49 protein-coding genes and 1 pseudogene are annotated in these 57671 nt (G+C 66.5%); 25 read left to right on the plus strand and 25 right to left on the minus strand.

Going from position 1 to position 57671, the window contains the following annotated elements; genetic code table 11:
• Nucleotides 1-247: 247 nt before the first annotated feature.
• Both AAHM41_RS00005 and AAHM41_RS00010 read right to left on the minus strand, forming a co-directional pair.
• Nucleotides 248-1405 (minus strand): hypothetical protein, encoded by a 1158-nt coding sequence (locus AAHM41_RS00005; RefSeq protein ID WP_342234440.1) that lies wholly within the window; start codon nucleotides 1403-1405, stop codon nucleotides 248-250.
• A gap of 402 nt (nucleotides 1406-1807) precedes the next feature.
• On the minus strand, nucleotides 1808-2203 hold the full coding sequence (locus AAHM41_RS00010) for a hypothetical protein (RefSeq protein WP_446719416.1): 396 nt from the start codon (nucleotides 2201-2203) through the stop codon (nucleotides 1808-1810).
• 332 nt (nucleotides 2204-2535) lie between these two features.
• On the opposite strand from AAHM41_RS00010, the gene AAHM41_RS00015 reads away from it, so the two are divergent.
• Nucleotides 2536-3009 (plus strand): hypothetical protein, encoded by a 474-nt coding sequence (locus AAHM41_RS00015; protein WP_342234441.1) that lies wholly within the window; start codon nucleotides 2536-2538, stop codon nucleotides 3007-3009.
• A gap of 100 nt (nucleotides 3010-3109) precedes the next feature.
• Entirely contained in the window at nucleotides 3110-4951 is a 1842-nt protein-coding gene (locus tag AAHM41_RS00020; RefSeq protein WP_342234442.1) for a HipA domain-containing protein, read from the plus strand.
• A gap of 216 nt (nucleotides 4952-5167) precedes the next feature.
• Here the strand turns inward: AAHM41_RS00020 and AAHM41_RS00025 are convergent, their stop codons facing one another.
• The 5 genes from AAHM41_RS00025 to AAHM41_RS00045 are packed head-to-tail and all read right to left on the minus strand — an operon-like array spanning nucleotide 5168 to nucleotide 10675.
• Nucleotides 5168-6472: a cation:proton antiporter gene (locus tag AAHM41_RS00025; protein WP_342234443.1), complete on the minus strand. Its 1305-nt coding sequence runs from the start codon at nucleotides 6470-6472 to the stop codon at nucleotides 5168-5170.
• A gap of 13 nt (nucleotides 6473-6485) precedes the next feature.
• Nucleotides 6486-6776 (minus strand): acyl carrier protein, encoded by a 291-nt coding sequence (locus tag AAHM41_RS00030; protein WP_342234537.1) that lies wholly within the window; start codon nucleotides 6774-6776, stop codon nucleotides 6486-6488.
• 22 nt (nucleotides 6777-6798) lie between these two features.
• A complete protein-coding gene (locus AAHM41_RS00035; protein WP_342234444.1) occupies nucleotides 6799-8298 on the minus strand; it encodes an amino acid adenylation domain-containing protein in 1500 nt (499 codons plus the stop codon).
• Complete coding sequence (locus tag AAHM41_RS00040) at nucleotides 8295-9416, minus strand: acyl-CoA dehydrogenase family protein (RefSeq protein WP_342234445.1); 1122 nt, start codon at nucleotides 9414-9416, stop codon at nucleotides 8295-8297. The genes AAHM41_RS00035 and AAHM41_RS00040 overlap by 4 nt, the downstream gene beginning before the upstream one ends.
• A gap of 41 nt (nucleotides 9417-9457) precedes the next feature.
• Nucleotides 9458-10675 carry an NAD(P)/FAD-dependent oxidoreductase gene (locus tag AAHM41_RS00045; protein WP_342234446.1) on the minus strand — a complete coding sequence of 406 codons (1218 nt, stop codon included), beginning with the start codon at nucleotides 10673-10675 and terminating at the stop codon, nucleotides 9458-9460.
• Between the two features lie 480 nt (nucleotides 10676-11155).
• Here AAHM41_RS00045 and AAHM41_RS00050 point away from each other — a divergent pair, with 480 nt between their 5' ends.
• The 3 genes from AAHM41_RS00050 to AAHM41_RS00060 all read left to right on the plus strand — a co-directional run bounded on the left by AAHM41_RS00050 (nucleotide 11156) and on the right by AAHM41_RS00060 (nucleotide 16623).
• Nucleotides 11156-14137, plus strand: a complete 2982-nt coding sequence (locus tag AAHM41_RS00050; protein WP_342234447.1) for a LysM peptidoglycan-binding domain-containing protein — start codon at nucleotides 11156-11158, stop codon at nucleotides 14135-14137.
• 379 nt (nucleotides 14138-14516) lie between these two features.
• A complete protein-coding gene (locus AAHM41_RS00055; RefSeq protein ID WP_342234448.1) occupies nucleotides 14517-15383 on the plus strand; it encodes a hypothetical protein in 867 nt (288 codons plus the stop codon).
• A 322-nt stretch (nucleotides 15384-15705) separates the two neighbouring features.
• Nucleotides 15706-16623 (plus strand): LysR family transcriptional regulator, encoded by a 918-nt coding sequence (locus tag AAHM41_RS00060; RefSeq protein ID WP_342234449.1) that lies wholly within the window; start codon nucleotides 15706-15708, stop codon nucleotides 16621-16623.
• 384 nt (nucleotides 16624-17007) lie between these two features.
• On the opposite strand, the gene AAHM41_RS00065 is transcribed toward AAHM41_RS00060, so the two are convergent.
• Nucleotides 17008-17559 (minus strand): carboxymuconolactone decarboxylase family protein, encoded by a 552-nt coding sequence (locus AAHM41_RS00065; protein ID WP_342234450.1) that lies wholly within the window; start codon nucleotides 17557-17559, stop codon nucleotides 17008-17010.
• Nucleotides 17560-18244: 685 nt separating this feature from the next.
• On the opposite strand from AAHM41_RS00065, the gene AAHM41_RS00070 reads away from it, so the two are divergent.
• From AAHM41_RS00070 to AAHM41_RS00080, 3 genes and pseudogenes are all read left to right on the plus strand, one after another.
• Complete coding sequence (locus AAHM41_RS00070; protein ID WP_342234451.1) at nucleotides 18245-21817, plus strand: hypothetical protein; 3573 nt, start codon at nucleotides 18245-18247, stop codon at nucleotides 21815-21817.
• 226 nt (nucleotides 21818-22043) lie between these two features.
• Entirely contained in the window at nucleotides 22044-22475 is a 432-nt protein-coding gene (locus tag AAHM41_RS00075) for a hypothetical protein (protein ID WP_342234452.1), read from the plus strand.
• A gap of 72 nt (nucleotides 22476-22547) precedes the next feature.
• A pseudogene (locus AAHM41_RS00080) lies at nucleotides 22548-23052 on the plus strand (transposase); the annotation flags it as partial.
• Nucleotides 23053-23366: 314 nt separating this feature from the next.
• Here AAHM41_RS00080 and AAHM41_RS00085 read toward each other — a convergent pair.
• The 10 genes from AAHM41_RS00085 to AAHM41_RS00130 form a co-directional block, all read right to left on the minus strand.
• Nucleotides 23367-24317: a C2 family cysteine protease gene (locus AAHM41_RS00085; RefSeq protein ID WP_342234453.1), complete on the minus strand. Its 951-nt coding sequence runs from the start codon at nucleotides 24315-24317 to the stop codon at nucleotides 23367-23369.
• Nucleotides 24318-24405: 88 nt separating this feature from the next.
• Entirely contained in the window at nucleotides 24406-25413 is a 1008-nt protein-coding gene (locus tag AAHM41_RS00090; RefSeq protein WP_342234454.1) for an EscU/YscU/HrcU family type III secretion system export apparatus switch protein, read from the minus strand.
• A complete protein-coding gene (gene sctT / locus AAHM41_RS00095; RefSeq protein WP_342234455.1) occupies nucleotides 25410-26216 on the minus strand; it encodes a type III secretion system export apparatus subunit SctT in 807 nt (268 codons plus the stop codon). Before sctT ends, AAHM41_RS00090 begins: the two co-directional genes overlap by 4 nt.
• Nucleotides 26213-26512, minus strand: a complete 300-nt coding sequence (gene sctS / locus AAHM41_RS00100) for a type III secretion system export apparatus subunit SctS (RefSeq protein WP_342234456.1) — start codon at nucleotides 26510-26512, stop codon at nucleotides 26213-26215. Before sctS ends, sctT begins: the two co-directional genes overlap by 4 nt.
• A gap of 7 nt (nucleotides 26513-26519) precedes the next feature.
• A complete protein-coding gene (sctR, locus tag AAHM41_RS00105) occupies nucleotides 26520-27176 on the minus strand; it encodes a type III secretion system export apparatus subunit SctR (protein WP_342234457.1) in 657 nt (218 codons plus the stop codon).
• A complete protein-coding gene (sctQ, locus tag AAHM41_RS00110) occupies nucleotides 27169-28248 on the minus strand; it encodes a type III secretion system cytoplasmic ring protein SctQ (protein ID WP_342234458.1) in 1080 nt (359 codons plus the stop codon). The genes sctR and sctQ overlap by 8 nt, the downstream gene beginning before the upstream one ends.
• On the minus strand, nucleotides 28245-28850 hold the full coding sequence (gene sctL, locus AAHM41_RS00115; RefSeq protein ID WP_342234459.1) for a type III secretion system stator protein SctL: 606 nt from the start codon (nucleotides 28848-28850) through the stop codon (nucleotides 28245-28247). Before sctL ends, sctQ begins: the two co-directional genes overlap by 4 nt.
• Nucleotides 28843-29472 (minus strand): SctK family type III secretion system sorting platform protein, encoded by a 630-nt coding sequence (locus tag AAHM41_RS00120; RefSeq protein WP_342234460.1) that lies wholly within the window; start codon nucleotides 29470-29472, stop codon nucleotides 28843-28845. Before AAHM41_RS00120 ends, sctL begins: the two co-directional genes overlap by 8 nt.
• Nucleotides 29469-30218 carry a type III secretion system inner membrane ring lipoprotein SctJ gene (sctJ, locus tag AAHM41_RS00125; RefSeq protein WP_342234461.1) on the minus strand — a complete coding sequence of 250 codons (750 nt, stop codon included), beginning with the start codon at nucleotides 30216-30218 and terminating at the stop codon, nucleotides 29469-29471. The genes AAHM41_RS00120 and sctJ overlap by 4 nt, the downstream gene beginning before the upstream one ends.
• Nucleotides 30219-30277: 59 nt before the next feature.
• Entirely contained in the window at nucleotides 30278-30793 is a 516-nt protein-coding gene (locus AAHM41_RS00130; RefSeq protein ID WP_342234462.1) for a hypothetical protein, read from the minus strand.
• Between the two features lie 444 nt (nucleotides 30794-31237).
• Here AAHM41_RS00130 and AAHM41_RS00135 point away from each other — a divergent pair, with 444 nt between their 5' ends.
• From AAHM41_RS00135 to AAHM41_RS00155, 5 genes are all read left to right on the plus strand, one after another.
• On the plus strand, nucleotides 31238-31402 hold the full coding sequence (locus AAHM41_RS00135; RefSeq protein WP_342234463.1) for a hypothetical protein: 165 nt from the start codon (nucleotides 31238-31240) through the stop codon (nucleotides 31400-31402).
• 126 nt (nucleotides 31403-31528) lie between these two features.
• Nucleotides 31529-32566, plus strand: coding sequence for a SctD/MshK family protein (locus tag AAHM41_RS00140; RefSeq protein ID WP_342234464.1), 1038 nt, complete (start codon nucleotides 31529-31531; stop codon nucleotides 32564-32566).
• Complete coding sequence (sctV, locus tag AAHM41_RS00145) at nucleotides 32563-34662, plus strand: type III secretion system export apparatus subunit SctV (RefSeq protein WP_342234465.1); 2100 nt, start codon at nucleotides 32563-32565, stop codon at nucleotides 34660-34662. Before AAHM41_RS00140 ends, sctV begins: the two co-directional genes overlap by 4 nt.
• Before the next feature lie 92 nt (nucleotides 34663-34754).
• Entirely contained in the window at nucleotides 34755-36242 is a 1488-nt protein-coding gene (locus AAHM41_RS00150; protein WP_342234466.1) for a type II and III secretion system protein family protein, read from the plus strand.
• An 8-nt stretch (nucleotides 36243-36250) separates the two neighbouring features.
• A complete protein-coding gene (locus AAHM41_RS00155) occupies nucleotides 36251-36916 on the plus strand; it encodes a CpaD family pilus assembly lipoprotein (RefSeq protein WP_342234467.1) in 666 nt (221 codons plus the stop codon).
• Nucleotides 36917-36961: 45 nt separating this feature from the next.
• On the opposite strand, the gene AAHM41_RS00160 is transcribed toward AAHM41_RS00155, so the two are convergent.
• From AAHM41_RS00160 to AAHM41_RS00175, 4 genes are all read right to left on the minus strand, one after another.
• Nucleotides 36962-38110 (minus strand): hypothetical protein, encoded by a 1149-nt coding sequence (locus AAHM41_RS00160; protein ID WP_342234468.1) that lies wholly within the window; start codon nucleotides 38108-38110, stop codon nucleotides 36962-36964.
• Nucleotides 38111-38300: 190 nt separating this feature from the next.
• Nucleotides 38301-40178 carry a mechanosensitive ion channel family protein gene (locus tag AAHM41_RS00165; protein WP_342234469.1) on the minus strand — a complete coding sequence of 626 codons (1878 nt, stop codon included), beginning with the start codon at nucleotides 40176-40178 and terminating at the stop codon, nucleotides 38301-38303.
• Between the two features lie 398 nt (nucleotides 40179-40576).
• On the minus strand, nucleotides 40577-41536 hold the full coding sequence (locus AAHM41_RS00170; protein ID WP_342234470.1) for a LysR family transcriptional regulator: 960 nt from the start codon (nucleotides 41534-41536) through the stop codon (nucleotides 40577-40579).
• Nucleotides 41537-41986: 450 nt separating this feature from the next.
• Nucleotides 41987-42223: a helix-turn-helix domain-containing protein gene (locus AAHM41_RS00175; protein WP_446719417.1), complete on the minus strand. Its 237-nt coding sequence runs from the start codon at nucleotides 42221-42223 to the stop codon at nucleotides 41987-41989.
• Between the two features lie 151 nt (nucleotides 42224-42374).
• On the opposite strand from AAHM41_RS00175, the gene AAHM41_RS00180 reads away from it, so the two are divergent.
• Nucleotides 42375-43013 (plus strand): hypothetical protein, encoded by a 639-nt coding sequence (locus AAHM41_RS00180; RefSeq protein WP_342234471.1) that lies wholly within the window; start codon nucleotides 42375-42377, stop codon nucleotides 43011-43013.
• A gap of 503 nt (nucleotides 43014-43516) precedes the next feature.
• Here the strand turns inward: AAHM41_RS00180 and AAHM41_RS00185 are convergent.
• A complete protein-coding gene (locus AAHM41_RS00185; protein WP_342234472.1) occupies nucleotides 43517-44047 on the minus strand; it encodes a hypothetical protein in 531 nt (176 codons plus the stop codon).
• Between the two features lie 471 nt (nucleotides 44048-44518).
• On the opposite strand from AAHM41_RS00185, the gene AAHM41_RS00195 reads away from it, so the two are divergent.
• The 4 genes from AAHM41_RS00195 to AAHM41_RS40545 all read left to right on the plus strand — a co-directional run bounded on the left by AAHM41_RS00195 (nucleotide 44519) and on the right by AAHM41_RS40545 (nucleotide 46190).
• Nucleotides 44519-44854 (plus strand): hypothetical protein, encoded by a 336-nt coding sequence (locus AAHM41_RS00195; protein WP_342234473.1) that lies wholly within the window; start codon nucleotides 44519-44521, stop codon nucleotides 44852-44854.
• On the plus strand, nucleotides 44851-45342 hold the full coding sequence (locus AAHM41_RS00200; RefSeq protein WP_342234474.1) for a MucR family transcriptional regulator: 492 nt from the start codon (nucleotides 44851-44853) through the stop codon (nucleotides 45340-45342). Before AAHM41_RS00195 ends, AAHM41_RS00200 begins: the two co-directional genes overlap by 4 nt.
• Before the next feature lie 109 nt (nucleotides 45343-45451).
• On the plus strand, nucleotides 45452-45883 hold the full coding sequence (locus tag AAHM41_RS00205; RefSeq protein ID WP_342234475.1) for a hypothetical protein: 432 nt from the start codon (nucleotides 45452-45454) through the stop codon (nucleotides 45881-45883).
• A gap of 154 nt (nucleotides 45884-46037) precedes the next feature.
• Complete coding sequence (locus AAHM41_RS40545) at nucleotides 46038-46190, plus strand: hypothetical protein (protein WP_446719418.1); 153 nt, start codon at nucleotides 46038-46040, stop codon at nucleotides 46188-46190.
• A 624-nt stretch (nucleotides 46191-46814) separates the two neighbouring features.
• On the opposite strand, the gene AAHM41_RS00215 is transcribed toward AAHM41_RS40545, so the two are convergent.
• Complete coding sequence (locus tag AAHM41_RS00215; RefSeq protein ID WP_342234477.1) at nucleotides 46815-47522, minus strand: TetR/AcrR family transcriptional regulator; 708 nt, start codon at nucleotides 47520-47522, stop codon at nucleotides 46815-46817.
• A 704-nt stretch (nucleotides 47523-48226) separates the two neighbouring features.
• On the opposite strand from AAHM41_RS00215, the gene AAHM41_RS00220 reads away from it, so the two are divergent.
• Nucleotides 48227-48739 (plus strand): SRPBCC family protein, encoded by a 513-nt coding sequence (locus AAHM41_RS00220; protein ID WP_342234478.1) that lies wholly within the window; start codon nucleotides 48227-48229, stop codon nucleotides 48737-48739.
• Nucleotides 48740-48962: 223 nt separating this feature from the next.
• Here the strand turns inward: AAHM41_RS00220 and AAHM41_RS00225 are convergent, their stop codons facing one another.
• A complete protein-coding gene (locus AAHM41_RS00225; protein ID WP_342234479.1) occupies nucleotides 48963-50126 on the minus strand; it encodes an iron-containing alcohol dehydrogenase in 1164 nt (387 codons plus the stop codon).
• A gap of 101 nt (nucleotides 50127-50227) precedes the next feature.
• On the opposite strand from AAHM41_RS00225, the gene AAHM41_RS00230 reads away from it, so the two are divergent.
• From AAHM41_RS00230 to AAHM41_RS00255, 6 genes are all read left to right on the plus strand, one after another.
• Nucleotides 50228-51139: a LysR family transcriptional regulator gene (locus AAHM41_RS00230; protein ID WP_342234480.1), complete on the plus strand. Its 912-nt coding sequence runs from the start codon at nucleotides 50228-50230 to the stop codon at nucleotides 51137-51139.
• 534 nt (nucleotides 51140-51673) lie between these two features.
• The gene (locus AAHM41_RS00235) at nucleotides 51674-53056 is read left to right on the plus strand and encodes an amidohydrolase family protein (RefSeq protein ID WP_342234481.1); all 1383 of its coding nucleotides are present in this window, start codon (nucleotides 51674-51676) and stop codon (nucleotides 53054-53056) included.
• Between the two features lie 515 nt (nucleotides 53057-53571).
• On the plus strand, nucleotides 53572-54084 hold the full coding sequence (locus AAHM41_RS00240; protein WP_342234482.1) for an SRPBCC family protein: 513 nt from the start codon (nucleotides 53572-53574) through the stop codon (nucleotides 54082-54084).
• A gap of 27 nt (nucleotides 54085-54111) precedes the next feature.
• Complete coding sequence (locus AAHM41_RS00245) at nucleotides 54112-55200, plus strand: amidohydrolase family protein (protein WP_342234483.1); 1089 nt, start codon at nucleotides 54112-54114, stop codon at nucleotides 55198-55200.
• A 400-nt stretch (nucleotides 55201-55600) separates the two neighbouring features.
• Nucleotides 55601-56536 carry a 3-keto-5-aminohexanoate cleavage protein gene (locus AAHM41_RS00250; RefSeq protein ID WP_342234484.1) on the plus strand — a complete coding sequence of 312 codons (936 nt, stop codon included), beginning with the start codon at nucleotides 55601-55603 and terminating at the stop codon, nucleotides 56534-56536.
• A 36-nt stretch (nucleotides 56537-56572) separates the two neighbouring features.
• Complete coding sequence (locus AAHM41_RS00255; RefSeq protein ID WP_342234485.1) at nucleotides 56573-57481, plus strand: SDR family NAD(P)-dependent oxidoreductase; 909 nt, start codon at nucleotides 56573-56575, stop codon at nucleotides 57479-57481.
• The last annotated feature ends 190 nt before the right edge of the window (nucleotides 57482-57671 follow it).

Consider the following 57671-nt stretch of genomic DNA (forward strand, 5'->3'; position numbering starts at 1 on the left):
CTCGCCGGTCCAAGACGGCTCCGCATTTGGCCGCCTCGACTTCGCGCCGCAAATTGAGGCGGTGAAGTGGGTTGTTACGAGGTCGATATCCTTGTGCACCGAGTGCAACTGCCGTCGCGCGGAGCTATCGAGACAGTGAATGTGGCTCAAAAGGCCCGCTTGGCGAGGTTCCTTCATCGCGGACCACGTCAAAGGCCTGCCGTTTTGAGCTTGGCAAGCGCAGAGAGCCCCGCCAAGCTCAACGACATCACTTCGGCTGTAGGCTAGGCAAATTCGGTAGCCTGTTCTGTTTCGACGGATCGAATGCGATGTTCATCTCGGACGCCACATCGGCGATAATCTGATCGATCTTGACGTCCCTCTCGTTGTTGCCCGGCCACTGCTGCAATAGATAATCGACCTCCGATGTGCGGCTTTCGGGAGGTACCTGATTGATATAACTCGAGACAATCTGGTGAAGTGCCGCCTTCCCAAGGAGGGGGGCTGTGTCCCGGAGTTGCGATTCGAATTGCGCCAGGCTGTGCGTGATAAAGTCCCGGCGGTGGGAAGCCGGCACTGCGAAAAGCCAAGCCTCGACAGCCGGTTTTATCTTCGTGCGGAACTCGTCGGCGGTTGTCGCCCCGCCCGCTATGGCATCACGAAAGGATCTGGAGATTCGCTGATATGGGAGCGCAGATCTGAAATCTTCTTCATGGCCGGGTTCACGACGGACGAGCCCGGGATCCTGACGGATGGGGTCAAAAGGTATGTCCTTTTCCATAGCGACCTGTGCGATGGTCGCGTCAATTGCTGCGTCTTTGGGATCGGGGCGTCCACTCTTCCGTGACGAAAATGTCTGCGAATAATCGTCTTGCAGCAGCTTGTTGACCGCACCGGACCGCTCATCCGCCGGGGTCAGCTCCAGAAAAGTGGAAATCACTTCTCGATGAACCGCTTCCGTTCCTATGGAGTAAAGCTCCGGTTCATTGTCCAGATCTAGTGTTCCTATACCAATCCTGCCGACGTCGGATTCATACTCCTGACGAAGCATGGACATTACGGCGTCGTAGAGATCGTCTGGCTTTGCTTGCTTGATACGGTCAAAGTACGCACTGATGTAGGGGCGCAGATAGTCGGAGCGAGCCTGAGTGGACTCCACTGAGCTTGGGGGGGCGTCTGTGTATCCAAGCAAGGAAACTCTTTGGTTGAGTAAAGTCAGTAGGCTTGCGGCCGTCTCCACAGGCATGTAGGGGGCGTTGTCGGACCCAGCCCTGTCAAGGCCGAGGTCGCTTGGCGACGGCGGAACGTCGGCATCAGCTCTCGCCGCGGCGGCGGCCGCTTGCCAGTGCGTTTCGGTGCTGCTCTCCGGAGCGTCGAGGGCGTCGTAACGAGCGATCGCCCCAAGTGTACGTGTGCGCTCGATCATGGATTCGGGGCCTCCTTGAAGATCGACGGAGAAGGCGTAACGACTCGTCGAAGTCATCCTGACCGGATGGAAGCTTACCGCCGTCTCGCTCCGAAGAGTATGCCCGCCGTCGAGGCGGAAATCGTGCTGCGTCCCCAAAAGGCGAAAACAACAATCGCGTCCGCTTGATCAGCTTCTACGTGATGTTGATTGTTCTTTGACAATGAAATTCATCGATGGCCGATATTGATAAACTGAGATCTTGCGGTTGAGACGCCTTCGGGTTAGGAAGTGGGGCGCTCCCATCCAGGCCTTGAGGTTGCCGAAGGTTTGCTCCGCCGTCTGCCCGCGGACGCGCATGGCACCCGGCGTCCGGTCCAGCCGCTGCTGCATGGCATCGATGACGGCCTCATGCTCCCAGCTTTAGAGGCGGCGCTCCTGGCCGATTGTGCATCGCGGCTTGATCGGACAGGTGGAGCGGGTGCTGGCCCAATACCCGCGCCAGGTCAGCCCGTTCTCGACATTGTCGAGCCGCCGGGTCAGCCGCTCCCCGGCCGGGCGGCGATAGGCGTCCTCCACGGGGATATAGACGAAGTCCTGCTTGCCGAACCGCCCTTCGGCCTTGGCGCCTGAGGTGAGCGGCTTGGGCACGAGCGGCGTCATGCCGGCCTGGTCGCAGGCCAGGATTTCCTTGTACTTGAAGGTGTCGCGATCGACAATGACGGTCAGCGCTTTGTGCCCTGTCGCCTTTCGCGCCCGACCCGCCATCTTCGAGAGCTGGGTGCGGTCGTTGCCGATATTGGTCACCTCATGGGCCACGATCAGGTGGGGCTTGGCATCGACCGCGACCTGCTGTTGATGCCGGAGTGATCCTCCCCGGAAGTGCCGATTGAATCTTCCCCAGCGGCGCTTGAGGCTCGATCACCGATGATCGTCCCCGAACGATGGAGGGACGGTTCGGTGGTCCGACTTTGTTGAACTCGTGATGCTTTTGGACTCGCGACGATGAACGACATCGAGATGCAATCCCGTTTGGCCGAGAAACCTTCACCTGTTCGACGCTTGAGGATCAGCGCTGCGCCGACCCCTGGCCGCGCTCTTCGATGCACCCGCTCACATGCTCAGCGGTGGCTCGATCGACGATATTGAAAATGGGCTCGCCGGGTGAAGGCGATGCGGCTCTGCGTGATCGGTTCATCTTGAACCATGTCGCGTCGCGCGAGCCTTCTTCGCTATCCCCGCATATCGAGGAGCGCATCTACAACGGCTTTCCGGGGCCGAATGACGACATGCGCATGGCGCCCTTCCATAAAGCCTCCCGGTCGGATCGCTTCGCCAATGTGCAGTGCTTCGAAGATGAGCTGCGGTGGTTCGGGCTTCGCCTCCTTTACGTTGAAGCACGCGCAGTTCTTCCCGAGTCGGCGCGGCAGGAGATCGAGGACCGGTTGGCAAGTCAACTCACAGGCGACGGCACGGGCTGCCTTACCTACGAGCAGGCCTTGGCCGAGACGGATAAATGGCTGGCGGAGGCGATCGACGCGGATGGTTTGCTCGCTTGGTACCGCCTTTATCTTCACGAGCGGAGCGCGCGAGCAGCCGCGTTCCGGGCTCGGCGGGCCGCCTGAGCTTGACGGAGTTGACTTTCGCGCACCTGAGATGCGCGATTGTCCTTGACAGGCGAGCCGATTCTTGGGACTTTCACGCATCTGAGATGCGAGATCGTCCGTGTCCATAGTTCTGGTTGGAGAAACGGTTGATCGACGGCGCGCCCACGCCCAAGCGGCGACCGGAGAGCTGATCCAGCTTGTCCGCGGCGTCTATGTCACAGCAGACTCGGACGTTGATGCGGTCGTCTTGGCGCACGCCGTTCGGATCGCACACTACCTCTATCCGAACGCTTACCTGTCATCTGCTTCGGCCGCGCTGCTCGGGCCGACGCCCGACGGCCGCCTGTTCATCAGTGGTCGACGCAATCAACGAACGCGGCTTCGCAACCTCGAAATCATTCAGAACGAGGCGCCGCCGCATCCCTCGACTGCGCCTGCGATCGTGGGGGACGACCAGGGCGAGTTCCGAATCGAAGTGTCATCGCCGCGTCAGCGCTTCCTTGAAGCCTTCCGTCTGCGCAGCGAGCACGCGAGCGCGATCACCGACCCATTACGCGCCGAGATGGCCGTGCGACTGATCGAGGAATATGGGTCATCGCAGGCTACGGCCGACGCGCTCTGGGTGCTGGCGCGCGAGAACGGCTGGTATCGAGAAGGCGAAGCCGCCGAACGCTATTTGATAGCCCGCCCGGTCGCCGGCAAGCCGCCCGTCAACAGGGCCGCGCTTGACCGCATTGTCGCCTGGCACAGCAAGCCGCTCGGTCGCCTCACTCACGACGGCTTTGAGTGGCGCTGGAAGTCCGCCTCCCATGTCGGCCCTCCACTCATTCGTCAGACCACGCCGGGCAAGCTTCCCGCGTTTGTGGAGTCGCTCCTGCCCGAGGGCTGGCTCGCCCAGGTTCTCCACGATCGCGACGATCGGGAGGCGCTTCGCCGCGGCAAGCGGTTCATGTCCAATATCGCCGTCGTTGAAAGCCAGGATGAGCTCGACGTCTTGCCGGCCGACGTGCTCCAAGCGCCGCTTGAAGCATTCGCTGAACAGGGAAGGTTCACCGGCCGCTATGCTGGCCCCTCAAGAGGCGACCTGGAGCAGACCTTCGAGGAAAACCTGGCGCAACTCTTCGATCGCGCGGACACGCCGCGACTCTCAGGCGTCCAGATCAAGGCGCCGATGTGCCTCACCAATGAGGGCACGCTGCTCCCGGCGATAGAAGAGCCATTCACTCACATCCTGAAGCCGGCCGGGACCGCCGGGTTCGAGGCATTGCCGGTCGTCGAATGGTTCTGTCTGGAGCTTGGTCGGGCGGCCCGGTTCACCGTGCCTGACGCGGCGCTCGTTGGCATGCCCGACGGCATGACGCCCGCGCTAGTCGTTGAGCGGTTCGACATCCGGCGCGGGCCGGAAGACCATCGTCGTCTTGCGCTCGAAGACTTCTGCTCGGTCCTCGATCTGCCGGCTTCGGCCAAATACGACGGAACGATCGAACGGATGGCCAGAGGGCTGCGGCCGCTTTCCACTGACCCCGCCGAAGATCTCGATATCTTGTTTCGACGAGCCCTGTTCGCCTGGCTGATTGCCGACGGCGACATGCACCTGAAGAACCTTGCGCTCCTTAAGACCGCTGCACTTGGCGCACGGCGGTTCGAAAGCGTCCGGTTCGCGCCGCTCTATGACTCGGTGACCACACGCGTTTTTCCTGGTCTCGCCGGGGATCGGATGGCGTTGAAGCTGAATGGGAAGGACGACCGTCTCACGCCGGGAGATTTCCTGACGCTCGCCCGTACAATCGAACTGCCGCTTGCTCGCGCAGAGGAGGCGATGACCAGTGTTGCGGCGGCCATGCGCGAGGCCGTGACAGTGCTTTCGCTTCCGGGCTTCGCGCGCGATCGCGAGAACACCCGATTGGTTGAAGAGCGCGTGAAGGCCATCGTCGTTGAGCGAAGCGACGCGTTCACATGAACTCTGGATCGATCAAGATCCATGTGGGGGGCGGATCTCGGCGGGTTCGAGTTTCTGTCCGTGGGGGCGCCGACGAGGTTAGCTTCTGGCAATCCGGCGGTCGGTCGCAGTTTCGGGCCCTGCAGCCAGGAGAGCTGTTCTTTTTCAAGCTCGATAGCCCATGCCACTTCGGCGGCGGCGGTCTCTTCGGCCATGCGTCGATCGTGCCGATTTCACCTAGGGCGAAGCGGTCAGCCGCTCGCGGCTCATGAGGTGTCGGATCAGGGGCGTCGCGATGAATGTGCTGGCAAGCGCCATGATCACGAGCATCGTGAACATCTGCCTGGGCAGAACGCCGAGGTCGTATCCGATGTTGAGCGCGATCAACTCCATGAGTGCGCGTGTGTTCATGGCGACGCCGATCGCCGCGGCTTCGCGCGGACGCTCGCCGACGGCCCTGCTGGCGAGATACGCGCCGCCGAACTTTCCGGCAAATGCCACGAGGCACACCAACGCGCAGGTTCCCCATGCGGCGGGAGAGCTCAATGATCCGATGTCGGTCCTGAGGCCGGTATAGGTGAAGAAGAGAGGCAGGAAGAAGGCATTCACCAGGACTCCGGCCCGCTCATGCCACTGTGAGACGAATGAGCGCTCCTCATGGAGAGCGACGCCGATCAGAAAGGCGCCGATGATCGCGAAGACGCCGAGATTGCTGGTGATCGACGCCGATGCGAGAAGGACGATCAGCAGGATCGCCATGGATGACATCGACGACGCGGACGGCCGGCTCGCTTCATGCCGCAGATAGCGGCGAAGCAAGGGGCGGACGACATGGAATACAAGTCCGAGGAAGGCCACCAGGCCCGCGATCTTCAGGGCGAACGTCGTGGCGTCGAAACGCGCCGCGACTGTCGTCGAGACCACGCCGAGGAGAATCCAGCCGCAGATATCGTCGATTGCGGCGGCGCCGATGGTCATCGCCGCGGTACGGGTGTGGGACAAGCCCAGCTCCATGAAGATGCGTCCAAGGATCGGGATTGCCGTGATGGACATGGCGGTGGCGAAGAAGAGCCGAAAGGCCGCCAGATCCGGGCGCGGCGGCGTCATCTGGCCCCAGAACCAAGGCGCTGTCAGGAACCCGAGGCCAAAGGGCACCAGGATCCCGGAAAGGCTGATGGCGAGGATCGCACGGCGCTCGGTCCCGAGCTGGGTGCGGAACTGGAACTCCAGTCCGATCTGGAACATCAGGAGGATGAGGCCGATCTGGGCGAAGCCGACGAAGATCGTCGATGTCTCCGGGACGAACAAACGACCCGAGACGTCGGGAAACAGTGCTCCGAGGACACTGGGGCCGAGAGCGAGGCCCGCCAGAATCTCGCCGGCCACGGCCGTTTGTCCGAGAAAGCGCCGGCCGATCCAGCCGACGATCCGCGTTACGATCAGAATGGCGATCAGCTGATAAAGCAACGCCAGCGTCAGGTGCTCCGCCGACATTCCAACCGCGGATTGGACTGGATCGGCAGTCCGGGCAACGGCTTCCAAGGCGTCGCTCCCACTATTCCAGGTCTGTCGTCTCAGTCGAGCCCCTGGCCATTGGCTTGGCGCCGAGCATCAGGACAAGGTTCACAATCGCGGCGATGGATTGCAGATTGGCTGCGGTGATCTGCTCGGCGGGAACGACAACGCCGAATTGTCGAGTGACGAAGGCCAAGAGCTTGATCACGGCCAGCGAGTTCAGGATCTTCAATCCGAGAAGCGGTGTCTGGACGTCCAGTTCCGACAGATCGCCGTCCAAATGCTCCCGAGCGATGTGCTCGAGCAGGACTCGCTCAATCTCGGCGCGCATCACGGTGTCAATCTCCAGGCGATCACGGCTGTTGCATGCTCTCGTTGGCGGATCGGCGGAGAGCCTCGATATCTCGCTTGCCGTTCCGGTTCCGCGGGATCGCGATGACGAACAGAAAGCGGTCGGGGATCATGTAGGAAGGGAGGAGGCTGGCGCAGTGGCGCCTCAGCGCCAACCCGCCCGGGCGGGGATCGCGCGTCACGACGAATGCGGTCACGAATGCCCTATCGGATGTTTTGACGACGACGACGGCGCCCTCGACAACCTGGTCGTGCCGAAGGAGAACGGCCTCGATCTCCCCCGGCTCGATGCGATAGCCCCGTATCTTGGCCTGAGCGTCGCGGCGCCCGACATACTCGTACTGTTCGGATGCCAGCCGGCGCACGAGGTCGCCTGTGGCGTAGGGGCGGTTCAATTGCGGCTCGCCTCCCCAATAGCCGGACATCACCGTGGGGCCGGCGACCATGAGCTCGCCGACCCCGCCGATGCGCGTCTCTCGCCCCCTCTCGTCGACGGCCCAAATCCGATTGCCGGCCGCAGCGCTGCCGATCGGCACCGGACGGTGGCGTCGTTCATCCACCGCAAGGATTTCATAGGCCGCGCAGACGTTGGTCTCCGTCGGGCCGTAGAGGTTCCAAAGCCGAAGCGTCGGAAACCGTGCTCTCAATGCGCGGACGTAACGGATGGGGAAAGGCTCGCCGGCAAAGAGAAGCGCCCGCAGCGCGGGGGTGCCCGCGTCGAGAAGGCCGCCGGAATCGATCATGAGCTGCAAGGCGAAGGGCACCGAATACCAGATCGTGATCCGCTGCTCGACGATCAGCCGGACCAGGGATTGCGGGCTGTACCCCAGCATCTCCTGGACCATGACGACACAGGCGCCGCAGGACCAGGCCGCGTAGAAGTCGAGGACCGAGAGATCGAAATGCAACGGCGCATGATTGGCGAAGCGATCGTCGCTGGTCGCCGCGAGGATGCCGGCGGCCCAGTCCACGAATGCCATGGCGGCACGATGGCTGATGCACACCCCTTTCGGCCTGCCTGTCGACCCCGAGGTGAAGAGGATGTAGGCCAGTGCCTCGACCTCCACGATGACACGAGGAAGGGGCCGCGTCGCGCCACCATCGCGAAACGGGTCCATCCCTTCTGCCAGGAGACGCACGCACCCGTCCGGCAATTCCGCCGAGGCGAACTCGCCCGCCAGCGACGCGGGCCCGATCACTGCGCGGCTCCCGCAGCTTCCGGCGATCGACGCGACCCGCGAGATCGGATTGAGCGGATCGCACGGCACGTAGACGGCGCCGAGGCGCAAGATGCCCTGCTGCAAGGCCACCGCGATGCGCGACTTCGGCAGCCAGACGACCACCCGGTCGCCTGCCGCCACGCCGCGGTCGCGCAGCGCCAGCGCGGCACGATCGGCCGCGCGATCCAGCTCGTCGAACGTGGCGGTCCCGTCAGGGGCCACCAAGGCCTCTCTCCGAGGACGCCGCAGGGCGGCGCTTCGCAGGATGTCCGCGACACTCACAGCCCGAGATGCCGCGCGATGATCTCGCGCTGAATGTCGCTCGTGCCGGAAACGGTCACCGACGGCAAGGCGTCGAAGAGGCCGAGAGCGATGCCCGCATCATTCACGAAGCTGTTGCCGCCATGAAGCCGCATCGCATCGAGGCCGGACTGGAGGGCCGCTTCGCTGACCGCGATCTTGGCGAGCGACACGGGAATCGTCGCATCGGCACCCTGATCGAGCAGCCAGCAGGCTCGATACAGCAACCACCGTGCGGCCTCCAGGCGCAGCTTCATGTCGACGAGCCGATGGGACACCGCCTGATTGCGGCCGAGCGGACGACCGAACTGCCGCCGGTCACGGGCGTGGGTGAGCGCGCTTTCGAGGTCGCGCTCCATCGCACCGATATAGAGCGCGAAGAGGCAGGCTCGCTCCCAAAGGACCGCGGATTGGAAGATCGCGGCTCCGGCGCCTTCCGCGCCGAGCCGGTTCTCTTCGGGAATGCGGCAGTCGGTCAGGAAGATCGGCCCGACAGGCGCTCCTGCCAGTGCGGTCTTCTCATACGGCGCGCCGCGTGTGAACCCGGGCGTCTCGCGCTCGACGAGGAATGCTGAGATGCCGAGGTGACCGTGCGACGGATTCGTCGAGGCATAGACCACGACCGCGTCGGCCACGGGCCCGTTGGTCACATGGGTTTTGCAGCCGTTGAGGCGATATCCACCGTCCACGCGATCCGCAACGGTCTTCAATGCGTAGATGTCGGAGCCGGCGTCCGCCTCGGTGATTGCGCCGGCCCCGACCCACGCCCCCGAGCCGAGCCGCGGAAGGACGCGGCGGCGAACAGCTTCGGGTGCGTGAGTTGCAATCGTCATGGACGCCATGAAGAGATGGGCGCAGGCCGAAAAGACCAGGCCGGGATCCGCCGCCTTCCCGAAGGCCTCGATGACCCGGGCCGTCGTCAGTGCGTCGAGCCCCATCCCGAAACGGCCTGCCGGCACCGACAGCCTGAGCAACCCGAATTGGCCCAGTCGCCACCAGGTCTGCTGATCCCATTCGATCGGCAGCGGGGGGAGCGCCTGTGCGAAACGCAGCGCCGCCTCGTACAACTCGTCCTGTTGGGCGCTCCAGGCGAAATCCATGGCAGTGCGTCCGTCTCGGCGGGCCCGTCGTCGGGCCGGCTCTATGGTCTTCCCGTCAGGATCACATCCAGATCCGCTCGATCGAAGCCGCCGCTCAGCAGAATGACGAGCTGCTCGCGGAGAAGGGGGGCGCTGCGCGAGATTCGGAAGATGTGCTGGCGCTCCTTGCTCTTCATGATCCGGTACCAGTTGACGATGATCCGATGCATCTTCTCGATCGGCCTTCGTATCCGCTCCTCGTAGGGCTTGAGGGCCGCTTCCGAGACGTCTCCCCGCTCGAGCCCGTCGGCGAGGGCTTCGGCCGCGTAGTCGGCCCCGCGCATCGCGAGCATCACGCCCGAGGAGAAGATCGGATCGATGAACATCGCGGCATCGCCAATCATGACGAAGCCGTCTCCGACGAAGTTGTCCGACAGGTAGGAAATGGATGGAATCTTCCGAAGCGGCATCCGTGGGCGCGCGGTCTCAATCCAGGGCCGTATCAGATCGTCCCTTGTGATGGCGCGATCGAACAGGATCTGCGGCCCCGCCCGTTGCTCGCGGACATAGTCGGCATCAAGGACGACACCGACGCTGACGATGTCGTTGCGCAAAGGAATGTACCAGATCCACCCGCCCTCAGTGCTGTGGATGTCCGTGACCACCGAGCCGTCTTCGATCGCGCGCCGTCCGGCGCCTTCAAAATGTGTGTAATAGGCGACCTTCATCAACTCGGGATTGGCATAGCGGCGTCCCAATCGGCCGGCCAGGAGGGTGCGACGTCCGCTGGCATCTACGATGGCCCGGGCGGCGAGTTCGTGATCGCTGCCCCCCTCCTTGAAGCGAACCCCCACCGCATAGCCGTCACGGAAGACGACGTCCTCGACCTTGCATCCCTGCCGTATCTCCACGCCCGCCTCGGCTGCCGCTTCGACCAGGAGCTGATCGAAATGGGCACGGTCCACATGGAACGTGAAGGGATTGACGAAGTATTCCGGAAACTCGTCCGTGCGGATCAGGAACTCCTCGATCGCATCCGTGTCCTCGATGCGAAACAGCGCGCCGCGCTTCTCCGGATAGCCGGCCTCTTCGATGCGCTGCCGGATGCCGAGCCTCTCCCACAGCTCCCAGGCTGCTGGAAGCAGGGATTCGCCGATGGCGAAGCGCGGGAAGACCTCCCGCTCCAGGACCGTGACGCGGAGCCCCCTCTGACGCAGTCGGATCGCGCATGTGCAGCCCGCGGGGCCAGCCCCGATGATGACGACATCGGGCGCCGTCATGATCTTTTCTCCATTCACACGTCCGCGCATCTCGGTGCTGGTCCGGAGTGCCGAGGCTATCGAATCGTCGACGGTGGCCTTCACGTGCTCGATTGCAGATGGGTCCCAGCTGTCTTTGGCCCGGCATTCGCCTGGCCATCCGAAGGGTGGAGCCGGTGGAGTACCGTCTGACCAGATGGCTTCCGTCTGGCGAACCGACTTCTACGTGAGCCCAAATGCCATTCGATAGTGAAATTACTAGATAACCGATATCGATGTATCGAAATTGTACATTCGAGCGATCTGGAACCGATCATGGTGTGGAGCTGGAAAGTTGCTGATGCAGAATTATTTGTGATAAATTTGTTGATCCTTCCGGCACCGTCATTCGGCCGGGCGATGTGTTGTCCGATCAGGGATTGTGCGGCGCACAATATTGTCCTTAGAGTTCTCAGATAACGACACCGCACGACAGGGAGGGCACGAGCCGAGGGAAACATCATGCCCAGGACTTTCGACGTTACCAGCGGAGCCGCCGACCCGTCCCGGGATGCCTCGGACGCCGTCGACTCGTCGTTCCTCGATGTCGCGTGGCAGTTGGAGGCGCCGCAGCGCCGGGCCACCACTCCCGGCGTCCGGATGCCGCTGCCCGGCCTGGCGGGTCGCGTGGCGCCGGGCGGCCGGATCGACTACCGCCTCGTCCGGGGCGACACGCTGACAGAGATCAGCAAAGCGGCTCCTCCGTCGTTTCGGCGGACGGTGGGGGAACTGCAGCGCCTCAACGGCATCCGCGATCCGGACCGGATCCACGCAGGCAGTCCCCTCCTGCTGCTGAGCGATCGGAACATGCAGCGCATCCAGTGGCTCGACGGGCTGGAACAGCAGCGGATCGCCGCCCGGAGCCTGGCCCGTGGCCTTGACATGAACCCGGCGGAGAGGGCGGACGCGAATGACAGGTCGACCGGCCAGCGGGCGCTCGATGGGCAGCGCGGCGTGGTCGCGGCGTATCTTGCGGACGGCGTCACGGGAATGGCGCATGACGGTGCCGCCGTCGCCACCACGCTCGTTCAGATGGCGAGTGACCTCAAGCGGCTGGGGCCTCAGACCACGGAGTTCGCACGGATCGTCGACGAGAGCCGTGTGACCCTGGAAAGCAGTCTGGAACGGACCTTCGGGCCGCTGCACACCAGCATTGCCGCGGCCCAGGCGAACCCGGGGACGTGGGATGGGGTCAGGACGGCCGCGGTCGGACTCTTCGATGGCCTGATCGCCGGCAATTCGGACCCGGAGGCCACGATCGACACGGCGCTGGACATGCTGGTCAGCTACGGTCCTGTCGACGGGAGCTACAGCAGGGCCTTGGCCGACGCGTCGTACGAGGTGCTCTACGGGCGCCAGATGGCAGCGATCGACCGGGCATTCCAGGAGGGCGGCGGCAGCAGGGCCCTGCAGCAGGCGGCGCAGGTCGCCGAGACGACGGGCGGCTACCGCATGGCCCTGATCCTCGAGGGCGCGGCGGGGACGATCGACAGGTCGATCGCCCAGATTGGCCAGGAGCGAATGCTCACGGACCGGTCGCCGCTTCTCGCCAGTCTCGCGGCGGTGACGGACAGGGCCGGCGAGGACGCTGCGGTCGGCCGGCCCGTGGTCGAGCGGATCGCGCGCTCGGTCGCCGCTGCCCATCGCGGCGAATGGAGCGACGGCAAGGCCGCCCCGGCCGGGGAGTTGCCGGTCGCCTTCGGCATGCTGGCGCGTGAGGGCCGCGGAGTGGGCTTGGCGCTGGCGGTGACGGGAGTCCTGCAGGAGGAAAAGCGGGACTGGGAGGCGGGCACCCTTCTCGGCCTCACCTTGGGCGGCCTCGAGGACTACCAGGAGATGGTGCGGGGCCGGGTGGACGGCCTGCTCGGCGATATGCCGCTGATGCTGCACGAATGGCCGGGCAACGACGGCGCCGTCGAGTCGCAGATCGTGAGATACCTGTCGCGGGATCCCGGGAGATTGGGCCAGGTCGACGACGCCGGTTACCGCATGACGCTGATCCAGAACGCGCTGGGCGATGCCCTGCCCGCGCTCAAGGGGGGGGCCGGCCACGACCGCCTTGAGGCGGTGCAGAGGTCGATCGCCGGCGAGCCGCGGGTGGATCTCGCGATGCGGATCAGCACCAAGGCGGCCGCAGCCTATGCCAGCCAACTCCGCCAGATGTCGATTTCGGAGCAGGCGCTGGGCGCCCCGGCCAACTGGAACTGGACCGAGCGCACCGCGATCTCTGAGATCCAGGCTTTTGCGAAGGCTCCGGTCTCCCCGACCAGTGCGATTGCTGCCGGTCGTCTGCTCGCCGACCCGGTGGCGCGGGAACAGGTCGGCCGAATGCAGAACATCTGGCTCAACACAGCCAGCCCCGAGCGTCGCGAGAAGGTCCTGTCGTTGCTCAGGTCCTGGGTGTCGCGGCCCGGTGCGCTGCCGGAGGGACTGTCCCCACGCGCGGGCGTCAGTCCTGCCACCCCGCCGGGGGCGGGCCTCGGGATGCTGCAGAGCTTCCTCTATGTCGACCAATCGCTCCGGTATATGCCGCAGGCGTCTCTGGATTCGGTATCAGAGGCGTGGAACGCCGCCTTCGTCTACGGCTATTGGGTGCCGGCCGGCGGTGCGGAAATCCTCAAGACCGCAGGGGGCATCATCCAGCAGGAGATCGCGGCCGGTCGGATCTCGGCCGACAACCGGCTGGCGCGCCTCACGGATTTTGCCGCCGTTGACGGCCGCAAGGGCTGGGCGCGCCTCGCCACCGGCATCGACGTCGTGGGCAACACCATTCTCACGAGCTATGCCGCCTACCTCTGGGGCCAAGGCGATCACGGCCACGCCACGTTCAATACGATCGCGGCTACGGGCGGCTGGGGCGCGATGGCACCGGCGCGGAGCGCCTTGAGGTTCGTCAGGTTCGGCGGCTGGTTCGGGCTCGCCGTCGGCGTGGTCGGCGACGGGATCTGGACCAATGTCGAGCGATCGAAGGCCGCGGCGACACACGAGCCGGTCTCGCGCGACTGGCTGAAGGGAATGGGCGTCCCCGACGAATACGCCGGCATTCTCGCGGATCGGAATGCGGACGGCGAAGGCGTCGGTCCGCTGCTGCCGGTTCTGGCCAAGGAGCTGAGCATGGACGGGGCGACGCTCCTCTCCCGGCTGGTCGGCTCGAACTCGCCCGAGAAGGTCCGGGCGTTCGTCGGCCTCGCCCACCGGGTGCCGCACGAGGATGGCGGCTACCTGATGGCTCGGCCGGACACCCTGGCGATGAAGGTGGAGCAGGGGCTGGTCGGGCCGGAGGCCACGTTCCGGGAGGATACGAAGGCGCTGCTCCGGCGCCTCGAACTCGAGGGGAAGGATCTCGGTCAGGTCCCCCCGGGCCTGCTCGACATGGTTCCGGAGTTGGCCAGCGTGGCCGACCTTGCCCAGTGGATGCGCAACAACCTCAATCTGGCGGGCTGATATGGCGGTGGAGCGCCCGCCCGCCTGGGCGGGCAGGCGCGATCCTGGCCGCGGCGGGAACGCGCTGCAGACCGTTTGGCTCGGTCGATCGACGATCAGCTCCCGATCAAGGGATAGTGGAGCGATGGTTCCCTGGAAGTCGTCGAGCCGGCTTGGCCGGTCCGACGCGCCAATCTGTGCGGGCGCGCGTAGGAGGAACAGTCGATATCGATGTTCATAGTATCATGTTTCGATTATTTTCATTGGAAAAAACTCCGGTCCTTGGCCACTCAATGCTGCGTCTGACCTTGCGGGAGCGAGGCAACGTCCGGGATGTTGTCGCGTCGTTTGTGTGTCCGTGATCGCGGTATTCATGCCCGCCGCAACTTGGGAGAAGGCTATGGCGCTGCTGGTCGATGGGAAGGGCGATGTCTATCAGCCCGACGGAGCGAGGCATCTCAAGAAGTTGGAGCTTGATGCAGGGGAACGAGAATTCGTCCAGAGCAAGGTTGCGGCGCTCGCTCAAAGCCGGGGCACGACCCCTGACGCCTTGTTCTCCGAAGGCAACCATGTCGGCCTGCTTGAGGAGGCCCTTGAGGATCCGGCAGCGGGGAAGAGACACGATTCCATGTGGCAAGGCGCGGTCGACATCGGCTACACGCCATCTCAGGCTGCGGATCTCGAGGCGCTGAACCGCCAGGTCGCGGATCCCCACAAGATGCAGGAGTACGACGCCTTCCTCCTGCCGCAGGGCCTGTCACCCGAATTGCTGTCCGGCGCTTCGGCCGACGAGGCCCAGCCGCAATCGCCCACTTCCAAATACTTGACCGCTGCCGAAGCGGGCGAGGGACTTAAGAACACGCTTGCACCCGTCGTCGGCGCAGGAGAGCCCACTCAGGAGCAGGTGGCTGGCCTGATCCGGCCCGATGCCGAGGCGTTTCTGAACGCCGCTCCTTCCGCCGAAGAAAGGAAGATACGGCGGGATGCCCTGCTTCAGGTGGACTACGGTGTTCAATTTAGACAGAGCGACCGGCCCAAGGCCGATCATATCAACGGCGCCGTTAGGTCCGTTCTCTTGGACATTGACTTCGATGCCGTAAAGCGCAGCGGCGGTGATCCAATGACGGTGCTCGAGGAAATATTTGGCACTCTCAATACCAGCTACCCTGACCCGGCTGATCGGGAAAATATTTGGCAAATTGCCAAGACGAGTGGTCTGGCGCGTGGTGTTGACCCGAGTGCAATTGGGTACTTGGAGCGGCACTGAGCCTGTATAGGCGTCGATCAGATTGGCGGGCCATCTAGCATCTGTGCCCGCAATGCCGTGCGGCGCCGGGAAGGGTCGGGGGCGTTGGCCAGGGAGGTTCGGCTTGGTGGTAACGGTGTCAGCAGTTCTCTCCGTGCCGGATCCGACGGGCGATGGCTGCGTTGCAGAGGTCGGTGACCGTTTTTGCATGCTCGGTCTTCCTCGGCGTACAGGCGTCTGATGGTTTGTCTCTCGGTCGATTCCATCTTCGTTCCTGCCTGTATCGTTCCAACCCGGTGCGAGGGTAGCATCGACCGGCTGCCACTCGCCGACCGGAAGTGTCATGGATCGGTTGGATGCGATGACCCTGTTTGTGGCTGCGGTCGATGAGGGAAGCCTCTCGGCTGCGGCACGGCGGTCGGGAGTCCCGCTTGCGACGGTCAGCAGAAAGGTCTCCGACCTCGAGGCGCATCTCAAGACGCGCCTGCTCAACCGGGCGACGCGAGGCCTGTCGCTGACCGACGCCGGTCGCGACTACTATGCCGCATGTAAGCGGATCCTGGATGAGGTTGGCGAGGCCGAGCGGGCCGCCTCGGGTGAGTACAGCGCACCCAAGGGAGATCTCGTCGTGACCGCTCCGGTCGTATTCGGCCGGATCCATATGCTGCCGATCGTCGCGGAGTTCCTGCAGGCCCATCCGGACGTCAATGTCCGCCTTGTCCTCGCAGATCGCGTGATCAATCTTCATGAAGAGCGTGTCGACGTCGCACTGCGCATCAGTGCATTGCCCGACAGCAGCCTGCTGGCCAAGCGGGTCGGGGAGATTCGCCGTGTGATCTGCGCCAGCCCCTCGTATCTCGATGCTCGTGGCGTGCCGCTCGAGCCGCAGGACCTGGCACGTCACGAGTGTATCACCTTCGAGACCCTGGCCGCGCCTGCGACCTGGGTTTTCGGAGACCGTGAGAGGCCACTCTTGGTCCCGGTTCGCTCGCGGCTCGTGACGACCACGGCCGAGCCCGCCGTCGACGCCGCAACGCTCGGGATCGGTATCGCCCGCGTCCTGTCATACCAGGTCGCGGCTGCCGTGCGGAACGGGGCCCTCCGACTCATCCTCGAGGGCTTTGAGCCTCCTCCGGTCCCGGTCAGCCTCGTGTATTCGGGGGGCGGCCGGATACCCCTCAAGCTTCGAGCCTTTCTCGACTTTGCGACGCCGCGTCTCAAGGCGCGGCTCTCCGGCTTCGCTGCGCCGGTCAGCCCTTGAGACGAGCGCCGGATCGCCTGATTGGACGCGACACCGCGCCCGGCATCCCAGGTTCCTCTTCGGCGAAGCCGGCGATGACAGGTACGCGCGCGCCCCAAGCCGATTCCGGCGAGGACGGGCCGCTCCCGATCGCAGAACGTCGGGAACGGCCCGGGATCCTCCCTGCGCCGCCGTCACCGACGGCGGCTATCCTTCATTCCGAGAGCTCTCCGACACCCGCGCCGATGGCCAAAGGGCGCCTGCGCCTTGGCCGCGGAGGCGCCGTCGCTCCGACAATCGCCGATCGGGCGTCGGCCGGCTCCTGCCCCGCAGGCGGGACCGCTGCGGGCCGGCCACCGGGCGCTTCGCGCATCCCGTCCGCCCCCGGGTGGCTGCCAACCCTGCTCACGCAGCCTTGCGGGCGTTGACCACGGGGAAGTCGATCTCGGTCTTGGCGACTTCGTTGATATAGTTGGTCCAGGTGTTGAGCGCGACGTGGAGCACGATCTCGATGATCTCGGCCTCGTCATAGCCGGCAGCCTTCACCGCGGCGACGTCGTGTTCGCCGACATGGCCGCGCTCGGCCGCAATTTTCGCGGCGAAGCGCACGGCCGCATCCGCCTTCGGGTCGCTGGACGTTCCGTTCCGGTTCGCCGCGATCTCGGTGTCATCCAGCTTCGCGAGGTTCCTGCCGAGGTAGGTGTGCGCCGACAGGCAGTAGTCGCAGCCGTTGATCTCGGCGACGGCCAGGGCGATGCGCTCGCGCGTCGCGGGGGATAGCCTGCCCTTCGCCAGCGCGCCGAACAAGCCGAGATAGCCCTCAAGGGCAGGCGTGCTGTTCGACACCAGACGGAACAAGTTCGGCACCACGCCGAGCTGTTCGTTCACCGCCTGGAGGAGCGGCTGCGACGCCGCCGGCGCATCTGCGATCGTGGCGGGCGTGTGGAGGCGGGACATTGGGCTTCCTTTCTCTGGCAAGCACAGGCTTGTGCGTCTCACGGAAGCCAAGCTATCGACTCTGGGTTTCCGCAGTATCCGGCGATCATGGGAATGCACCTTCCATTCTCCGGGAGGGGCGGCTCTTCCGTAGGGCCGGACGTCGTCGTTCGCGTGTCGACGGCCATTCTCCGGTCCAAGGGGGGGGCGAACGGCAGACGTATCGCGCCCGGGGCGGGGATGTCGCCGCGATATGCGTAGCGGCGCGCTCCGGCGGGGGCCGGATGGCGGCTGAGCGCATCGACTGCCCGCGCTGCCGGACGTCGGTTTCGGCCTCCGTTGCGCTCAGGAAGCAGCCGACAGGCCTTCGCGGGCAGGTCTGCGATGCGGGCCAAGTCTCGATGCCGAACCGGCTCTCCATGATGCAGATTCCTGGACTATCGGTCCGGACAAGACCGGATTTCGCGCATCTATGCAAATTGAGAAACAAGAGCATATATTCTCTCGTGGGATTGTGTTTTGAAAAATTGTCATATCGCATTTTCATTGATATTTTATCTGTTTGTTTGTCAAGAATGAATTGAATCCGGTTTACATCAATATTTTGATGTCGGGTTGACTCGATTTAGATTTTATGGCTGAGGTGCAAACAAGAAATGCTGCGGCCCTCGCGCCGCATGCTGCAAATAAATAAAGGAGGAAACGAATGATCAGCCTCGGCCTGCGTGTCGACGAGCTTCGGCCCGGCTCGCCATCATCCTGGACCGCCGAGCCGCAGACCTTGTCCTTTGCCGACGAGCTGGAGCAAGAGAAGCAAGCGGCGCTGACAGAGCTCGATGCCGCGATCGCGGCGGCCCGGGCGGCACAACAGCAGGCGGACAGTCTGCGGATGCCCTTCGCCGGGCGCCCGCCCGCGAGCGACCCGACCGCGTGGACCCTCTACACGGAGCAGCAGGCGATCGCGAACCAGGAGAGCGCCAAGGCGGAGCAGGCGATCGCGTCCCGGCTGCGGATGACCTATGGCGCCGACAAGGGCAACCTCGCCGCGGCCGAGGCCAGGGCCCACGAGATCGCCTATCGCTATCGTGACGACCCGCAAGCACAGCGGGCGGTGACAGCCGCGCTGGAGACCGTCAAGGCCGAGAGTCGGGAGCAGCGGGCGACCGGCGAGGCGCTGCATGCGGTCAATCGCGCCGGAGGCCGGCTCGACGGGCTGCTTGGTGAGAGGGCGGATGGCAAGGCGGTCCCGGACCAGGCTCTGCAGGCCGCCTCCGACGATCTCGACGCCCGGCGCCGGGAGCTGCTGATGGCCGTCGAGGCCGAGCTGGGCCATGCCTATGATGCGGCGGGCTCGACGGTCAACGAGCCGGATCCGCCCGGCCAAGTGGCGCAGCAGATCGCCGGCCGCTACAAGGAACCTGAGGCCACGGTCGCCGTGGAGGCGGCGCGCATCCTGCGCGAGATCGAGCGCACGCCGGCGGACGGGCAGATACAGCGGCTGGGCGAGCTGAAGCCGAAATCGCTGGATCCGACGGTGCGCGCCCTCGTCCGGGAAGACCCGCGGATCGCGAGGATCGAGGATGCCTTTATCACCGGCATCGTCGCCCAGGTCGACGGGATCCATGAGCGGGAGGGGACGCGCAAGGCGCTGGAGACGCTGCGTGCGCTCATCGAGCCGCGGTCGAATCCGGCGTTCACGCCCGAGATGAAGGCCCGCGCCGTCAACCGCCTGCTGCCGACGATCGGACACCTCCTTCGCGAGGCCAGCGGCGTGGAGGAGATGATCGGCGTCGACGGCCGGGGCACGGGTCTTTATCCGACCGTCGACGTCCGCGTCGATCTGGCGGAGAACCTGTCGGCGGTGGTCGACGCGGTGGCCGCCGGGTCCGACCCGATCGGCGGAAGGTACGACTCCGACGAAATCAGGGCGGCGGTCCAGGGCGTGGGACGGGAGATCGCGCGCAACCCGAATGCCGAGATCGTTCGTTTCGGCTTCGAGCGCGCGGTCGGCTCGGGCTACGTGACCCTGGCGCTCGAGGTCGCACGGCAGAACCGGGGGCTGACGCAGCAGGACCTGCCCGAGGACCGGAGATTCGACGCCGCCGATCGCGACCGGTTCCAGGAGCTGCTGATGGGCAGCATCGAGCTCGGCTTCGGCCGGCTGAAGGAGAACGCCAGGTCCGAGGTCGAGGCCCTCAGCAAGGCTATGGCGCCGTTCCTGGTGCCGACGGACCGCTATGGCGCCCGGATGACGGATGCGCAGCTGCGCGGGGGGATGGAGGCGCTGCACAGAGCGAATCCCGATATCGTCGAGGCGATGCGCAAGGAGCGCGGGGCGGTGGACGATTTGGGCTACAAGCTGGTGCGGTCCAGCGAGGCGGTTCAGTTCTACCGCGACGAGCTGGGCGATCTTGGCGGCTACGCGGGGATCGACGGCGCACGCATCGATCTGATGAACACGTCCGAGACGGCCAGCGCCATCTTTCTGAGCGATGCCGCCACGCTACGGATCGGCGCCCAGACCGCGCGCAAGAAGCTCGGGGACGACTGGCAGCTGGCCGGTGCGCCGTTGCCCCAGAGATATGGCATCGGGGCCCAGCTGGCCGGTGACTTCACCGAGTTCCTGGCCGAGACCTATGTGGTCCGGGGGGTGAGGGGCGGTGAGAACATGCCGGCGGTAGAGGCGACCCGGGTGGCGCATCTGCCGATGCTCGGCGGCGCCGCGATCTGGGGCGTCGGCGGCGGCTTTCAGGCGGCGCTGACCGTCTATCTCTACGAGAATGTGAAATTCGATCGGAGCCAGCAATGGCGCGAGCCGATCCTGCTGGGCCTGGTCGGAGGCTTCGCCGCCTTCCATCTTGCCGAAGCCGGCATGGCCATGGCGCGGCTGCGGCCGCACATGTTCGACCAGGTGCCGGGGCTGCGCGACGCCCTGCATGCCAAGGCCCCTTGGATCTATGTCGAGCCGGGCAGCCGGCGGGACCAGATGACGCGGTCGGTGGTGGAGGCGACCAAGCCGCTGATCGGTGCGCTGGCCGGGCTGATGGCGATTGCCGTGGTCTGGGATGCCAGCGGCGTTGCCTATACTGCGGGCAAGGACTCGGTCAAGACCGCGACCTTCGGCACGAACCTGACGATGGACACGGTGCTGCTGCGCCTGCAGGTGCGCGAGCTGGCCAAGAAGATCCTGGAATCGCCGACCCTGCGCGAGGGTGTCTATCGGTCCGTGCTGGGCACGCTGGCGACGAGCAAGGGGCTCGACCTCATCGAGGCTGCGCTGAGGCGGGTGCCGATCCTCGGCAGCAATCCGATCGGCTGGCTGGTCAATATCGGCTATCTGACGACCACGATGGTGAACTGGGCGGTCGACCAGAACCGGAGCATCGGCAAGCTCGAAGGCCTGGAGAAGACCTTCCTGATGGGCGCCGGAATCATGGAGCCCCAGGCTGAGATCCTGAAGAAGCACGGCTGGTGGACGGGGGGGGCGGAGGCGGCCGGCTTTGCCTTCGCCTATGACGCGCTGGGCGGCGATCCGGAGACCTTCGTCGACTATGTCAACATCATCCCGCCCGACAAGCTCGATGCCACCATGACAGCGGTCGGCGCGTTCTCTTCGGAAAACGGCAGGATCGTGCCGGACACGCAGCCCGGGACGGCTCTCCTGCGGCTTCCCGCCGACCCGTCGAGAGTGAACGTCGAGCTCTATTCGCGGATCCGCTACAGCGCCGAGCGGCGGCGCTGGGAAGATCCCGACACCGGCATGGTCCTGCAGGACGGCGACAGCTGCTGGCGCTACGATGGCGGCTTGGGCGTGCCGCCGGTCAAGATCAGTGACGGCATGTATGAGCGGGATGTCTATTCGTTCGTCCCGGAATTCGGGCTGGTGGAGACGTCCTCGCCCCATGTCGTGCCTGGTGTCCGGCCCGGCAGTGTCGACGGGCTGAGGAACTGGCTCAATGCCCATGGCGTGCCGGCGCCTCGCCACATGGATGTCCTTCCTCCGAAGCCCGAGCCGGTCGAGCCGCCAGAACCGGCCCCGCCGGTCGAAGGCCTCAACGTCCATGTCGTCAGGAGGGGCGACAGCGTCTATGGGATCGCCGGGAACAATCCCAACATCGTCGAGGCGCTGTATCGCCTCAATCCCTGGCTGAATCCGCTGCTGGAGGGGAATGTCCGGCCTGTGCCGCCTCGCGGTCTTCCGGGGCGGGATCCGGACGCGTTGATGGCAGGCGATCTCCTCGTCCTGCCCGATGGCTATTCGGCTGGGACCGGAGGCTGATCCCGGGGCGGGGGGCGAGCTCCGGACAGGATCGCGACATCTGCCCACGCCGCCGTCCGCAACGAGGTTCACCCGCGCGATTTCGCCACGGCGCTCGACCGCGCCTGCCGCCTGTGGTTGATGGTCGGAGGCCTTTGAACCCATCGCCGCCGGACAGCATCGCGGCCTCCTGATGGTCGCCGACGGCCCGAGTTGGGGATCGCACCCACCAGTCGGAGAGCCTGTCATGCTGTCGCCGCTGGACCGCCAGCGCCTCGTCTCCCCGGTGGGCCAATCCCTTGCATTGTGGCTGAACGAAGCGGGTCGTTCCATGACGCCGGCGGTGATCTTCCGGCGTGCAAGCGATCGCTGCGATAAAGCCGGTCTCGACCTTGCGGCTACGCCGCACGCCCTTCGGCGCACCTTCGCCGTCCATATGCTGTCGATGCTCATCCGGAAACAGATCGGCTCCGTTCTCGACGACAGCCCGCCTGGCGCCCCCCGGATCGGCGGCCTACAGACGGATGATCGGCGACTTGCTCCAGAAGCTACAACACGCCTGACGGGCCAAGCCTGTATCGCCAGCACATATGTCTATCTCGACAGCCTCGACGAGAGCCCGGCTCTCGTCGAGGCTGCGGCGGAGCGCTGGAGCACGGCGCTGGATGACGTGGCATGAAGGGGCGCCGTGCCACGGTTCCCGAGCCCCGGACAGCACCCCCTCGGCCACTCGCGGCATGGCACTTCGAGGTTCCAGGACGAAGCCCGGATCGGCCAGAAGGACAAGATCACCCGGCGCTGGGCCCGGCGCGGCAGCAGTCCCGCAGCCCCGCACGACCAGCGCATCCGCTCGGCCCACATCTTCGGCGCCATCTGCCCGAAGGAGGGCAAGGGCGCCGGCCTGGTCCTGCCCCGCCGCATCGCCGGGGCGATGCGACTGCGCCTCGCCGAGATCGCCCAGGCCGTAGCCCCTGGAGCCCACGCCGTCGTCCTGCTCGACCAGGCCGGCTGGCACATGACCGACAAGCTGGCCGTGCCCGCCAACATCATTCTGCTGCCGATCCTGGCTCGGTCGCCCGGGCTCAACGCCGCCGAGAACGTCTGGCAGTTCCTCCGCGACAACTGGCTGTCCAACCGCGTCTTCAAATCCTACGCCGGATATCCTCGATCACAGCTGCTTCGCCTGGAACTCCCTCACGGGCCGGCCTTGGAGGATCATGTCCATCGGCCTCCGCGACTGGGCTCATCGGTCATGAATTCAGCAGGCTGGTATTACAGCCGATTCTCGGAACGCCAGGCGACCGGATCGGGCGGCAGCGTACAGCCTGCCAGCGGTGGTGCCACCTGGATGTTCAGTCGATGCGGCTCGTCGTGCCGCAGAAGGAAATCGGCAGACCTCAAGCCGAGGAATGGGTCGACGGCGGCCGATGGCGGCCCCTGACGCCTGGACAAATACGGCGTCAGAGCGCATCGCCGTGCCTCAATTGCCCGACGCGCCAGGCGCGGGCGGCGATGCTGTCCTCGGTCTGCTCTCGTTCCAGGACCATGGGCCTGGCACCGGGCCTGCCGCCTAAGTGCCCGGTCCGACGGTGAAGTAAGCGCCTGCCGTCGCAAGATCGTCTGCCTTCACGGTGATCAACGCGCTTTCGGGATTCTCGCTGCCGGGAACACCTCGATTGTGCCCCCAGGGGTTACGCAGAGTGACCGTGCCCACGCCATTGGCGTCGAAGGTCACTGCTTCGACCATGTAGACATGGTGGGGGACGGTGCCGGGTGAACCATCTCCGCTGCTCAATGTGACAGGGATTCCTTGTGAAAGCGCGGATTCTGCAGACTGAAGCACGGGCCGCGGTGGCATTATCCCGTTCATCGCCAAATCCCTTCCTCTCTGCCCGGAAATCACTTCCATAGCCTCGGAGGACAGGCCTCCCCGAATGCTAAGGAAGCCAGCACCAAGGCTGCCGTCGGGATTGCGATTCTCGGCCTCTGCCAAGATGGCGGAGAAGAAGGGGTCGTTTTCTCTCTTTGCCAGGGCGGTTTCTATTACAGCCGGCCAAATAGGTCCTACGATATAGTTGTCTGCCACGCTGCCGCCCTGCCGCTCGATATTCTCCTTGATTTCCCGCTGCGTGACCTCGGTCTCAAATGGAATATTGAGGGGGCCGTGCAGCGTGACCTTGAAGTTCTTTGTCTGAGGGTCGAACCGAATGGCGTCCTGGATGCGCTGAGGCTGCTGCTTCGCGAAGCTGGCCAGTGCCGCTACAAAGTAGCAATCGCCGAGTGTGTCCTGACGGATATCCTCCGGGCGCGGCCCGCCGGAGCCATAGTAGAGATGTCGGTCGTCATAGACCGGCGGGCGCATACTGTCAGCAACCTGCACGCCGATGCCACCAGCCTCTTTTTTCACGAGTGCTGCAGCCTCGGCGAGCATCTGCCGGAAGAGGTCCTTCGAATCGTCTCCGTTGACGGACGGATCCCGGAACGGTCCGATCTCCCCGGCAATTCTTCCGACTGGAGCCATTGATGTCTCCTGTTCAGTGGGCCGCCGAGCGAAGCTCAGGATTCGAGTGCCAGTCCAGGTCTAAGGAAATATCGGACGGGCGATCGAATCAGTATGCTCCCTTGGCGAAGAGGATTCGTGCCAGAGCCCTGAAATGTTCCCGCGGAACTCGTTCTCCCACGCGGCTTTTCGCGTGAAGGGCGCGGGCAACTTCAGGCAGTGATTCGACGGGAATGCCGCCGGTCAGCCCGGCACGCCTGCGTTTGCTGACCAGGATCGGCACCGGCGTCTCGCCGGAGACAAAACGGATGCCGACCGCGATCGTACCGTCGGTCAGGAAGACTGTGGCCCTGCCTCCCCCCTCGCCACGCAGGAAGGCTCGCCGCTGCCGTCGGCGGGCGCGCCGGATCTGCGGATCGCCCTCCTGCTCCTTGCGCTCGCGCTTCATCTCGCTGCGGGTCATCCGCTGGTCGCGCTGGAACAGCCAGCGCTGCAGCGCCATGTCGAACAGGGCGAAGGCCAGCAGCACCGCGACGATGCCGACCAGCACTGGCCTGAGCGTTGCCAGCAGGATCGGGCCTAGGCACTCACGCCCGCAGTGCGGAACGACCAAGAGTGCGCGCATGGCGGTGAGGCTCAGGAAGCCGATCACCGCCAACAGGATGCAGACCTTGAGGACCGACTTGGCGAACTCGATCAAGTTGCGCAGGCTGAACAGCCGCTGGAAGCCGGTGACCGGGTTGATCTTGTCACCGCGCGGCACGATTGGGTCGAAGGAGAACGGGATGCCGCGCAGGAAGCCGACATTGGCGACGATGCTGGCGACGACGATCACCAGCACCAACGGGGCGACGATCTTGGCCGCCAGCGCCAGCAGGGTCGGGATGATCGTGTAGCTCTGGTCGAACGGCTTGGCCGTCAGGACGATCGGCTCGGTCAGGATGGCGCGGAACGCCTCCATGATCGCCGGCCCTTCGACCCCGAGATACAGGAAGCCGGCGACCAGTGCGACCACCGTGACCAGGTCGCGGCTGTGCGCCACCTGGCCGCGGCGCCTTGCGTCCAGCAGCTTCTTGGCGCTGGCGGGGAGGCTCTTGTCTTCGCTGGTCTGGCTCACGGCAGCACCGTCCGGGCGAGGTCGAGCACGCCGCGCATCGAGGCCAGGCTGTCGTTGAAATACGGCACCAGGAAGATGGCGTAGAGCGGCAAGGCCAGCAGCACGGCGGCGGACTTCACCGACAGCGACAGGTCGAAGACGTTGAGCTGCGGTGCCATCCGGCCGATCACCGCCAGCGCGATGTCGGCCAGCAGCATCACGACCACCAGCGGCGCTGCGAGCAAGAGGCCGAGCCGGACCACTTGGTCGAGCAGGCCGAGCAGTAGCGTCGGCGTCTCGCCGGTGAAGGGCGGCAGCAGCTCGGTCACCGGCCACAGGGCGTAGCTGGTGTAGAGCGCCTCGGCCATCACGCCGAGGCCGTTGCCGGCGAAGAACAGGGCCAGCAGCACCAGCACGAACAGCGTGCCGACCGGCGAGGCCTCGCCCGAGGCGTTGGGGTCGAGCAGATAGGCGCCGTTGACGCCGCGCTGCATGTCGATCAGCTCGCCCGCGGCCTCCACCGCCCAGAAGGGCAGGCCGAACAGCAGGCCGAGCAGGACGCCGATTACCGCCTCCTTGGCCACCAGCACCAGGATCTGGCCGGGCTGCAGCGGCGTCAGCACCGCCAGCTCCGACGTCACCTGCGACACCATCGGCAGGGCGATGGCGATGACCACCGCGTTGCGCAGGATGCCGGTGAGGCCGAGCCGCGCGAAAACCGGCAGCACTGACGCCAAGGCGACCAGACGGGCGATCGACACCGCGATCGCGGTGAAATAGGGATCGAGCAGGTCGAGCAGCGCCCGGAGTGATTCTGACGTCACGGTTGCTCGTCCTCTGCCGGCACCGCGCCGCGGGTGATCGCGGGGAAGTCGGTGAAGATCCGGTCGGTGTAGCGGACCAGCGGGCTGGCCAGCATCGGGCCGAGCAGCACCAGGGCCAGCACCACGGCGATCACCTTGACCGCCATCGGCAGGGTCTGGTCCTGGATCTGCGTCACCGCCTGCAGCAGGCCGACCAGCAGGCCGACCGCGGCGGCGATGGCCAACGCCGGCAATGACAGCAGGAGGGTGAGGGTCAGCGCCTCCTGCAGCAGATGCGAGATCGTCGCCTGGTTCATCGCCGCCTCAGCTGCTGTAGCTCAGGATCAGGCCGTGCAGCAGGCGCGACCAGCCGTCGACCATGACGAACAGGAACAACTTGAACGGCACCGAGATGGCCAGCGGCGACACCATCATCATGCCCATCGCCATCAGGATCGCGGAGACGATCAGGTCGATGACGATGAACGGCAGGTACAGCAGGAAGCCGATCTCGAAGGCCCGGGTCAGCTCGGAGATGACGAAGGACGGGATCAGGATGACCATGTCGTTCGGCGTCGCCGCGGCGCTGGCCTCCTGCGGCCAGACCCGGGCGGTGGCCGACAGCAGGAACTCACGCTCCGCCGGATCGGTGAAGCGCATCAGATAGGCGCGCACCGGCTCGATCGCCGACTGGATCACTGCCTGCCAGTCCTGGATGCTGCGCAGCCTGAGCGCCGGGTCGCTGACCCGGGCATAGACCTCGGCGATCACCGGCCCGGTGATGTAGACCGTCAGCATCAGGGCGATGCCGTACAGCACCATGTTCGGCGGCGTCTGCTGGATGCCGAGCGCGTTGCGCAGCAGCAGCATCACCACCGAGATCTTCAGGAAGGCGGTCAGGGTGACGACCAGGAACGGCACCAGCCCGACCAGCGTGACGATGCCGAGAAGCGGCAGGACATCCGGCTGCGCCTCATTCATCGCCGAACAGCCGCACCACGCGTATGCCCAGCTCGTCCTCGATCCGCACGATCTCACCGCGGCCGATGCGCCGGCCGTTGGCGACGATGTCGACCGCCTCGCCCGGATCGCGGCCGAGCGGGATGACCGCGCCGGGGGCCAGGCCCTGCACCGCGGCCAGCGGCAGCTCGCTGCGCCCCAGCTCGAACACCAGCGTTACCGGAAGCTCGCCCAGCCGCTCCGCCGGCGGCGCCGCGGCATCGCTGTCGGGATCCGCCATCCACCATCCTCCATCCTGCAGGGCCACGGGCCGCCGCGGCCCCGTGACCGTGACCGCGCCGCGATCATGCTTCGCCGTATGCGACCAGCCCTCGCCATAGACCACCAGCGCCTCGCCGGCCCGGCAGGCGACATCAGGAAAGACGACGTCGCCCGGCTCGATCCCCCGCAGCTCGGCCAGGGCCAGGCGCACCGCGCCGATGCGGACGGCCAGCGGCACCGGCAGGCCGGCGCAGGGGGCGGGCAGAGCCGGCGCGGCGCCGATCAGGCGGCGCAGGGCCGGGCGGGCGGCGTCGTCGGCGGCGAGATGCAGCGCCGTCTCGGCGAAGGCGTGGCGGATCGCGACGGTGCAGCGGAAGGCGGGCGTGAAGGCCAGGGCCGGCCCGACGCTCTCGATCGCGATCGGCACTCCGGCCGCGGCCTCCAGCGCCGGCAGCAGGTCCGACAGCGCGGCCTCGAGCAGCAGCGCCGCCAGCTCTGGCTCCAGCTCGGCGGCCGGCAGCCCGGCCGCCTCCGCCAGCGCCTGCTCGACCAGCAGTGGCGGCACCAGCAGCACCAGGCGCCCCGGGCCGAGGCGCAGGGTGATCGCGGTGCCGTCGGCCTCGGGCGGGGCGAGGGTCGGGGTGACGGCGAGCGGCGCCTCGATCTCCAGCCCGCCGATCCGCATCGGGACTGGCGCGCAGAGCCGGGCGACAGCACTGGCGTCGCCGACCTGCTCGCGGGTCAGCCGCGGTGGATAGTAGAGAAAGGCGGCGGGATCAGTGGTCAGGGGATCCGCCGCGCGGATCCGTGCGGGCGGCGTGGCGGCGGTCATGAGGCCGTCTCGCCTGGGCGGGTCCGCCGCAGCGCGTCGCGCAGCGCGCGCAGCTGGGCGTCGATGCCCAGCTCGACATGGCCGTATTTGGTCACCATCACGCAGGTGTCGGCGGCCAGGCCGGGATCGGATTCGACCGTCACCCGGCGGCCGATATCGGCCAGCGCTGGATCGGCCAGCCGGCCGCGCAGCGCCTCGACCATGTCCGGCGCCACCCGCAGCGTCGCCGCATGGTCCAGCCGGGACTGGCGCAGCGCGTGGTCGACCGCCTGCAGCAACAGCTCGCGCCGGTCGAAGCGGCCGAGGATGCGCTCGATCGTGTCCTGCACCAGATCGGCCAGGGTCTGGTCCAGCCCGGCGAGGTAGCGGTCGATCTGCAGCCCGGTCGCGGCCACCAGCGCCGCGGCCTCCTCGCGGGCGGCGGCCAGCCCTTCGGCATGGCCGCGCTGGCGCTCGGCGGCGAAGGCGGCGTCGGCCTCGGCCCGCAGTCGCCCGGCATGGGCCTCGGCCTCGGCCCGATAGCGCCGCGCATCCCGCCATTGGCCGAGCGCCTCGGCCTTCATGACCGGGCCGCCGCGGCGGAAGGCCGGGGTCTCAGCCATGGGGCGCCACCGCCTGCGCCGTGGCTGCGAACAGAGCGGCGGCGCGGGACCGCTCGGCCGGCGGCAGCCCGGCTTCGGGCCAGCGCTCCGGCGCCAGCCGCAGCCGCAGGCGCTCGCCGACCGCCCGGCCGGCCTCGCCGCACCAGGCCGCGAGGCACAGCAGGCCGGCGCGGTCGATCGCGTCCTCGACCGGCAGCGACTCCAGCCCGGCCAGCACCGGGGCCGGGCCCTTGTGGCCGAGGCCGAAGGCGTAGGAATCGGCGCCGATCAGGCCGGTGACGCGGCGGATCTCGGCGCCGAGGACGATGGTGCGCAGCCGCGCCGCCAGCGCCGCGGCGCCGGCATGGCTGACGGCGCGGTCGAGATCGGCCGGCGCCAGGCCGGCGATGCGGGCGACGTCGCCCCGCCAGGACGCGGCGTCGCAGGGCGCGAGGTTCAGGCGCCGGCGCAGCAGCTCCGACAGACGCGGCCGAAGCCGCTTGGTGTCGAGCAGCAGCCGGGCCGCCGCCTCCGGCAGCCTCGGGAAGGCGCGGCCCAGCTGTGCCGGATGGGCGTGCAGCGCCACCGCCCGGTCGAAGCGCCGGAGGGCCAGCCGGTCCGTGATCTCCGAGGGCATGGTCATTCAGCCGCTTGCGGGGCGGCACCACGGCGGCGCCAGATCCTCCAGCCGACGGTGCCGGCGGTGGCGACCACGGCCAAGGCGACCAGCGCCAGCAGCCCCTGCAGCCAGGGCGCGCTGGAGCGGTGCACCCAGAAGCCGGCGACATTGGTCAGCGGGTCGGCGATCGGCGGCATCATCGCCTCCGGGTCGGTCGGCAGGAACACCACCGAGACGTTCTCGTACAGCAGGCCCTTGATGCCATTCGCCACCAGCATCTTGATCTCGGGCGTCAGCTTCGACAGGTCGACATCGGCGCGATGGCGGATGACCACCGAGGCGGAGGAGGGGGTGGAGGCCGCCTTCAGCCCCTCATTGTCCGGCAGCACCACATGGACGCGGGCGGAATAGATCCCGTCGATCTCCGAGATCGTGCTCGACAGCTCCTGGCTCAGCGCATAGATCAGCCGCGCCTGCTCCTCCACCGGCGACGAGACCAGCCCCTCGCCCTTGAACAGGTCCGGGATCTTGGCGTAGCGCTCGCGCGGATAGCCATTGCGGCGCAGCACGTCGACGGCGTCGGCGAAGCGGTCCTCCTCGACCGAGACGACCAAGCCGCGGTCCTTGGTGATCTCGCGCTCGGCCGGGATGCCCTGGTGCAGCAGGATCGCCACCATCTCGTTGGCTTCGCGCTCCTCGAGGCCGCTGTAGAGTTCGACCTTGCAGGCGGCGAGCAGCAGCAGCGCGGCGAACGCGAAAGGCTTCAGCAATTCCGGTCGACCTTATCCGTAGCCCTCGTCGGGCGCGATGCGACAGTGGCTGCGCTCTGCTAGCGCATCACTTTCTCCGGAACGCTGCTGAGCTGATTGGCGGTCGTCACCGTGAGCTGCATCTCTACGATCCGGGTGCTGGTCCTCACCATGTGCTGCTCCGCTGCCTCATAGATTCGGGAGATTTCGGCCATGGGACCATTGTTCCCGGTGGACGAGGCCGCCGGAGCGCGAGGTTCGGGCCTGGTATCGGGAGACCAGGAGGTCCGAGATGCCACGACCTGACCGCCTTCGGGTCCTTCCGGCCCATCCGAGTGGCGCGAGGCCTGGGTCCGGCGGTGCAGGCTCTCGATGGAGCGTAGGATTTCCTCGCCCATCGTTGTCGGGTTGGCCAGGAGATGCGCCTTCATATTCGGCGCGTAGTCCGCGATCGATTTGTGCGCAGGCTGCAGCGGCAGCGCGAACTCGAACACATTCGCAGCCTCGTGGTCCTGCGGAAGCGCCGCTGGTTGAACCGCTGCATTGGGCTCAATGACGGGCGATGCGAGAAAGGTGGCTGGTCCGGCAATGACCATGGTTTTGTCTCCACAAACTGATCCATCGGAACGAGCGGGCGTCCGGTCTGACGGTCTCTCATCTCGGAGCAGGCAGTGACCGGTATTGGCCGTTCCTGTCTCGATCTTCTCACGACTCTCAGCTGCAATATCGCGTGTCGAAAAGCGATATTCAAGTATTGATTGGAAGTTATGGTAGAGCGCTGATTAAATTTTATGTCATCGTTTATGCTGTTATCCGATATCGAGAAGATTAATATCTTCGTACTGAAGTAAGCTCTGACAATTTTCTTGACGAGATAAGGTGAGTTGCATACCTATAGAGTTCGTGAGCTGTCGGAGTCGTCAGCGCAACGGCTTGGCCGGTGCAGACGCGGACGGATACCCCCCAAATCCCCGGCACGGGACCACGGATGCCGGCCGTTCCGTCAGCTCACAGCGACCCCCCGACAAAGGAGAAAAGCGATGTCGTCCACTTCCTCCGTGCCCGATGCCATGAAGGGAATCTATGAAAAGGAAGGACAGAATCTGGTGGACAGAACCAGGGTACAGGTTGAGCACCAGGGCAAGCTCGATGACGCCAAGTCCTGGGCTCAAATCGCAAAGGATGCTGCCCGAGGCAACGGCTGATCTTGGTCTTAGATATCTTCGCTGGATCGGTCTGAACTGTCTTTGATGCCATGACACTTTGGGGCGCGGCGCGAGGCGATCGCGTCCCTTTTCGTCTGGCCAACCGGCAACTCACCGGGTGCCTCGATGCTGTGCAAGCTCATTCCGTCCCTGTCGAAGGTGGGAATAGCTGTTACCTCGGGCAGATGGCAGCCGTCCTCGCCCGAGGTCACGCTCTTCGTGATCGAAGGGCCAAACGCGGGCACTGTTCAGAAACTGGCACTTGCTGCCCACCGCGTCGGCAGTGGGCTCGACTCCGATATCGTTCTTGCTGATCGGGCGTTGGCCTCGGTTCACACTTTGATCGATCTTCGCCAACGAAGCGTTCGGATCGAGCCGTTGGCTGGAGACGTGACGACACCGGGCTACATCGAAGCCGTGAAGCCTGGCGATTCTCTGACTTTGCCCTTGCCCGCCGAGCTGGTCCTCGGCGCCTCTCGCGTGCTGTTGCGCCGGGCTAAAGAGATAGATGGCAATAGGGGCCACCTGCGCCAGGTCGCTGTCATCCTTCTCGCGATGGTGGTGCTGGGGGGGCTTCTCGGTATTCTACTGTCGCCGAGCCGCCCGGAACGCATCGACACGATGTCCCAGACGGCCGCAATCGCTTCGCGGTCGGGTGTCGAAACGCCGGTTGCATCGCGGGCGATGTCTACGTCTGTCGCGGCGCCTGAGGACTCTCCACAAGAGATCTTGCAGGCTCGCATCGAGCAGGCAGGCCTTTACGGCGTGACGCTACATTCGAAGGGTGATCGCATCATCGCATCCGGTCGGCTATCGCCGTCGGATATGGTGCGATGGCGAGAGGTCCAGGCCTGGTTCGACCGCACCTTCGCCTCCTCCGCCCTGCTGGCGTCGGAGGTCGCGACGGGGATGGCCGCCAGCGCTCCTGAGATCATCATCCAGGCGGTGTGGACGGGAGACAGTCCCTATCTGATCACCCACACCGGCTCGAAATACTTCGAGGGGGCTGATCTCGGCGGGGGCTGGTCGGTCGACACAATCCGGGCCGATGCCGTCACCCTGCGCAGCCGGGCCGGCCAGGCCATGACATTGACCTTGACCGAGCCCGCCAAGATTCCCGCCAAAACCAGGGACGGCGTCCTGGCACAAGGAGCGCTGCGATGAACCGGATCTGGGCGAGGGTGGCGGCGATGACCGGCCGCCAGGACCTGATGATCGTGGCCCTGCTGGTCGCGACCATCCTACTGATGATCCTGCCGCTGCCGACGCTGCTGGTCGACGTGCTGATCGCCTGCAACATCACCTTCGCGGTCCTGCTGCTGATGGTGGCGGTCTATCTGCGCAGCCCGCTCGAGCTGTCGGTGCTGCCGTCGGTGATCCTGATCACCACGGTGTTCCGCCTGGCGCTGTCGATCGGCGTCACCCGCCTGATCCTGATGGACGCCGACGCCGGGGCGATCATCCAGACCTTCGGCGAGTTCGTCATCGGCGGCAGCCTGGCGATCGGCCTGGTGATCTTCCTGATCATCACCGTGGTCCAGTTCGTGGTGGTGGTGAAGGGCGCCGAGCGCGTGGCCGAGGTCGCGGCCCGCTTCACCCTCGACGCCCTGCCCGGCAAGCAGATGAGCATCGACGGCGAGCTGCGCTCGGGCGATATCGACCTGGCCGAGGCGACGCGCCGGCGGCAGACGCTGGAGAAGGAAAGCCAACTCTACGGCGCCATGGACGGCGCCATGAAGTTCGTGAAGGGCGACGCCATCGCCGGCCTGATCATCGTCGCAGTCAACCTGATCGGCGGCCTCGCCGTCGGCATGCTGCAGCACGGCATGTCGCTGGGCCAGGCGATGCACGTCTATTCGTTGCTGACCATCGGCGACGGGCTGGTGTCGCAGATCCCGGCGCTGTTCGTCGCCATCACCTCCGGCACCATCGTCACCCGGGTCACCACGGCCGAGAGCCGCAACCTGGGCGCCGACATCGCCCACCAGATCGGCTCCAACAACACCGCGCTCCTGATGGCGGCGGGCGTGGTCGTGATGCTCGGCTTCATTCCGGGCTTCCCGACCCTGATCTTTCTGGCCATCGCCGGGGCCATGGCCGGCGTGGTGCTGCTGCGCCGGCGCCGCGCGCAGCGCGAGGCCGGGGCTACCGCGAGCGATCCTGCAGATGGCAGCGAGACCGAAGGTGAAACCGAGAGCAACGAGATCGTGGCGCTCCTGCTCGGCAGCGACCTCAGCGCAAGCCTCGGTCTCGACAGAGCGGAGTTTCTCACGCTCGAAGTCTCTGGCGCATTGGAACAGGCGCTCGGAGTGCCGTTTCCGCCGGCGCGCGTGGCGGAAGAGCCGATGCTGCCGCCGGACGCATTCCGCATCGACATCGACGGGGTTCCGGGCGAGACCGGGACCGCCCGGCCGGGCCGGATCCTGTTGCGCGACGATCCGATGCATCTGGAGCTGCTGGACCTGCTTTCGGAGACGACCGAAGACTCCAGCGGCACCATCCAGCATTGGATCGACGCCGAGCACGAGGCGGCGCTGGCCGAGGCCGGCATCGGCCACGCGACGGCTGAGGAGGTCGTGGCCGAGGCGCTGACCCGGGCGCTGCGCCGCTACGCCTCGCATTTCCTCGGCATCCAGGAAACCCAGGCCTTCCTCAAGGAGATCGAGGCGACGCGCGGCGACCTGGTGCGCGAGGCGCAGCGCAGTCTCTCGGTCAACCAGATCGCCGACGTGTTCCGCCGGCTGCTGGAGGAGGGCATCTCGCTGCGCAACCATCGTCTGGTGCTGGAGACGCTGGCCGAATGGGGGCAGAAGGAGCAGAATCCGCTCCTCCTGACCGAATACGTCCGCGGCGGGTTGAAGCGGCAGATCTCCCACGCTCACGCCGACGACCGGAAAATCATCGATGCCCTGGTGCTGGACCGCAGCGCGGAGGAGCTGCTGCGACAGTCCATTCACCAGACGTCGGCTGGAACCTATCTCGCCCTGCCCGAGGGCCAGGCCGAGGAGTTGGTCGACGCCATTCGCGGCCATCTCGGCCGGGTCGTGGCCGGCGGCCGGCCGCCGGTGATCCTGACCGCGCTCGACACCCGCCGCTTCCTGCGCCAGACGCTGGCCCGCAATCAGGTCGACACCGTGGTGCTGTCCTATCCCGAGATCGCGCCGGACTACACGATACGGCCGGTGGCGGTGGTCCGGCTGACCGGCCGCCGCGTCCGCCAGGATGGCGGGGCCGGGCTCGACCGGACCGCTGCGGAGTGAGAAACCACATGGCCGGTACACGATCCAGATCCTTGTCACTGCGGATCCTCATCGCCACGAGCTGCTTGATCGTCGGCACGGCCGGAGGGGCCGTGTCGGTCCGGGCCCAGACCGAGCCGGCTCCGATCGACTCCGATCTGGTCTTGAGCGAGGACATGATCGCCCTGCGCGCGCCGGCCACGGCGCCGAAGATCGTCACCCTGCCTCCGCCGGGTGCGCCGGCCGGCCCGCCGCCGCAGGCGACGCCGTCAATGCAGCCGCCGCCGTCGCTCCAGCCGAGCCAGCCGGCCGCGCCCCAGGGGCCGGCGATGCAAGTTTCGCCGGCGCCGCCGCGACAGCCGGCCCAGCCGGCGCTGACGTCCAGCCGCTCACTGATCGAGATGAAGGTCGGGCAGGGCAACCTGCTGACCTTCACCCTGCCGGTGCAGACCGTGCTGGTGGCCAATCCGAACGTGCTCGACGTCGAGATGGTGTCCGCTCGCTCGGCCTATATCTACGGCGTGTCGTCCGGCACCACCAACCTGTTCGCGCTCGGCAGTGCCGACCAGGTGGTGGCGGCCGCCAATGTCCGGGTCGGCCAGGACGCGGCGGCGGCGCAGCGCGAGATGATGCAGGTGGCACCGGCCAGCGGCGGCCAGATGGGCTACATCCAGGACCGGCCGGTCACCACCGGCACGGTGGCCGATCTCAGCAGCGCCATGAAGCTCGACGCCCTGGCCCAGCAGCTCGGCAGCAACGCCGGCGGGGCGATGAACCTGAACACCCTGCGGGGCTCGCAGCAGGTCGGCATCCGCGTCCGCTTCGCCGAGGTCCAGCGCAACGCGGTGGAGAATCTCGGCGTCAACTGGCAGGCGATGTTCGAGATCGGCAAGTTCAACATCGGCCTGGTCAGCGGCGGTTTTCCCGGGGTCGGCCTGCCCGGTACGGCCAATGCCGGGTACCACAGCGGCGGCTACAATGTCGACGCCGTGATCGACGCGCTGCAGCGGGAAGGGCTGGTCAACATCCTGGCCGAGCCGACCCTGACCGCGGTCAGCGGCGAGGCCGCGAACTTCCTGGCCGGCGGCGAGTTCCCGATCCCGGTGCCGCAGGGCAACGAGACGGTGACGATCGAGTACAAGCAGTTCGGCGTGTCGCTGTCCTTCGTCCCGACCGTGCTGCCGGGCGAGCGTATCGCCATGCGGGTGAAGCCGGAGGTCAGCGAGCTCAGCGACGACGCCCGGGTAGTGAATGACGGTATCTCGGTGCCGTCCTTAATCGTGCGGCGGGCCGAGACCACGGTCGAGCTGGCCTCGGGTCAGACCTTCGCACTCGCCGGCATGTTCCAGCGCAACATGTCGAACGTGGCCGACAAGATCCCGGTGCTCGGTGACATCCCAATCCTCGGCAAGCTGTTCCAGTCGAGCCGGTACAAGCGCAACGAGACCGAGCTGGTGATCCTGATCACCCCGTTCCTGATGAAGCCGGCGGACACGCCGAAGGCGGCGGCATTGCCGGCGCAGCGCACCGCTCCGACCGTGCGGCGGGTGCGCCAGTCCCCCTCCATGACCGGCGGCAGCGCCGGCTTCGTGCTCGAATAGGACGTGCCATGAGATTCCCGATCCAGCATCTCGCGGCCATCGCCCTGGCCGGTGTCCTGGCCGCCTGCGAACACGAGATCCCGGACTGGCCCGAGGACGGTTACACCACGCTGTCGACGCCGGTGGCCCATCTGGTGCTGTTCGCGCCACAGGCGTCGAGCCTGAGCACGACCGAGCGTGCCCGGCTGGTCGAGTTCGTCCGCGGCGCCGGCCTGACTCCCGGCTCGTCAGTCACCGTCGCCGCCGGCGGTCCGAAGGCGGCGGCGCGGCAGGAGGCGGTCGCGGCGGTGGTGCGCAGCGCCGGGCCCTACAGCATCTCCCTGGTCAATGATCCGTCCGCCTCCGACACGGTGCAGGTGGCGGCGGCCGGGCAGCCGGTGCTGTGGCCGAAGCGCTGCATGAACCCCGACGGTTCGCTGCCAGAGGACCTGCCGCTCGGCTGCGCCAGCGACCTCAACCTGGCGCAGCAGGTCGAGCGCAAGAGCGACCTGTTCCAAGGGCGCCAGATGGGGCCGGCCTTCGCCAACCCATCGGTCCGCGCGGCCGAACGCTACCTGCAGCTGGGCGGCGGCAGCACGGGTGCTGGGATTGAGGGGCGTGGTGGCAGCAGCGCGACCGAGCTGTTGCCGACGGCACCAGCGGCCTCGGGGGCGGACAGCAGCTCTTCACCATGAACTGCCGGTCTGGTCATGATGGTGGTTGCCGTACGGCCGAATCCGTCACTGCCGATCGAACAATTCTGCCGCCGCCTCGTCGTCCAGCCCGGCAATCGACACACGGTCGAGTTGTGCGAGAGCGCGGTAGTCCGGACTGATGGTGAGTGCGGCGAGGCTGCCGACGGCCTTATCGAAGGAGCCGGGCGTTGTGGTCGCATGTGCCAGATCCGGAGAATAAATCCCGACAATCTGGCCGTAGCGGGGCACCGTGTCATAGATTGGCAGCAGGCTCTCGCGTGAGTTAAGCACGTCGATGTAGACACCCATATTGTATTTGGTGGGATCAAGGAGGGCAGCTCGGCCGATCCTGTCGAACAGGTTGGCGATCGGATCGCGTTTGTCGGACGCTTCAGCGAAGGTTCTGGAGATTCTTGCAAAGCTGTCAGTCAACCCGGCGAAGCCTCTCTGAAGCGTACCGTTCATGAGTTCCAGTTCCACCGGACGACCATCCTCCTGCAACCGATTGGCCGTCGCGACCCATAGAGACAGACCGTTTCCGCCCCTGATCGACAATTCGGCGGCATCCTGCATGGACGCCGAAACCACCTTTCCAGGTTCATCTCCGACGAGGCGCTTCGCCAAGCCGTCTACCGCATCGCGACCGCCGTGTTGCAGGATGGCGGTATCGCAACTGGCCGCGAGGTCGCCCATGGCATTCATCCACAAGGAGGTCCGCTCCGATGCCGGGGTTTCCAGATACTGGCTGAGATAAGCGCCGTTCGCGTTGACGTCTTCCGCTGCAAGCGGAATGTCGATGTCGACCACTGCCCCGCGGCGCGGATCCGGTGATCGAGGATCGGTGACATTGGGAATGGGAGGAGCCTCCAGAGAGACGCCGCCCTCTGGCATCGCGACGCGGAGGTCGGAGAGAGCACGATCAAGCGTGGGCATCGCCGCGGTGAGGATCGCCGGCGCGCTTCGCGGGTTCGCTTCGGTGAGCTCTCGGAGTCTTCGGGCTGCCGCCGGGGCTCCGCCCGGTGATCTGTATGCCGCGTCGATCTCGGCAGCCGCCAGCCTGGCTGTCGACTGGATCTCGGTATCGACCGCCGTGGCCTCGGCTACGGCCGCGAGCCAGTGGCTATGCTGGGCCTGCTCCTGGATTTCGTCCGGATCCCTCTTCGAGAGCACAGGCGAGGTATGTTGAGTCGACATGATCGCGTTCGTCGCTAGTGGCAGGTCGGCCGTCAGGGAGCTCTGGCCGCCAAATGCTCTCGCTATCATATAGTCAAGATAGCGAGACGACAACTCCAGTGTCAAAGAGCTTGGCGGCTTATTGAGTTCACTATTGAATATACCAATAACGGATATTACGATTACCTGGTTTGAGGCCTGAAGCCGGACTTTACGCTGCTGGCGTGGCGACGGGCCGGGCGGAAGGGGACACTGCCGCGCTTGGCTGCTGCGTGGCGGCAGCCTCGCTTTGCGCCTGCGTCGCCGTTGAGGCTGATGCGCCGCCGGCCACGGTGACGGTCGGGAAGGCGAAGGCGATGCCGTTGGCTTCGAAGGCCTTCTTGATCATCGCCATGGCCCGGCGCCGGATCACGAACTGCTCGCCCGGCTTGGTCATCATCTTCAGCCGGATCTGGATGGCATAGTCGCCGAACTGCTCCACCCCCTGCATCTTCAGCGTCTCCAGGATGTGCGGCGCGAATTCCGGATCGGCCGCCAGCTCCTTGCCGACCTGCTTGACGATCGGTTTGATCTTGTCGAGGTCGGTGTCGTAGGTGACGCTGATCGTCATCTTGTCGATCACCCAGTCACGCGAATAGTTGGTGATCTTGTCCAGCGCGCCGAACGGGATGGTGTGCAGCGCGCCGCGGTGGTGGCGCAGCTTGAGCGAGCGCAGCGAGAACCCCTCCACCGTGCCGCGGATGCTGCCGCTCTCGATGTACTCGCCGATGCGGAAGGCGTCGTCGAACAGGAAGAACATGCCGGAGATGACGTCCTTCACCAGGGTCTGGGCGCCGAAGCCGACGGCGAGGCCGACCACCCCGGCGCCGGCGACCAGCGGCCCGATCTCCACCCCCAGCGCGGCGAGCGCGATCAGCCCGGCCATCACCGCCAGCACCACGAACAGCACGTTCTTCAGGATCGGCAGCAGGGTGCGCAGCCGGGCGTGGCGCCGGGCGTCGTCGCCGGAACCGAGCCCCACATCGGCGGCGACGATGCGCTGGTCCAGCCAGGCCCGCAGCAGGTGCCAGGCGAAGTCCGCCGTGAGCAGGATAATGACGGCCTTGAAGACACCTGGCAGGACATGCATGCCTGCGCCGTCCGGTCTCGTCAGGGTCGCAAGGTCGAGCTTCAGGATCGAGGCCACGAGGAGGGCCGCCCCGATCAACAGGAGAGCTCGGAGCCCGCGCTCCAGGGCGACCGCCGTCAGCGATGTGGATTCCGCGGGGGCCGCCTCCGAACCTGGTGGCCGCAGCAGATGCCCGACCGCCGAGCGCATGCCCCGGATCGTGATCGGCAGGAGCAGCAGAATGAGGCCGATGTAGAAGGGGGCGGGTGATCCGAAGAACAAGGCCAGCCAGACACCGACAAGGTAGAAGGACACCAGCCAGCAGACCACGGTGTGACGGCGGCGGATCCGGTCGAGGCCATCGAGGCTCGGGGCGCGCCACAGTGCGGAAAGGGCCAGTCCCAACAGCACCAGGCCGCAGGCCAGCCCGACCAGGTACCAGCTCTCGCCGGACAGCGAGAGAGACCTCAAAATGGTCAGGGTCGAGCGGGCGAAAAAGAACCACCCGAGGATTGCCGTCGACCAGACGAGCCAATAGCAAGCCGCTCGATTCGCCATGGGGATCAATCTGAGAGCTTCGGATCTCGGGGCCAGCAAAATCTGGCAAGAAACGAGATTTGCTCTCACAACAAGGGCGACCAGCAGATAATAGAGTGTGACGTCCTGAAGCAAGGGCGGCCAATCAAAGATCAGGAAGGCGCCGAGGCTGCCGGTCGCATAGATGAGGAGTGCCGCGACACCATGGAGGGCGTTCAGGCCTACGGCGCGAATGCGATCCGGAACCGTCGCGAAGGGCGGCTTCACTGTCCGGCGCCGAAAGGCCGTCGTCGATCTCCGAAATGCGTATTCCCAGCCAAGTCCAAGCGCCACGAAGAGCAGAAAGGATGTCACGATCCAGATGGGGCCGCGGGGCTGGGACCCCATCGCCAATCTGCCCCAGGCCCGCTCGATCTCCCTGGGCAGGTCGGGAAGGGCCGCCACCAAACGCCAGAGGAAATTGCGCGTCCAATCGATCCTTCTCGTGATGTCGCTTTGAGCTCCGTCCGGCTGCGCGCCATCGCGAGCCGGAAGAGGGGCCGCCTCCGTCGGCTCGAGCCTGGCCTTGAGCCATTGCCGGGCGCCCGGGTCCCGGAGAAGTTCCTCCAGGGCCAGATATCGACCGGTCAGGCTGTCCCTCCCAGCGGCGTCGGGGTGGGGTTCAGCGGCGCCGGAGGGGCTTCCGATCAGCGTGGCGGAGGTGATGCTCGCCGCGAGGACGGAGAGTCTGAGGCGCCTTCCCAGCTTGATCGGGATCCCGCGACCTCCGTGGCCTGTGTCGCGCGAAAGGGCCCGAGCCGGAAGATAGGCGACGGGGGCAGGCCAAGTCGCAAGGCAGCTCCTCATGACGCCAGGAGAGCTTCCGTGAAAGACTCAGCCCGGAGGTGATCCTGTTCGAGCGACTGGCGAATCTCTCCGATGATCCATTCGCGGATCGACGAATTCTGCCAGCGGGCATGCCAGGCCAGCGAGACCTGGAACGGTCGGACCGCCAGCGGGGGCTCGATACAGGCGAGCCCGAACATCGGCGCATAGATCTCGGCCAGCCGACGAGGGACCGTGGCTATGAGCGAGCTGGACCTCACAACGGACAGGGCAGGAAAGAAGAACGGCACGGTCGCGACCACGTTCCGGCTCATCCCGAGTTCCTCGAGGGTACGATCCACGACCCCACGGCTGTCGCCTTCGAACGACACCAGGACATGCTCGGCAGCGGCATAGGTGTCGAGAGAGATCGTGCCGCGCACGAGGGCCGGGTGATCCGGCCGCGCGATGACCGCGAAGGTCTCTTGAAAGAGCGGCTCAAAATCTATTCCCGGCGAAACGTTGTGGAAGACACCCATCGCCAGCTCGAGTTCGCCGGAGCTGAGGCCATCGATCGCGTGCTGGCGAAGCACAGGGCGCAGGCTGACGACCAGCCCCGGCGCGATGTTGCGCAGATGGCGGATCAGGGGTGGGGCGAGCACTGCGCAGTCGCAGTCGGCGGCTCCGATGCGGATCAGGCCGCTCGCCGTGGCAGGCTGGAAGGCGCGATCGGGATTGATGAGGCCTTCAGCCATCTCGACCAATCGGCGGACCGATGGCTCGAGCTCGAGCGCGCGGGCCGTTGGCTCGAGACCGTTCGGGCGCCGCAGGAACAGCTCGTCCTCGATCACGTCTCGCAGGCGGCCAAGCGCATGCGAGATGGTCGACTGCGTCAGGCCGAGCCGGTCCGCGACCAGCGTCGCCTTTCGGTGGCGCATCAACTCCAAGAAGATCACGAGCAAGTTGAAGTCGAGGCGCCTGATATCGATCTTGCTCATATCCGATTTCATTTGTTTTCATTATTATCAATATTGAGCCCTTGATGTGCGACATGCAAGGGGGCTGTCTCGGTCCCCCGAAAGCAAGGCGTGTGCCCTGCGGTGGCGGATCGCGCACTGGTTCACGTGGCCCCGGTGCGTGGGGCGGGAGAGGCGGCTCGATGGGCCCCGCGGCCGCGGGGCACGGAGCGATAGCTGTACCGCTTGGGGCGCTCCGACCATCAGCCGCTTCGCCGCCCCGATGGCGAGCCGCTCGAAGGTCCGGTCGATCCGAGACATGTTTCTGCCGGTCGAAGTACGCCTTGGGCGACGCATTCCGATTCGCGTCCCGAGACATCGCTTCGCCCGAGGTCAGATCTCTCCGGAGGGCACGGAGTTGCGGCTCGGCGCGCGGATCAAACCACCGAGGGGGCCTAGCGGGAGGGCGGACTCCCGGCGGCGGAAACGTTCCTAGCCGCCGGAACTCGGCCTTGACAGCCGTACACCCGGGCCGCCCCCGTTCTCCGGGATGAACTCGATGCCGGCAGTCTCGAAGGCTTCGCGGATTGCAGCCACCGTCGATTCCCGTAGGCGCTCGCCTCGCTCCAGCCGTGCGACCGTGTCCGGGGAGACATTGGCGATCCGAGCCAAATCGCGCGTGCCCCAGCCGAGCGCAACGCGAGCCATCTTGGACTGAATCGCTTTCATTTCGTACCAGTGGTACGATTTTGATTGAGCCGACCAGCCATCCGCATTATCGTATCCTTGCTACGAATCTTGTCACCTTGTAGGCGGCCACACGAAGTGTTGCGACCACCTCGTGCGGCCTGACCACAATCCAGCTGCAAGGAGCCGGACCATGGCTGACGACCACGATAGCACGACTCCGTCCACGCTCAGCCGCCGCGCCCTGCTCGGGGGCGCCACAATCCTGCCGATCGGCGCGGCCGACGTCCGGCGCCGCGGCGCAAGCTCCGATCCCGTCCTCGACCTCTTTCAGGAGTGGCGGGCACTCCATGCCGAGCTGGATGCCTGGCAGGACGACTGGCAGAAGAAGGAGGGCGTCCTGCTTCGCACCGTCGGCATGCCGCGCGTGCAGGTCCCGGTGCCGGGCCAAGCCGAGCCGGTCTCGGCCTGCGAGCCAGCCGAGATCGACGAGCTGCTCGAGGATCTGCCCGGAACGGAAGAACTTCGCCAAAGGCTGCATCGTGAGTTCGCGGCGCATCGGCGGCGCTGGGAAATCGCCGCGGCGGCAATCGGACTCGGCCCGGTGGAGGAGCGTGTCGACCTCGCCTGGGATCGGTGGGAGGCCCTTACCGAAGCCGTATGGCAGGTGCCGGCCGGCAGCCTGGCCGGCGTCGCCGCCAAGCTCGCGATGGTACTCTCAATGGGCCAGTCCCGCTGCGATGACGAGGAGTTCCCTTGGCCGCCTTTGCGCTTCGTGCTGGCCGATCTCCAGCGCCTCGGCAGGCTGCCGGACAGCGCGGCATCGACCTGACGGTCGAAGCGGCTTTCCGAGGCAGAAACGCCATCGTGACCGAATCGCCGTAGGATTTCCCGAGAGCCTTGGACTTGCCGGACCGCTGCGATGACAGTCGATCGTCGAAGTCCGGGGAGGACGGATGTGGCGGAGGATGAGGCCAGCGGCCTGCGCCGGTCCACGGCAGACGAGACGCGGAACTGACCGTGCAGATTGTCGCGGCGCACGTGGCGCACGACACTGTTGCGGTCGGGCTGTGGCCCGCCCTGATGGATCACATCCTTTCGCGGGTCTGTCGGCCCGAGACCGCGAGAGGGTGGTGCCCCTGCCGAAGCTGGCAGAGGACGGATCACTTCCGGATCGACCGGTACAAGGCCGGTGAGTTCAGCGGCGCCGCGACCGAGGACGAGACCTCGTCCGACCGCGAGGAGCGCATCGACGTCTCCGAAGCGATGGTCTTCCTCGCCATGGGCTGCGTCATGCTCCGCACGATCGCCTATCCGAGAGTTCCCAGAAGCCCTCTAAGGCTCGGAGCGGATCGCTTCGAAAGTCTGTTGCACGCGCCAAACGCCAGCATCGAGCAACTCGTTGGTCCATCTGAACGCGTCCTTCTCGATATCCGAGAAAGACCAGCGCATTCGCGGCAACGTGCCTTCCGTCGTTTCCAGAACGACCCGATCCTCGAGCTGCCGAGCGATGAAAGTGCGTACCACCCGATGCATCGGGCCGATCCAGGTGGATTGCCACGCGCCAATCCCGTCGTCGTAGAAGCGAATGCTGGTCCCGTATTCGTAGTCGCTGCCGGCATGCCGCTGCGAGAGTGGCGGTACGATCCACACGTCCTGAATGCCGCGCCCTTCCAGCACCCAGGCAAAATGCCATTCGCCGTGCTGTTCGCGGCTGACGTTGCCTGCGGTGTCGTACCAGCGCACGATCAAATCCCAACTGCCGATGAAGGGGGCAAAGATCCGCCTCTCGGGTGGTATCGAAGCATTGGCTTCATTACCGACCAGTGCGGCCACAAACGCATCGACCGATTTGATCGCGCTCATCACGAAACCTCCCACCGCTCGTCGGGACGACAGCCGCTCTATCGAAGAGTCCGAAGAGTCTGGTGCCCACGGTTCCGGCTGCCATCAACTCGTATAGTAGATGTTTGTCCACTGAACAATACGAGGGCGGTCTCATGGCTTTCACTGGCCGGGAAATCGTCTTACGAATGCTTCGATGCCAGGTTGAAGCCCTTGAGCCGGGCGGCCCTCTGACGCCGCCGATCGCAGCTTCGGACCCGTGTCTTCTTCTGGGCAAGCCGGATGCGGTCCATCTCCAGGGATGCTGGGCCAGTCCAATTTTGATCGCACTAAAAGAAGCGCTCCCGGCATAAGAGAGTGAGCCTGGCGGCGCGGTGACCATGGGCGAAGACGCCGAAGTGGCGGATGCGATGGAACCCGTCCGGCAGGACAGCGGTGGGAAGCAGCGGATAAACGCGTCGGTGCCGAGGGGCATCACCGCGGACTCGCCACGTGGCGGTCATCGTTCCATCGGAAGGCGACCCGACCGTGCGCCAGGCCGATCAGACACGACCTGCCGATGGCGAAGCGACGGGTGTCGCGGCGGCCGTGGGCCAGTCCCGGCGCGATGATGAGGCGGTCCCGTGGCTGGCCTCGCGCTCCGTGTCGGCCGATTTCCAGCGCCTCGGCAGGCTGCCGGACTGCGCAGTTTCGACCGGACAATCGTCCGGCTTCCGGACGCGTGAACCCCTTCCTGATCGAAGCGCCGTAGGATCTCCCGAAAGCCCTGGACTTGCCGAACGGCTGCGAAAACAGTCGATCGTCGAAGTCCGGGGAGAACTGATATGACGGGGGACGCGGCCAGCGGCCTGAAACGGTCCGTGGCAGACGAGGCGCGGGAGCTGACCGTGCAGATTGTCGCCGCGCGTGTGGCGCACAACACCGTTGCGGTGCGTGACCTGCCCGCGCTGATCGACCAAGTCTACAACGTCCTCGCAGGGCTCAGGAGCCCATTGGAGTCGGCGCAGGAGCGGAGCCAGCCGGCTGTGCCGGTCAGAAAGTCTGTCACCTCGGACTGGATCATCTGCCTCGAGGATGGCAGGAAGTTGAGGATGCTCAAGCGGCATCTGAGGACTGCCTACAACATGACGCCCGACGAGTACCGCGAGCGCTGGGGCCTGCCCTCCGACTACCCGATGGTCGCGCCGAACTATTCCACCCGGCGCAGTGCGCTGGCGAAGGCGGCCGGGCTCGGAACGCGTCGTCCCGCAACCGGGCCCGCCTCTGTGCCGCAGCCTGCTGCTCCGAGCGGCCGCCGCGGGCGCGGAACGGCCTGATACACCGGATCCGGCGCTCGCGACCAGCGCCGGCGGACGTGCACCGCCGCCGTGACCCGTCACTCAACCCATCGGCGACTCCGCATCCGATGCCTGGGGCCGTCGCCTCATGCAGCGTGCCGAACGCCGCCTTGCCGAGCGCGAAAGCCGTGCCGTTCGCATCCTCGCGGAAAGCGATGATCTGCTCGGTGTCGTCGACGAGAGCCGGCTTGGCGCACTCCGATTCCGCCGGGTCGGCGAAGAGACTTTCCTGGCGCCTGTCCGTGCCGGCGTGCCCGCCCTGATCGAACTCGGCGGGCTGCTGCAGATCACCGAGCGAAGTCTCCGGGACGAGGAAACAGACGAAGACCTCCAGCTCATCCTCGCGCCCGGATCCTCCCTCGGCGGTGCGCGGCCCAAAGTGTCGGTCATCGACCAGCATGGCCAGCTCTCCATCGCCAAGTTTCCGAAGGAGACCGACGACTACAGCATGGAGACCTGGGAGGAAATCGCGCTGTGGCTGGCCGCCGGGGCCAGCTTCGCTACCCGCAACACGAACTGATCGAAGTGGCCGACAAAGCAGTCATGCTGTCGCGACGCTTCGACCGCGCCGGTGCGATCCGCATCCCCTTCCTGTCGGCAATGGCGATGATGGGCGCCAGGGGGGCGAGCGCGGCAGCTATCCGGAAATTGTCGACGCCCTTGCGCAACATGGCGTGCAGGGAAAAGCGGACGCCCATGCGCTCTATCGGCTGGTCGCCTTCAACGTGCTCGTCTCCAATCTCGACGATCGCCTGCGCAATCATGGCTTCCTTTGGTTCGGCAAGGCAGGGTGTCTGAGAAGTGGATCTCGGCTGCACCTTTCTTGAGGGGGTAGCCGTTCCATGCACCATCGAGGACGGGCGGCGCATCCAGATCGAGACCATCGCGCCGGGATCCAGATCCCGATCTGATCGTGCGGCCTGTCGCTGACAAGCGGAGCGGCGGTCTCGTCGCCCCGCCGAATAGCCGAACATCGCGACGAGCGCACTCTGGACCAAGGTTCGGACGATCGCTCGCAATTCTGGAACAGGGCGTGAGCGGCGCTGGCAATGGGCGCATCATCGCAATCGGCGCCAGACGTCTCGGCGTCTACGTCGTCGAACAGCCGTTGCCGCTCATCATGACCGCGCTGGTTCTGATCGCAGACGAAATATCACTCTTGATCGCGAGACCGGCAACGTCGTCGAGGACGGGTTCCATTTCGCGCCCGTCGTCTCCCGCAAGCGCAATCCGATTCTGCGGACGGTTTTCCTTGATGATCGCCCGGCGACATCTCCGGCGTCACTGATCTCGCGTCGGGCTCGGAAACCGTCGCGTCGCACTCGCTATACCCATGGATCTGGCGGCTGGGACTGCGCTGCCGAACACTTCACAGCCTTCGGGAGAAGGCGGGACGACACGCCCGGCCAGAGCATCCTCGCGGATCACCCAGCATCGACGGGCGGCTGCGGCTAAGGACGCGCGCTCGATCTGCCGCGGGAGGCGGGCGCCTTCGGCGCCGGCTTCGTCCTCGCCTTCTCGGGGCGTCGCTTGGCCGCCGGCTGCTCGTAGCGCGCCAGGAAGCTGTCCCACGCCTTGCGGACACCTTCGCGGTCGTTGTTCGCCAGCAGGTCGAGGTAAAGGCCGCGCAACACGCCCAAGGCGAGGCGGCCTTCGATCTGCGCCTCCTGCAGCGAGCGGCCGGTGCTGAGGCTGACCTTGGTGAGGGCCTCGTTCCAGTATCTGTCGAGTCCCTCGAAGAGGGCTGGTGCGCGACCGCGCAGGGCCTGGGCGAACATCTCCACATAGAGGCGCCCATAGGTCAGCATCAGCGGAGAGGTGATGTGATCCCAGATCTGGCGGATCTCGTCGGCAGGGGGCAGATCCGCCCGCTCATCCATGGCCTTCAGCGTCTCGCTGATCCGCGATTCGACTGCGTGGACGACGGCGGCCAGCAGGTTCTCCTTCGACTCGAAGTGGTAGCCGAGCATGCGGTGGCTCGTGCCAATCGCGGCGGCGAGCTGGCGCAGCGTAAGGTCGGCGGTGCCGTGCTCGCCGACATAGTCGATGGTGGCTCGCAGGAGTTCCTGGCGCGGATCCTTCTTCGGGCCGTCCCGGCGCCGCCGGCGCGCCGTCGCCTCGACGGCCTCCGGTTCTCCCGCCGCCCGTGCCTTCTTCACTCGTGCCCTCTCAGCACCCATGCCTCCTCATTCCCTCTGTCTCCCGGGCGGCCGCGTTCTTGCCGGCGTGAGCGCCGATCCCAACCCGGACATGGTAGCGCAGAAAACCTTTGGCGGGCCACGGGCTGTTCCGCCTGTGTCTTTACCGTGGAACGGTAGCCATGCCGTCATTGCGGCCGGGACGCGCGGCGCCGGGCTGCCAAGCCGTGCCGGGCGGAAGATCGGGCGGCGGTCGGTGAGGCGGCGCGTACGCTTTGGCCGGCTGGCTGGCTGGCCGGGTGCCGGGCGGCCAGGCCCGCAATGGCGAGGCGGCGGGGGCGACGCGCGATGCCACGGCGATGCTTTCGGCTTGTCTGCGGCGCGGGTCGGCCGGCCCGCCTCGACAATGCGGATCGCCCCAAGGGCCGACTGCTGCCGCAACATGGGCGGTGTAACCGGAACGGTGGGGCCGGATTTGATCCAGCCGGGCGTCTCGGCCGGAGATGGTCCGGATTGCGGATTCGGAACAGACGAGCCGCTGCGGCTCTCGGACGCCATGCATGTCGTCGAGGTGTCGTGGTATCGGAGCACAGTGTTCCATATGGAACATTATGATTGTGTCCGGGGGTCGCGTGCAATATTGTCCCGCGTGGAACATCTGAGGCCCGGTGGCCGGCTGCGGATCCGTGCCGGTCGCATGCAAAGAGATGGAAGGAGGCAGGGCTGTGAGTCATCAGCTGCACGATGGAAAGCGGGTCTCGGTGCGCCAGATCCGCGAGACCGACGCACCGCTCGAGGCGGTGTTCGAGCTGATCCGGGACTCTACGACCTGGGGCGGCTGGTCGTTCGCGCACTATGTGACAATGGAACGGCTGGGCGCGGAGGATCCGCACGGACCCGGAGCGATCCGGGTGGCGACGGCTTACTTCGTCGGCCAGGCCGTGCCGCTCACCCTGCGCGAGGAGATCGTGGAGCTGGTCCCCAATCGGCGCATTTGCTACCGGGTGCTGGACGGCGTGCCGGTGATCGCCCATCTGGGCGAGATCGACTTCATCCCGCGCGAGGGTGGGGGCACGCGGATCGAGTGGACGTCGTCGTTCTACCCCGAGGCGCCCGAGGATGGGCCGATTTTGCGCCGGCTGACTGAAAACGCGCTGCGCATCATCACCCGCCAGGCATGTCTAGCGGTGCAACACCCCGCCATCCAGCGGCCCGAGCGGCTCCAGAGGGCGGCATAGGGCGGCGGGAGCCTCGTCAGGAGCAGGCCCCGTCTCAGCCGGTTGCGCCGCCGGCGTTGGGCCCCAATTCCGATCGACGACCGCGAGAGCGTGGTCAGGTCGTCGGATGGGAACCTCTGGGAGGCTGCCGCCCAGCCCGGCAGGCGGAGCCGTCGACGGGCACCGGGCGGCCGGCCGCGGCGTCGGCCATTCCGCGGAGACGTGTGACGCCAGCTCTTGGGCGTCACGCATTCCAGGTTCGCCGGTAGAGGCTGACGACCTCATCGGCGGTGGGGACGACGGGATTGTTGGCAGGCGAACCGGAGGCCAGTGCCTGCTCCGCCATCAGGGGGATGAGCTCGTTCCAGCGGCGCTCGTCGATGCCGTAGGTGCGTGGGGTGGGCACGGCGAGGTCCGCGTTGAGGCGCGCGAGCTCGCCGACGAGCCGCTCGGCGGCGGCCTCGTCGCCATCGCCGCCGTCCGCCAGGCCCATGGCGCGGGCGCAATCGGCGTAGCGCCCCACGGCCGCCGGCATGGAGTAAGTCGTGATGACCGGCAGCAGCATCGCGTTCGACAGGCCGTGCGGCACGTGGAAATGCGCGCCGATCGGGCGGCTCATGCCGTGCACGAGGGCGACCGAGCTGTTGGAGAAGGCGATCCCGGCCTGGGTCGCGCCCAGCATCATCCTGGCCCGGGCCTCTCGGTCCATCGGATCGGCCCACACCCGCCGCAGCGACGGCGCGATCGAGCGCAAGGCGGCAAGCGCGAAGGTGTCGGAGAACGGGTTGGCCCGCCGCGACACATAGGCCTCGATGCCGTGGGTCAGGGCATCGAGGCCGGTGTCGGCGGTCAGGCGCGGGGGCATCGTCAGCGTGAGTTCGTAGTCGACGAGAGCGGCGATCGGCAGGTAGGCAAGACCGGCGCACAGCATCTTCTCGCCGCGCAGATCGTCCGTGATCACGGTGAAGCGCGTGGCCTCCGACCCGGTGCCCGCCGTGGTCGGCACGGCGATGATCGGCAAGCCCGGGGTGTCCTGGACGAACGGTGTCCTGTAGTCGGACATCTCCCCGCCATGCCTGGAGAGCACGGCGATGGCCTTGGCGCTGTCGATGGGGCTGCCGCCGCCGAAGCCGACGACGCAGTCGTGGTCGCCCGCGAGCAGGACATCGCGCGCTGCCTCGACGCAGCCGACGGTCGGCTCCGGGACGGTCTCTGAGAACACCCGTGACGCGATCCCCGCCTTCTTGAGCGAGGTCGCGAGCCTCTCGGCCCGCCCGCTTCGCAGAAGGTAGCCGTCGGTGACGATCAAGGGGCGCGACAATCCGAGCGTGGCGAGGGTTTGGGCAAGCTCGGCCGAGGCGCCGGCCCCGATACGCAGGATGCGTGGCAGATGGATCGAAACGGTCATGCTTCCTCCCTGCGACGGTACGCCCGTGATGATCGAAGGGGGCGGCGCGGGCAAGAGGCAACGCCGCACCGAAGCTGTGCGAAGATGCGGGAGACGTGCAGATGCCTCGGTTCGACTGGAATGACCTGCGGCATTTCCTGGCGGTTGCCCGCGCAGGCACCGTGTCCAGCGCCGCCCGGCACATGGGTGTCGACCACGCCACCGTGATCCGGCGGGTCGACGCCTTGGAGCAGGGCCTGGGCTCGCGTCTCTTCGAGCGCAATCCGAGGGGGTACAATCTGACCCAGGGCGGAGAGCGCCTGCTGGCGCACGCGGAGGCCATCGAGGCCGAGGCCCGGGAGGCGGAACGCACGCTCGGCGCATCTGCGCGCGACCTCGCCGGCGTCGTCCGTGTGACCGTCCTGGAGGGTTTCGGGAGCTTCTTCCTGGCGGGCCGCCTCCCACGTTTCGCGGCACAACATCCGAAGCTGCGGGTCGACGTCCTGACCATCCAGCAGATCGTCGCGCTGTCGCGGCGGGAGGCGGACATCGATGTCAGCCTGCACGCGCCCGCATCCGGCCGTTACCTGCGGGAGCACCTCACGGACTACACCCTGCACATCTACGCCCACCAGGACTACCTCAAGGGGGTGGCTCGCATCATCGACGCCTCGGAGCTGCGCGCTCATCCCTTCATCGGCTACGTCGATGACCTCGTCTTTATTCGCGCGCTCGACTATGCGGGCGAACTGGGCGGCCCGCGCCCCCGGCTTCAGTACTCCAGCCTCCAGGCGCAGCTGGAAGCGGTGTGCGCAGGGTTCGGCCTTTGCGTTCTGCCGGACTTCGTGGCGGCGCGCCGGCCGGGGCTGATGCCGGTCCTGCCGGACGAGGTGGTGCTGCGCCGGAGCTACTGGCTCGTTGCGGCGGAAAGCGTCGCCGCCAGCCCGCGGGTCCGGTCGGTCATCGGGTTCATCAGGGCCGAAGCCCGGGCGGCACGGGCCCTGTTCCTCCCGTCCGCCAGGCGTGATCCCTAGACGGCGCACCGCGCGGGAAAATGGCCCTTGCGCAAAAGTGTTCCATATGGAACACTATTTGGCGTGCTGCGGTGAGCGGGAGCGCCTGCTCGGGCCATCGCGGCTGCGACGAATTCCGACCGGCGGTTCCGCCTGAGGCGGGCCAAGGCGAGGTCGGAGCCATCAGGCCATAGACCGGGAGCCTTGCTCCTGAGGAAAGGGGGGAACGCGCGCCATGAAGGCCGCTGCTTTGCCGCAGGTGTTTGCCGCCTTCAGCGCAGCCGGATGCAGCAGAGCCGTACCGGATGCCGGTCCTGTGCTCCTCCTTCCGGCGGTCGCAGCGCTGTCTGTCGGGGTTGTCCTACGGCCCGGCTTCCGCCCTTTGGCACCTCAAGGCCAGCCTCGATCCGGACCGATCCGGCTGCGCCGCCGGGTGCTGTGCGCCTGTCGCGCTCATCCCCGGCGAAGCCGCGCCTTCAATGCTCCAACGCCGCGACATCAGCCGAGCGGACATGCCCGCTTCCTAGAATCCCACATGAACCGGAGGCCACGATCATGGCTGAGAAACCGCCATCATTCCTCGATCGCCTGAGCAGCGACGAATACGACCCATTGCCCTACACCCCGTCGGACCGGCGGGTGCTGGCGCACACCGACCAGCTGGTCCAGGGGTCCGCCGAGCGGATCAAGGTGAGGCCGCACCTCCTGCATGGGCGCGCGGCGACCGCGGCGGGGCTGATCGCATTGAACCAGGAATGGGGCGTCGACTTCTATCGGGTCCCGCCGGATGCGGTCGCCGATGATGCGACGGCGGCCGAGGCGTTTCGCGGACGGGGGATCGTCATCGACGCCCAGACGCATTTCATGGCCCCGCATTGCGCGCGGACGGTGTCGCGCGACATCGTCGTCGACATGTACAAGGCGATCATGCCGGACTGGTGGACCGAGACCAACGACCTGGTCGCCTTCACCGTAGCGGAATACATCAGCAACGTCTTCCTCGAGACCGAGACCGCGGTCGCCATCCTCACCTCCGGCCCCGGGCTGGACGACACCCGTCCGCTTTTCAACGAGGAGATGCTGGCGACGCGTGAGCTTGTGGACCGCTTCGCCGGCACCGGGCGGCTCCTCAACCACACGGTGGTGCACGCCGACGTGCCGGAAGAAATCGAAGCCATGGCCGAGTGGCGCGAGCGGTGCAATCCGGTGGGCTGGAAGGTCTACACGCCGGGCCGCCTTGGCGCCGACGGCTTCGAGCATGGCTGGATGCTGGACGACGAGCGCTTCGGGCTGCCGTTCCTCGAGCGGGCGCGCAATCTCGGGGTGCCGCTGGTCTGCGCCCATAAGGGCATCAGCCTGATGGTCGACAACGGCTCGCCGCGGGACATCGGCCCCGCGGCCAGGGCATTCCGCGACATGCGCTTCGTGGTCTACCACTCGGGCTACGAGCTGCCGCTGCACGGCGCGCCGGCCGAAGGGGCGTTTACCGACGAGACGGCAGGGCTGGGCGTCAACCGGCTCATCCAGTCGGCGCGCGAGGCCGGAATCGGCAAGGGCGGGAACATCTACCCAGAGCTCGGCACGACGTGGTTCTCGCTGATCCGCCGACCGGTGGAGGCCGCCCATGTGCTGGGCAAGCTGATCGCCTATTTCGGCGAGGACAACGTCATCTGGGGCACCGACAGCTGCTGGTACGGCGCGGCTCAGCCGATCGTCGACGCGTTCCGGGTTTTCCAGATCCCGGACTGGATGTGCGAGACCTACGGCTACAGCCCCCTTACTCCCGAGATGAAGGAGAAGATCCTCAGTCTCAACGCGGCCCGCGTTTACGGGATCGATCTGGCGGCGGCCAGGCGCGCGGCCGAGACCGACGATCTCGCCTGGGCCCGCGCTCTGCTGCAGCAGTACAAGGCCGACGGCTTTCCGGCGCTGCGCTGAGCCTCGGGCCGTTGGGAGGCTGGGCCGCTTCGGTGGCGGGAAGCGTCCCGGAGGCCGCCGGGCCCGAGCGGATCGCCCGCCGCTCTGGGCGCCTCCGGTCCGGACGGCCGTGGCCGCTCTCCGACCGGGGCCTTCCCCTGAGGCTCCGCGCCGGGCCGGCGGAGCCGTCCTCTTCCGGGTCGGCCGCCCGGGAGAGGGCACGCAGGTGATTGCGGCCGGAATTCTCTTGCAAATATGTTCCATATGGAACACTTTAGTGTTAAGGAAGGACATCAAAGGAATCGGGAGGATCCCATGAGTGCGGCGCCGGCGGCGCTTCCTCATCCATAGCGGTCCCGGGTCCGGCGGCCTCGCCGGATCCGTCCGAAGGGGCGGCGTCTTCCTCTGCCGCCGGAGCCTCGAAGATACGGCGTGGCGCGAGACGGGCGGCCGGCGAGCACCGGCGGCAAGCTGGGCGCACGCCGGCCGCGCCCTGATCCGGGCCCGGCTGCCAAGATCAAACCAGGGAGGTGAAGATGACGGTGGATGCAAGGGGCGAGAAGCTCGTCACGGTCAAGCAGGGCTGGGAGTCTGACGCACCGCTCGAAGCCGTGTTCGACCTCGTCAAGGATTCCTTGACCTGGGAGTCGTGGACGATCGCCGATCGAGTGGAGATGGAGTGCTACGGCCAGGAGGATCGCCACGGTCCGGGCGCCATCCGGGTCGTCACGGCGAGCTTCATCGGCCAGTCCGACAAGCGGGTGCTGCGGGAGAAAATCCTCGAGGTGATCCCCTACAAGCGCATCCGCTACTGCGTCTTGGACGGGCTGCCGTTCATCGACTACAACGCGCAGGTCGACTTCATGCGCCGGCCCGGGGGCGGCGTGCGCCTCGAATGGCAGGCCTCGTTCTATCCAGAGTTCGAGGGCGAGGGGCCCATGCTTCGCCGGCTCGTGGAGATGGTGTTCCGGGTGATCATGCGGCAGGCCTGCGTCGCGGTCCGGTATCCTGCGGTCCGCCGCGCGCCCCGGCTGAACGCCGCCGCCTGACCCGACAATCCCGACTGGAGAGAGGCGATGATTGACGGAACCTTCGTGTTCAACGCGGTGTCGCACGCCTGCAATCTGAGCGACGAGAACGTCAGCCCCGACCACTACGGCAACGACCTGCGCGAGCGCTTGATCGCGATCCATCGCGACTGGCAGCCGGGCGTGGGCCTGGACGCCGAAGCCCAGAGCACCGACTGGCCGGTGGAGGTCCTGGCCCGGACCCTGTTCCTTGAGAGCGGGTGCGACATGGCCGCGACGCACACCTTGCGACTGGACTCGATCTTCAAGGACGGCCTCTGTCGGCGCGAGAAGACCCTCGAGGCCGTGCGTCGCTGGCCGCAGAGATTCGTGGGCTATGTCGGCCTGGATCCGACCCTGGGGCTGGACGCCTGCCTTCGTGAGCTCGAAGAGCAGCTTGAGGAGATGCGCGGGGCGGTCGGGCTCAAACTCTATCCGGCCCAGGTGAATCCGCACCGGAGCTGGCGCATGGACGATGAGCGGCTGGTGTTCCCGATCTTCGACATGGCTGCCAAGCGCGGGATCCGGACGGTCGCGATCCACAAGGCCGTGCCCTACGGGCCCGTTCCGCTCGCGCCGTTCCGGGTCGACGACATCGACCTGGCGGCTGACGCCTTCCCGGATCTGTCCTTCGAGATCACCCATGCCGGCATGGCGTTCACCGAGGAGACCTCGATGATGCTGGCGCGCTTTCCGAACGTCTATGCCAACCTCGAGGTCACGTCGGCACATGTGAACTGGGCGCCGGGCCTGTTCGAGGCGGCGTTGGGCCAGTTCATGAAGTGGGGCGGGGCCTCGAAGATCATCTACGCGGACGGGGCCATGCTCACCCACACCCGGCCGATCATCGAGAGCATCCGCCGGTTCCGGTTCAGCCAGCGGACGTTGGATGCGCTGGGAATTCCTCAGATCACCGACGAGGACAAGGCGCTGATCCTCGGGGGCAACTACGCCCGCATCCTCGGCATCGACGTCGAGGCCGCCAAGGCGCGGTTTGCTGACGACGAGTTCTCCCGCGAGCTCGCCCGGACCGGCCTGCAGGAACCCTACTCCAACTGGCGCCGGCATCTGCAGTCCGGCGCCCGGGAGGCGGCCTGACGGCCGGCGAGGCCGACCCCCGTGCCTCCCTGCGCCCGGGTCTCGGGATCATGACGGCCGGACGGCGGGCCTCGATCTCCCGGAGGAGGGCCGGCGGCGCCCGAAAGCGCGGAGGTCAAGGCCGCGTGAAGAGGCAAGGGGGCGTCCCGCGGCAGTGACGCATGACGCGTCCTGATTCGGCCCTCCGCGCCTGCGGCCCGGGCGCCACGATGGCGCCCTCGGTTCCGGAGGCGGGCGCGTGGCGGCCTGGAAGGGACGGGCATCCCGGTTGCGCGGCGCATGCATCGACGGCGTGGGACATCGTGGATCGGGGCCCGGCTCGCTGGCCACCGCGGTTGGCCCCCGGGGACCTCATCGCAGCATTTCGGCCGCCCGGGGCGGCCTGATCGGAGGGCCGGCCATGGCGAGGCGCCGCAAAGTCATCATCACCTGCGCCGTCACGGGCGGCATCCACACGCCGTCGATGTCGCCGGCGCTGCCCGTGACGGCGTCGGAGATCGCCGAGGCGGCGATCGGCGCCGCCGAGGCGGGAGCGGCCATCGTCCACCTCCATGCGCGAGATCCACAGACGGGGCAGCCCGACCAGTCGCCCGATCTGTTCGCACCTATCCTGGAGGCCATCCGCCGGCGCAGCGACGCGGTCGTGAACCTGACCACGGGCGGCGCGCCCTGGATGTCGGTGGAGGATCGCATCCGTCCGGCCGAACGCTTCAGGCCCGAGGTGGCCTCGCTGAACATGGGATCAATGAACTTCGGGCTCTTCCCCATGCTCCGGCGCCTGGGCGACGTCCACCGCGACTGGGAGCCAAGGGCGCTGGAGGCGACGCGCGACACGGTCTTCCGCAACAGCTTCGCCGACATCGAGCACATGCTGCGGACGCTCGGCCCCTCGGGCGTGCGCTTCGAGTTCGAGTGCTACGACACGAGCCATCTTTACAATCTGGGCCACGTCCTGGACCGCGGGCTGGTCCGTCCGCCGCTCTTCATCCAGACGGTCTTCGGGATCCTGGGCGGGATCGGCGCGCATCCCGACGACGTCCATCACATGCGGCGCACGGCCGACCGGCTCTTCGGCGGCAGCTACCAGTGGTCGGCGCTGGGGGCCGGCCGACATCAGATGCCGGTCGCCGCCATGGCCGCGGCCATGGGGGGGCACGTCCGGGTCGGGCTTGAGGACTCCCTGTGGTCGGGGCCGGGGCGGCTCGCCGCCTCGAACGCCGAGCAGGTGGTCACGGCGCGGCGGATCGTCGAGGGGCTGGGCCTGGAGATCGCCACGCCCGACGAGGCGCGCGAGATGCTGGCCCTGAAGGGCGCCGACCTGCTCGCCGCAGGCTAGGACGGCATGCTGCGGTTCAGATTTGAGGACAGACCCATGACCTTTCGCTTCGACGACCGCGTCGCCATCGTCACAGGCTCGGGCTCGGGGCTCGGCCGCGCCCATGCGCTCGGCCTGGCGGCGGCCGGCGCGCGGGTCGTGGTCAACGACGCCGGCGGACCCGATGCGGCGCAGCGGGTGGAGGCCGTCGTCGCGGAGATCCGGACCGGCGGCGGCGAGGCGATCGGCTTCGTCGCCGACGTTCGAAGCCCGGCCGAGATGTTCGCGATGCGCGAGGCGGCGCTCGCCGCCTGGAACCGCATCGACATTCTGGTCAACAACGCTGGCATGCTGCGCGATCGCACGTTCCCGCGGCTCGATCTCGATGATTTTCGCGCCGTGCTTGAGGTCCATCTCCTGGGTGCCGCGAACGCGACGAGGGCGGTCTGGGATGTGTTCCGCGAGCGGCAGTACGGACGGCTGGTCGTGACGACCTCGTCCTCGGGGCTCTACGGCAACTTCGGCCAGACCAACTACGCGGCGGCGAAGGCGGGACTGGTCGGCTTCATGAACGTCCTGCACCATGAGGGGGCACGCCACGGCATACGGGTGAACGCGCTCGCGCCGGCTGCGGCCACGCGGATGACCCAGGGGCTCCTGAAGGATGCGGATCTCGCCCTGCTCGACCCGCATGCCGTAACCCCTGGGCTGTTGTTCCTTGTCGGCGATACGGCACCGTCGCGGACGATCCTGAGTGCGGGAGCGGGCAGCTTCGCGGTGGTGAAGATCCTCGAAACGCGAGGCATCTATCTCCCGGAGGATCAGCGGACGCCGGAGGCCATTGCGGCGCGGCTCGATGAGATCATGTCGCTTGAGGGTGCACGGGAGCTGACCGGTGTCCTTCCGCAGTTCGAGAAGCTGCTGGGCCCAGCCAAGGCCACGGACACGCCGTTGACCGCCGAGTGATCAAGCCCCCGTTGCCAGCCGGGTGCGCGATGCTGAAGTCGCGACCGCGATGGCTGGACGCACTGTCCGTTCTGATGGTGCGGACTGCAGCAGACCGAAGCCCGGCTGCGGACATCGTGCGGCGGCACTGCGGCCGGCCCTCGTCCTTCCCGTCGTCGGAGATCGGATCGGTGGATCATCCGCGATCATC

The sequence above is a fragment of the Inquilinus sp. OTU3971 genome (assembly GCF_038440215.1).

What these genes read in the sequence shown, in the direction of transcription:
- AAHM41_RS00005 (WP_342234440.1), bottom strand. Translation starts at nt 1,405, where the DNA reads ATGATCGAGCGCACACGTACACTTGGGGCGATCGCTCGTTACGACGCC.
- AAHM41_RS00015 (WP_342234441.1), top strand. Translation starts at nt 2,536, where the DNA reads ATGGGCTCGCCGGGTGAAGGCGATGCGGCTCTGCGTGATCGGTTCATC.
- AAHM41_RS00030 (WP_342234537.1), bottom strand. Translation starts at nt 6,776, where the DNA reads ATGCGCGCCGAGATTGAGCGAGTCCTGCTCGAGCACATCGCTCGGGAG.
- AAHM41_RS00040 (WP_342234445.1), bottom strand. Translation starts at nt 9,416, where the DNA reads ATGGATTTCGCCTGGAGCGCCCAACAGGACGAGTTGTACGAGGCGGCG.
- AAHM41_RS00045 (WP_342234446.1), bottom strand. Translation starts at nt 10,675, where the DNA reads ATGACGGCGCCCGATGTCGTCATCATCGGGGCTGGCCCCGCGGGCTGC.
- AAHM41_RS00050 (WP_342234447.1), top strand. Translation starts at nt 11,156, where the DNA reads ATGCCCAGGACTTTCGACGTTACCAGCGGAGCCGCCGACCCGTCCCGG.
- AAHM41_RS00055 (WP_342234448.1), top strand. Translation starts at nt 14,517, where the DNA reads ATGGCGCTGCTGGTCGATGGGAAGGGCGATGTCTATCAGCCCGACGGA.
- AAHM41_RS00060 (WP_342234449.1), top strand. Translation starts at nt 15,706, where the DNA reads ATGGATCGGTTGGATGCGATGACCCTGTTTGTGGCTGCGGTCGATGAG.
- AAHM41_RS00065 (WP_342234450.1), bottom strand. Translation starts at nt 17,559, where the DNA reads ATGTCCCGCCTCCACACGCCCGCCACGATCGCAGATGCGCCGGCGGCG.
- AAHM41_RS00070 (WP_342234451.1), top strand. Translation starts at nt 18,245, where the DNA reads ATGATCAGCCTCGGCCTGCGTGTCGACGAGCTTCGGCCCGGCTCGCCA.
- AAHM41_RS00075 (WP_342234452.1), top strand. Translation starts at nt 22,044, where the DNA reads ATGCTGTCGCCGCTGGACCGCCAGCGCCTCGTCTCCCCGGTGGGCCAA.
- AAHM41_RS00085 (WP_342234453.1), bottom strand. Translation starts at nt 24,317, where the DNA reads ATGGCTCCAGTCGGAAGAATTGCCGGGGAGATCGGACCGTTCCGGGAT.
- sctS (WP_342234456.1), bottom strand. Translation starts at nt 26,512, where the DNA reads ATGAACCAGGCGACGATCTCGCATCTGCTGCAGGAGGCGCTGACCCTC.
- sctR (WP_342234457.1), bottom strand. Translation starts at nt 27,176, where the DNA reads ATGAATGAGGCGCAGCCGGATGTCCTGCCGCTTCTCGGCATCGTCACG.
- sctQ (WP_342234458.1), bottom strand. Translation starts at nt 28,248, where the DNA reads ATGACCGCCGCCACGCCGCCCGCACGGATCCGCGCGGCGGATCCCCTG.
- sctL (WP_342234459.1), bottom strand. Translation starts at nt 28,850, where the DNA reads ATGGCTGAGACCCCGGCCTTCCGCCGCGGCGGCCCGGTCATGAAGGCC.
- AAHM41_RS00120 (WP_342234460.1), bottom strand. Translation starts at nt 29,472, where the DNA reads ATGACCATGCCCTCGGAGATCACGGACCGGCTGGCCCTCCGGCGCTTC.
- AAHM41_RS00130 (WP_342234462.1), bottom strand. Translation starts at nt 30,793, where the DNA reads ATGGTCATTGCCGGACCAGCCACCTTTCTCGCATCGCCCGTCATTGAG.
- AAHM41_RS00135 (WP_342234463.1), top strand. Translation starts at nt 31,238, where the DNA reads ATGTCGTCCACTTCCTCCGTGCCCGATGCCATGAAGGGAATCTATGAA.
- AAHM41_RS00140 (WP_342234464.1), top strand. Translation starts at nt 31,529, where the DNA reads ATGCTGTGCAAGCTCATTCCGTCCCTGTCGAAGGTGGGAATAGCTGTT.
- sctV (WP_342234465.1), top strand. Translation starts at nt 32,563, where the DNA reads ATGAACCGGATCTGGGCGAGGGTGGCGGCGATGACCGGCCGCCAGGAC.
- AAHM41_RS00155 (WP_342234467.1), top strand. Translation starts at nt 36,251, where the DNA reads ATGAGATTCCCGATCCAGCATCTCGCGGCCATCGCCCTGGCCGGTGTC.
- AAHM41_RS00160 (WP_342234468.1), bottom strand. Translation starts at nt 38,110, where the DNA reads ATGTCGACTCAACATACCTCGCCTGTGCTCTCGAAGAGGGATCCGGAC.
- AAHM41_RS00170 (WP_342234470.1), bottom strand. Translation starts at nt 41,536, where the DNA reads ATGAGCAAGATCGATATCAGGCGCCTCGACTTCAACTTGCTCGTGATC.
- AAHM41_RS00175 (WP_446719417.1), bottom strand. Translation starts at nt 42,223, where the DNA reads ATGAAAGCGATTCAGTCCAAGATGGCTCGCGTTGCGCTCGGCTGGGGC.
- AAHM41_RS00180 (WP_342234471.1), top strand. Translation starts at nt 42,375, where the DNA reads ATGGCTGACGACCACGATAGCACGACTCCGTCCACGCTCAGCCGCCGC.
- AAHM41_RS00185 (WP_342234472.1), bottom strand. Translation starts at nt 44,047, where the DNA reads ATGAGCGCGATCAAATCGGTCGATGCGTTTGTGGCCGCACTGGTCGGT.
- AAHM41_RS00200 (WP_342234474.1), top strand. Translation starts at nt 44,851, where the DNA reads ATGACGGGGGACGCGGCCAGCGGCCTGAAACGGTCCGTGGCAGACGAG.
- AAHM41_RS00205 (WP_342234475.1), top strand. Translation starts at nt 45,452, where the DNA reads ATGCAGCGTGCCGAACGCCGCCTTGCCGAGCGCGAAAGCCGTGCCGTT.
- AAHM41_RS00225 (WP_342234479.1), bottom strand. Translation starts at nt 50,126, where the DNA reads ATGACCGTTTCGATCCATCTGCCACGCATCCTGCGTATCGGGGCCGGC.
- AAHM41_RS00230 (WP_342234480.1), top strand. Translation starts at nt 50,228, where the DNA reads ATGCCTCGGTTCGACTGGAATGACCTGCGGCATTTCCTGGCGGTTGCC.
- AAHM41_RS00235 (WP_342234481.1), top strand. Translation starts at nt 51,674, where the DNA reads ATGGCTGAGAAACCGCCATCATTCCTCGATCGCCTGAGCAGCGACGAA.
- AAHM41_RS00240 (WP_342234482.1), top strand. Translation starts at nt 53,572, where the DNA reads ATGACGGTGGATGCAAGGGGCGAGAAGCTCGTCACGGTCAAGCAGGGC.
- AAHM41_RS00245 (WP_342234483.1), top strand. Translation starts at nt 54,112, where the DNA reads ATGATTGACGGAACCTTCGTGTTCAACGCGGTGTCGCACGCCTGCAAT.
- AAHM41_RS00250 (WP_342234484.1), top strand. Translation starts at nt 55,601, where the DNA reads ATGGCGAGGCGCCGCAAAGTCATCATCACCTGCGCCGTCACGGGCGGC.
- AAHM41_RS00255 (WP_342234485.1), top strand. Translation starts at nt 56,573, where the DNA reads ATGACCTTTCGCTTCGACGACCGCGTCGCCATCGTCACAGGCTCGGGC.